A 47479-nucleotide genomic window follows, 5' to 3' on the forward strand; every position below is an offset into this window, starting at 1 on the left:
GGCAAGGTTTCCTGTTTCAAACTGGCGAAGAAAACCCGGGCGCTCGATAAAGCGTTGAAGCATAAAGTGGACGACCACATTTACGATCGTTTGGCGCAAGATTTCGTCCGGGTGGAAGACGATTTTCTCTCCGCGGCGGAGGCAGGCGGGCAGGAGGCGGAAAATGGATCGTAACGCGCGGTCCTATCTTGGATTGGCTTTGCGCGCCGGCATGCTGAAAAGCGGGGATGATACCGTCTACGACGCGATCAAAAACGGATCGGCAAAACTTGTGATCATCGCCAGCGATGCGTCGGCGAATGCGCTGAAAAAAGCAATGGACAAATGCCGGCATTACCGGATTCCGCTCGCTGAAGGCGGCACCCGGCAAGAACTGGGCGCGTGCCTGGGCAAAGCGGAGCGCGTAATCGTGGCCATTACCGATAGCGGATTCGCAAACTTGATCGGCAAGCGTCTGAATTTCCTTACGGAGGTGGATCATATTGAGTAAACAAGACAACAAGGATAAATTGCGGGTTTATGAATATGCCAAATCATTGAATATGAGCAGCAAGGAAATCATTACGATACTCAAGCGCCAAAATATATCCGTCAATAATCATATGAGCGTAATGGAACCGGAAATGATCAGCGCGGTGGAAAAGTTTTTTGTTGATGTGAAAACGAACGCTGCCGCTAAACGCGCCGCGCAGGAGTCCGCGTCCAAAGCGGCGCAGAGCGCGGCAAAACGGGAAGGGCAGCAACAGCAGGCGAGCCACGGGCAGCATACGCCCGCGCGGCATCGCGACGATAACCGGGAACAGCGCCGGAATGCCGGAAACCGCCGGAACAGACCAACCAAAACGGCGGCAACAATAACGCCGGCAAGCGCCGCTCCGGCGCAGCCCGCGCCGGAGACGCAAACAACCCAGCCCGCCTCAAAGAACGCGCATGTTCAGGAAAAACCCGGTGCGGCGGCAAGCGAAGCGTCAAAAGAGCAGCGGAACAATCAAATTGCAAACCGCAAAGACAGAACTTCCGGGTTTCGCCCGCGCCCGGACGGGCAAAGGCAGCATCAATCCGACGACGCGTACCGGCATAAAGATCACGGCCAAACGGACCAACGCAGCCAGAGGGGCAATTTTGGCCGCCGCCACGGCGGAAAGTCGCAGGATCGCCCGGGACAACATTTGGCTATTCCGCCTGCGCCCGTAACAGGGAAAGCCGACGGCAGGCAAAAGCAAGCGGCGGGCGGCAAGCCGCAGGCCGGGCAAAAGGCATTTGCCGGAGCGGATTTTGCCGGCAAGGCGAAAAACAACCGCAAGGCGAAAGCCGCGGATAAATGGTACGAAGACGGCAAAGGCGGGGCGTCCAAAGCCAACAGACAGTTCGGCAAAGGCAAAAACAAGGGGAACGATAAGCAACAACGGGATAAAGTCGATACGGCGCCGAAAAAAATCATTGTCCGCGGCACGATGACCGTTGGAGAATTGGCGAGCGCTTTGCACAGGGAAGCTTCGGAGATTATCAAAAAGCTGTTGTTCCTGGGCGTGATGGCGACGATCAATCAGGAAATTGATCTGGATACAATCCAATTGATTGCCGATGAATTCAACGTGGAAGTCGAGATCAAACTGCCTGTCGAAGAAGACAACTTCGAGACGGTGGAAGAGACGGATGATCCGGCGGATCTGGAAGAACGTCCGCCAGTTGTTACGATTATGGGCCATGTCGACCACGGCAAAACAACCCTATTGGATGCGATTCGCCATACGCGGGTAACCGAAGGGGAAGCGGGCGGCATTACCCAGCACATCGGCGCTTATCAAGTGGAGATAAACGGCAAACGCATCACGTTTCTCGACACTCCCGGCCACGAAGCGTTTACGACCATGCGCGCAAGAGGAGCGCAGGTTACCGATATTACGGTGCTTGTCGTCGCCGCCGACGACGGCGTGATGCCGCAAACGGTGGAAGCGATCAACCACGCCAAGGCGGCCAATGTTCCGATTATCGTGGCCGTCAACAAAATTGACAAGCCGGGCGCAAATCCCGACCGCATCAAACAAGAACTGACCGAACACGGGCTTGTTCCGGAAGAATGGGGCGGCGATACGATTTTTGTCAACATTTCCGCAAAACAAAAAATCGGGCTGGATTCTCTTCTGGAAATGATCTTGCTCGTTGCGGAAGTACAGGAATTTAAGGCCAATCCCAACAAGCGCGCCCGCGGCACCGTGATCGAAGCGGAGCTTGACAAAGGGCGCGGCCCGGTGGCGCGCGTATTGGTGCAGCACGGCACGCTCAAAATCGGCGACGCCTTTGTTGCCGGCGTCTGTTTCGGGCGCGTCCGCGCCATGGTCAACGATAAAGGACGCAGGGTGAAAGAAGCGGGGCCGTCCATGCCGGTTGAACTCACCGGCCTGACGGAAGTGCCGCAAGCCGGCGATCCGTTCATGGTCTTCGAGGACGAGCGCAAGGCGCGCGCGATCGCCGAAAGAAGGGCCAGCAAGCATCGGTTGAGCGAGCTTCGTTCCAACAAGCGCGTCACCCTGGATGATCTTTATACGCATATTAAAGAAGGCGAAATGAAGGAACTGAACATTATTATCAAGGCGGATGTGCAGGGTTCGGCGGAAGCGCTGAAAGGCTCGCTGGAAAAAATCAATGTCGAAGGCGTGCGCGTGAACATCATCCATTCCGGCGTAGGCGCGATCACCGAATCAGATATTATTCTGGCGTCCGCGTCGAATGCGATTATTATCGGTTTCAACGTAAGGCCCGAACCCGCGGCCAAAGTAACCGCCGAGCACGAACATGTCGATATTCGCCTGCACCGGATCATTTACAATGTAATCGACGAAATCGAATCGGCAATGAAAGGCATGCTCGATCCGGAATACAAGGAAAACATTATTGGGCATGCGGAAGTGCGCAATGTATTCAAAATCAGCCGGATCGGCACCATTGCCGGATGCATGGTCACATCGGGCAAAATCACCCGGAATGCCGAAGCGCGCTTGATCCGCGACGGCGTAGTCATTTACGAAGGGAATGTCGAATCGCTTAAACGGTTCAAGGATGACGCCAGAGAAGTGGCGCAGGGATACGAATGCGGTATTTCTCTCACCGATTACAACGATATTAAAGAAGGAGACATCATCGAGGCATTCGTGATGGAAACTGTTGAGAGGTGAGCGGGATATGGTCAAGTTTCGAACGGGCAGAGTAGGCGAACAAATCAAAAAAGAAATCAGCCGGATTTTGCAAACGGAATTCAAGGACCCGCGGATTGGATTTGTTACGGTTACCGGCGTGGAAGTAACGAACGATCTGTCGCAAGCAACCGTCTATTTGAGCGTTTTGGGATCGCCGGAACAAAAAGAAGAATCGCTTCGCGCCTTGTCCAAAGGCATGGGGTTTCTCCGCTCGGAAGTCGGCAAGCGCGTCCGGTTGCGGCATACCCCGGAGCTTATGTTCAAGTTTGACACATCCATTGAATACGGCAGCAAAATCGACCATCTCCTGAAGCAGATTCAAAATGAGGAGCACGGCAAATGAGTGTTAGCGCGGCGAATCGCAAACCGAATCATGAACAGCCGTTTTTGGCGGCAAAACAATTCATTCTGGATCATGACGATTTTCTCGTAGTTTCGCATGTGCAGCCGGACGGTGACGCCGCCAGTTCCACATGCGCGATGGGCTGGATGCTGCACAAGTTGGGCAAACGCTTTGTGATGATGAACGAAGAAAAGCTGCCGGAAAAGTTCCTTTATCTGTGGGGAAGCAGTGAAGTCGCAAGCTTTCAGCCGAATTTGGCAAACCGCAAATTCGCTTGTGTCATTACGGTTGACTGTGCCGATAAAGCGCGGGTTGGGCGGGTTTCGGAACTGTTTGCCAAGGACGCGAAAATTTTGAATATCGATCACCATGCCACCAACGATCGCTTTGGCGATATCGCTGCCGTTTTGCCGGAAGCGGCGGCGACCGCGGAAATTTTGCATGACTTTGCCAAGCTTTTTTCGTTCACCTGGGACAAAAGCTTCGCCGAATGCATCTACACCGGCATTTTGACCGATACCGGCGGTTTTCGATATTCCAACACATCGCCCAAAGTGATGGAAATGGCGGCAGCGCTGTTGTCGTATGGCGTAAAAGGCCACGAATTGGCCGAGCGCTTGCTGGAAAAACTGACGATGCCGCATATCCGCCTTTTGCGCTGTGCCTTGAACAGCTTGCAATTTTATGCCGGAGGACGAATCGGGGCGATTCAGATTTCGCTTGCCGACTTGACCGAGTCGCAAGCGAAGCAGGAAGATTTTGAAGGAATCGTCAACTATCCCGTGCGCATCGACGGCGTCGATATCGGCCTTCTGTTCCGCGAAACGGCGGACGGAAAAGTGAAAGTGTCGTTTCGTTCGACCGCCAACGCCGATGTGGCGGAAATCGCCCAACAGTTTGGCGGCGGCGGCCATGCGCGGGCGGCCGGCGCGACGGTCATGCTGCCGCTTGCGGAAGCCGTGCGGCAAGTCGTCGCCGTTGCCGAAAGGGTGCTTGCATGAAACAGGGCATTGAAGGAGTCATTCCGGTGTGGAAGCCTTCCGGATGGACGTCGCATGACGTCGTGGCGAAGGCGAGGCGCATTTTACGGCAAAAAAAAATCGGGCACACGGGCACACTGGATCCGCAAGCGACCGGTGTGCTTCCGTTATGCGTCGGGCGGGCAACCCGATTCGTCGAATATTTGCAGGAACTCCCGAAGGAATACCGCGCAAAGCTGATTATCGGCTATGCCACCGATACGGAAGACATAACGGGCAACGTAATCGAACAGGCGGAGTCCGTGCAATTGTCGGCCGCGCAAATCGAACAGGCGTTACGGTCGTTTCACGGAACGATTCGGCAAGTGCCGCCGATGTATTCGGCGCTTAAAATAAACGGGAAGAAGCTGTATGAACTTGCCCGCGAAGGAAAAACAGTTGAACGAAAACCGCGCCTGGTTGAAATATACCGGATTGACATGGTTGAGATGGATTTGCAAAGGCGTTATCCGGAAATCACGTTTGCCGTAACCTGTTCGAAAGGCACCTACATCCGCACGCTTTGCAAAGATATCGGACAAGCGCTTGGATATCCGGCCGTTATGGCCGATCTGGTGCGCACCATGACAGCGAATTTTCGCTCCGAACAATGTGTAACGCTCGGTCGTTTGGCTGAACTTGCCGAGGCGGGAGCGGCGCAAACGATTACGGTTCCGCCGGATCAGGCGATTGGCCATATGCCGGCCGTTATGGTTAGGCAAACGCACGCCGCAAAAGCGTTGTCCGGGCAAAAGATATCGTTTTCCGCATGTTCCAAAGTGCCGAACGGCAGCGTACTCGTTCGTCTTTATGACGAAGCGAACACGTTTCTCGGCGTATTCCAAACGAGTCCGGGCGATTCTTGCATGCAACCGGTAAAAGTTTTTCAGTAAAAGCAGGTGTCGACATGAACGTAATCCGTTTTCAATACCCGTTTTCCCCCGAACAATTGGATATTCCCGCAACAGGCCAAGTGCTGGCGGTCGGTTTTTTCGACGGCGTGCATCGCGGCCATCAAAAATTGTTGCGCGATAGCGTTCACCTGGCGAAAGCCAAAGGAATTCCCGCATCCGTGCTCACGTTTGATCCGCATCCGCGGGAAGTATTGCGAACTGTCGCCAATGCCAAATACATAACCCCGCTTGCCGAAAAATTGCGCTGTTTTCGTGAACTTAAGCTGGATCGGACGTATATCCTCGCGTTTGACCGGGGATTGTCCCAGCTTGCGCCGCGCGCATTCATCGATAAGGTGATCATTCCCTTGCGCGCGAGCCACCTTGTTGTCGGGTTCAATTTTACGTTCGGCCATCTGGGGCGCGGCACGGCCGAAACGTTGCGGGAAGAGGCGGAAGGCCGCTATCAGGTTAACGTCGTCAGGCCGTTTCACGTGGACGGGGATCGCGTCAGCAGCACGCTGATTCGCGAACTGATGCACGAAGGCAGCATTGCCCGCGTCAATGAATTGCTGGGACGCCCTTACCGGATTGTTGGGCGAGTGGTTGCCGGCGAGGGGCGCGGCCGCACGTTGGGAATCCCGACAGCCAATTTGCGGCCGACCGATCCGTATTTCATTCCCGCCCGCGGCGTCTATGCCGTGCGCGCCATGCACGGGGACAAGCGTTACGAAGGCGTGATGAATATTGGCGTCAAGCCGACTTTTCATGATACGGAAGCGCAGGCTTTGGAAGTGCATTTGCTTGATTTTTCCGGCGATTTATACGGCGAGGAACTTAAGGTCGAAATCATCGACCGTTTGCGTTCCGAACGAAAGTTTGCTTCCGCCGAAGCGTTGGTCAAGCAAATCCATGAGGATATCATAAACGCCAGAAGCGCTTTGGAGCGCCCGAATTCGTATTAACTGCGGCGGAAACCGCAAAAAATGTTGTTTCAATATGGACACTATGATATACTATTTCTCGTTGCCGATCGACATTTCGGCGTTTAGCCGCGGCTTGGAATGCCGATAACTCCAACGGATTCTCGGCTGCAGGCGGTCCATTCGAATTTAAGGAGGTGAACGGGATGGCAATTTCGCAGGAACGCAAACAAGAGTTGATACAAACTTACAAGACGCACGAAACGGACACGGGGTCCCCGGAGGTGCAAATCGCTATCCTGACCGAGAGCATTGAAAAACTGACGGAACATCTGCGCTTGCACAAAAAAGACCATCACTCCCGTCGCGGGTTGTTGAAAATGGTCGGTCAGCGCCGCAAACTGTTGACGTATTTGAAAAACAAAGATGTGAACCGGTACAGTTCTTTGATCGAAAAGCTTGGCTTGAGGAGATAACGGTTTTCCGCCAGCAACCAGGTTGTCGGGCCCTTGACGAAAACGGGCCTGAAACATGGTTGCTTTTTATCATTGAAGCGATGGAGCAGGAAATACTATACGCAATGCCGAAAAAGTTTTGCGTAGGAAGTTTCGCAAATCGATTGCAGACGATGCAGCTTCCTGACGGAAGCATTTAGGAGGGAGTACATATTGGATAAAGTGGAAATGAACCTGGCCGGCAGGCCGTTGATTTTGGAAACGGGCCGGTTGGCCAAACAGGCGAACGCGGCAGTGACGGTGCGCTATGGCGACACTGTCGTGCTTTGTACGGTCACGGCTTCGCCGGAGCCGAAAGATCTGGACTTTTTTCCGTTGACGGTCAACTATGAAGAACGGCTGTACGCGGTCGGGAAAATTCCGGGAGGCTTCATCAAACGTGAAGGAAGGCCAAGTCAGAAAGCCATTCTGGCCAGCCGCCTGACAGACAGACCGATTCGTCCGCTCTTTCCGGATGGATTCCGCAACGACGTGCAAATTGTCGATCTCGTGCTGAGCGTGGATCAGGATTGCTCGCCGGAAATTGCCGCGATGATTGGCACATCGGCGGCGCTCAGCATTTCCGATATACCGTTTAAAGGGCCGATCGGCGGCGTCATTGTCGGCCGGGTTGACGGGCAATTCGTCATCAATCCGACGGTGGAACAGGCAAAGGTGAGCGATATTTTCGCTGTTGTCGCCGGAACGAAAGATGCCGTGATGATGGTTGAAGCCGAAGCCAACGAAGTGCCGGAAGATGTCATGCTGGAAGCGATCATGTTCGGGCATGAGGAAGTCAAGAAAATTGTCGCAATGCAGGAAGAACTGGTGGCAATCGCGGGCAAACCGAAAATGGAAGTAAAACTGCATGAGATAAACCCCGAGATAAACCGGACAGTGCGCGAATTTGCCAAGGACCGGCTTATCGCGGCCATCCGCATACCGGAAAAGCAAGCAAGGCAAGATGCGATTGACGCCATCAACGCGGAGGCGATCGAGCATTTTACGGAAACATATCCGGAAGAGCTCGCTGATGTAAAAGAAGTGCTGCATGATATCGTGAAAGAAGAAGTGCGCCGCTTGATCACCCACGAAAAAATCCGCCCGGACGGCAGAGCGTTGACGGAAATTCGCCCGATCGAATGCGATGTCAGCCTGCTGCCGCGCACACATGGTTCCGGCCTGTTTACGCGCGGACAAACCCAGGCTTTAAGCGTTTGCACGTTGGGGGCGCTCGGTGATGTGCAAATTTTGGACGGACTGGATTTGGAAGAATCAAAACGGTTTATGCACCACTACAATTTCCCGCCGTTTTCCGTCGGCGAAGCAAGGCCGCTGCGCGCTCCGGGCCGCCGCGAGATCGGTCACGGCGCATTGGGCGAACGGGCGCTGGAGAAAGTGATTCCGCCGGAATCGGAATTTCCTTACACCATTCGGCTTGTTTCCGAAGTGTTGGAATCGAACGGCTCCACCTCGCAAGCGAGCATTTGCGCCAGCACGATGGCCTTGATGGATGCGGGCGTGCCGATTAAAGCGCCGGTAGCAGGCATCGCGATGGGACTGATCAAAGACGGCGAACATTTTTCCATCCTGACCGACATTCAGGGCATGGAAGACCATCTGGGCGATATGGACTTTAAAGTCGCCGGAACCGCCGCGGGCGTCACCGCGATTCAGATGGACATCAAAATCGACGGCATCAACCGTGAAATACTCAAGCAAGCGTTGCAGCAGGCGCACGAAGGCAGAATGTTCATTTTGCAAAAAATGCTGCAGTGCATCGACAAGCCGCGGGCGAATTTGTCGCCGTATGCGCCCAAAATCATCACAATCCAGATTAACCCTGATAAAATCCGTGAAGTGATCGGTCCGGGAGGAAAGGTCATCAACAAGATCATTGACGATACCGGCGTAAAAATCGATATCGAACAGGACGGTCGCGTATTCATCGCATCTCCGGACAGCGAGAAAAACGAAAAAGCGCGCAAGCTGATCGAGAATATCGTGCGCGAGGTCGTTGTCGGCGAAACGTATCTCGGAACGGTCAAACGGATTGAAAAATTCGGCGCCTTTGTCGAGATCCTGCCCGGCAAAGAAGGTCTGGTCCATATTTCGCAAATCTCGCCGGAGCGCATTGCCAAAGTCGAGGACGTTTTATCGCTTGGCGATACGATCACGGTTAAGGTGACGGAAATCGATGCGCAGGGCCGTGTGAACTTGTCGCGCAAGGCCGTGTTAGCGGCGCAAAATCGCAGCAATTGAAAAATTGCCAGGAAAATCGCATCTTTGCACGCAAAAGAGCCAGAGTTCGTTCTGTCTCTTTTTTCATTGTTCTAACGGGTGCGGCAATTTCATACATATGAGGACAAACCGCCTGCGGAGGGACGAGGCGAATGCCGCTCAAAAAACTTGCCGTGTACACTTTGGGCACGATCTTTCTTGTTTGGTTGTTTGCCCAGATCGGGTCGGTGAACGCGTTTATCAAGACAGTCAAAATGCTGGCGTACCGCGAGCAGGGGGAGCTTTTGCGATACGGCGGCGCATCCGGGACAGCGCCGATTACGAAAAAACAAAAAGAGGAGTTGTACAACCGGATTGAACAGGCGGCGAAAGCGCACAGGCAAGCCCCGATCAACGCCAAAATCGACCGCGTATGGAAGGCGATACCCGGCCTTAACGGGCGCGAGGTGGATGTTGAAAAAACGTATAAGCTTGCGCTTGACCGCGGGGAAACGGAGCCGATTTCGTTTGTGTACCGGGAAATTCCGCCGCGGATTAGCCTTGACGATCTGCCGCCCAACCCGATTTACCGGGGAAATCCGCATAAGCCGATGGTCGCCCTTATGGTCAATGTCGCTTGGGGCAACGAATATATTGCGCCGCTGCTTAGAACGCTTGCGGATGCGAACGTGCGCGCCACTTTTTTTCTCGACGGAACCTGGTTATCGAAAAACGAAAGAACCGCCCGGGAAATGTTGCGGCAAGGGCATGAATTGTCCAATCACGGCTATTCGCATAAAAATATGAGCAAGCTTGCGGCTGCGCAAGCGGAATATGAAATTGTGCGGACGGAACAATTGCTGAGCGGTCTGGGCGTAAAAAATGCGCTGTTCGCCCCGCCATCCGGCGATTTCTCGGCGGAAACGGTGCAACTCGCCGCCAAACACGGGTTGAAGACAATCTTGTGGACGCTTGATACGGTCGACTGGAAAAACCCCGCGCCGGAAACGATCATTCGCAAAATTACGCGCGGGCTGGAGCCCGGTTCGCTAATCTTGCTGCACCCGACCGCCGCGTCGGCCAAAGCGCTGCCTGAACTGATCCAAAACATCAAAAACAAAGGCTTGGTAATCGGCACGGTCAGCGATCTGATTTCGCCGCGGCGCGTGCCCGAAGTTGAGGCGCCAATCGATTTTTGATAGTATGGTAATGATATACGCAGATTAGGGGGACGCCTGTGGAAAAGACAGTATTGTCTAATGGGCTTCGCATCGTGTACGAGAAAATTCCCGGGGCGCGCTCCGTATCATTCGGCATTTGGGTAAAAAACGGTTCGCGAAATGAAACGCTTAAAAACAACGGGATCTCGCATTTTATCGAACATATGTTGTTTAAAGGCACGCCGCGGCGCAGTGCGGCTGAAATCGCCGAAATATTCGACCGTTTGGGCGGCAATGTAAATGCCTTTACCGCCAAAGAATATACGTGTTACTACGCAAAAGTGCTGGATGAGCATCTGCCGATCGCGGTGGATGTTCTTGCCGACATGTTTTTTCATTCCGAGTTTGCCGAAAGCGAAATTGAAAAAGAGAAAAACGTCATCATCGAAGAGATTTCCATGTATGAGGATACGCCGGATGATTTGGTGCACGATCTTGCCGCCAAAGCGGCTTACGGCGCCCATCCGCTCGGATTTTCCATCCTCGGGAGCGCGGAAAATCTGCATGCGTTTCGGCCGGAGGATTTATTTTCCTACATGCGGAACACTTACACGGTAGACAACACGGTTATCAGCATGGCCGGCAATGTCGACAAGGAGACGCTTCAGCTCATGAATCGGCATTTCGGCGACTTTATGCGGCGCGGCACGAGCGAACATACGGTATCTCCCGAATATCGCGGAGATTATATCGCGTATGCGAAAAAGACGGAGCAAAATCATTTGTGCCTGTCATTGCCCGGCTGTTCGGCGGACGATCCGCTGCTGTATGCCATGATCTTGCTTAACAACGCCGTCGGCGGCGGCATGAGTTCGCGGTTGTTTCAGGAAATACGCGAGAAGCGCGGTCTGGCATATTCGATTTATTCGTATCATTCGTCGTTTGTCGACAGCGGCCTGTTTACCATTTATGCGGGAACGGCTCCCAGGCAAACGGAGGAAGTATTAAAGCTTGTGCTTGCCGTCATGGATGAAATCCGCGCCCACGGGCTCACCGAAAAGGAATTGGCGCAGGGCAAGGAGCAAATGAAAGGCAGTTTGATTTTAGGCCTGGAAAGCGCCTCCAGCCGGATGAACCGACTGGGCAAAAACGAACTGCTGCTTGGCGAGCATATGACATTGGATGAACTGATCACGAAAATTCAGGGCGTTACAATGGATGATATCAGGCAACTGATCGACCGTCTGTTTGCCGATCCGTATTCCGCATCGATTGTCGGCGAGACGGGAGCAGCGGCGGAAAAATGGAGGAGATTGATATGTCGTACCTAGTCCAATTAAAGCGGCTTCCCGGCAATGAAGATATACATGCGCCGGCGCGCATGTCGGAAGGCGCAAGCGGTTATGATTTGTACGCGGCTGTGGCGGAGCCGGTTGTCATCGGGCCGGGGGAGCGGGCGCTGATCCCGACCGGTTATGCAATTGCCATGCCGCCGGGCCTTGAGGCGCAAATTCGTCCGCGCAGCGGACTGGCGCTGAAGAACGGCATTTCCATGGTCAATGCGCCGGGAACGATCGACGCCGACTACCGCGGCGAAATTAAAGTGATCGTAATTAACCACGGCAATGAGCCGTTTACGGTAAAACGCAATGAGCGGATCGCGCAAATGGTTTTCCAGGTCGTCCCGCAAGTCGATCTTTGTCCGGTTGACGAATTGGATGAGACAGCACGAGGCGCCGGGGGATTCGGCCATACCGGGAAATAAATGGCGCAAATTACCCATGCACACCGCTAAATGGGTGGATTACCTCCCTGCGCAACGCAGCGTTGCCCTCGCCACCCAGCGCTAACGGACGCTGCAGAGGCTATTTGCCGTAAAAAGGCTGATTCGAAATTTTAACGTACGCCACAGCGGCTATTTGTCGTTTCCGTGCCCGAATATCAGGAAACATGCCAGAATAGGCTCTGTCACGACCGTTAGAATAATAAAGCGGGCCATTTGCGCAATATAAGCTCTCCTACGTCCGTTAAAATATTGGGGCCGGCAAACAAAATGAGATTCCAGGCAAAAAAGGCCGCCAGCCGACAATCCGACCGGGTTTTTGTTGGCAAACTGTGCCATACTTAAATTTCGCCTCCCCATTTGGGGCGGCCTTTTTTTATGTAAACGAAACTTCCCGACATTGCTCACCACCAAATAGGCGACGGCATAAGTTATACTAAAAAGCGGCCTTGGGGAAATGAGGGACGCTCGCTGGTCCAACTGTTGAAACGGTGTTGGGAAGGAGGTTTTCCTGCATGTTGACCGGCACGCAAATTGCCATTGTTGGCGGTGACGCAAGGCAAATCGAAGTGATCAACAAATTTTCCGATATGGATGCCAATGTGCTGTTGATGGGGTTTGACGATTTGCAGATCAACATGGGCGGCGTACGCAAAGTAGAAATGTCGCCGGCTCATTTTGCCTCCCTCGATGCTGTCGTCCTGCCTGCCGTTGGCTCGGATGATACGGGGATCGTAAGCACCATTTTTTCATCCGAAACACTGAAAATCACGGAATCCCACATTGCCAGCCTCCCCGGACATGCCAAAATTTATACCGGATTGGCGAAGCCTTATCTTCGGCAAATTTGCGAAAAAGAAAATGTCGATCTTGTCGAATTGTTCGAGCAAGATGATGTGGCCATATACAATTCCATTCCGACCGCCGAAGGCGCTATAATGATGGCCATTCAAAATACGGATATCACGATCCACGGAGCAGTGAGCATGGTGCTGGGATTGGGCAGAACAGGCATGACGCTATCGCGCCTTTTGCAGGGAATGGGCGCAAAGGTGAAGGTTGGGGTGCGCCGCAAAGAGCATTTTGCACGGGCAATGGAAATGGGCTTCAAGCCGTTTTTCCTGCAAGACTTGGGGAAAGAAGCAGCCGAAATTGACTTGCTTTTTAATACAATTCCTACTATGATAGTCACATCACAGGTTATTGCCAACATCCCTCATCAGGCGCTCATTATCGATCTGGCTTCCAAGCCGGGAGGCACGGATTTTCGTTATGCGGAAAAAAGAGGCATTAAAGCTCTTTTGGCTCCCAGCTTGCCCGGAATCGTCGCACCCAAAACGGCGGGGCGCATCATTGCCAACGTGTTGTTTGACATGATCTTGGAAGATTCCAGGAAGCGGAGGGATGAGCAATGAGCTGGAACGGGACGACGGTAGGTTTTGCTCTATCCGGATCACATTGCACGTTTGCGGAAGTGATGCCCCAAATCAAGCGGTTTGTGGAATCGGGCGCCAATGTGGTACCAATTGCTTCATATACACTTATGACTACGGATACTAGATTCGGGAAATCGGAAGATTGGCAAAAACAGTTGAAAGAAATAACGGGTAATGATATTATTTCTTCAATTGTTGATGCGGAGCCGCTTGGTCCTAAAAAACTGCTCGATGTGCTGGTCATTGCGCCGTGCACGGGCAATACGACGAGCCGGTTGGCCAACGCGATTACCGATACCCCGGTGCTGATGGCGGCTAAAGCGCAAATGCGCAACCAGCGGCCTGTGGTGCTGGCGATTTCTACAAATGACGGATTGGGGCTTAATGCCGCCAACATCGCCAAATTATTGGTGGCAAAATATATTTATTTCGTGCCGTTTGGGCAGGACGCACCCGACAAAAAACCGAATTCGCTCGTAGCCAGAATGGATTTGATCGTCGAAACCTGTGCGGAGGCGTTGTCCGGGAGACAACTTCAGCCGATGATCATCGAACGGTTTCGCTACAATTCGGCGGTGTGACTGTTTTTTAGCGACGCATTCATTATTTTTAAGAGGAGTAGGGGCATATGTCGACGCAAAAATTGGTAAACGTTGCTGTGGTGGGCGCTACTGGTGCTGTTGGGCAACAAATTTTAAAATTGTTGGAAGAGCGGAATTTTCCGCTTAAAAATTTGAAACTGTTGGCCTCAGCCAATTCCGCCGGAAAAAAAGTCGCATTCAAAGGACAGCAACTAACGGTGGAAGAAGCTACTCCGGAAAGTTTCGCAGGTGTCGAGATCGCGCTGTTCAGCGCCGGCGGAGACAGAAGCAAATGGCTGGTGCCGCATGCCGTTGCCGCGGGCGCCGTATGCATCGACAATACAAGCGCGTTTCGGATGGATCCGGAAACTCCGCTCGTGGTCCCGGAAGTAAACCCGGAAAAAATCAAGGAGCATAAAGGAGTTATCGCCAACCCGAACTGTTCCACGATTCAGATGGTCGCCGCGTTGAAGCCGCTGTATGACCGCTACGGCTTTAAACGCGTCATTGTTTCAACTTATCAGGCCGTATCCGGCGCCGGGGCCAAGGCGATCGCCGAAACGCTTGCGCAATCGCGCCGGGTTTTGGACGAAAAACCCGCCGATCCGCAAATTTTGCCGGTTTCATCTTTGCCGGTAAAACACCAAATCGCGTTCAACGCGATTCCGCAAATTGACAAGTTTCAGGACAACGGCTTTACGTTTGAAGAAATGAAAATGGTGAACGAGACGAAAAAAATCATCGGCGACGAAAACATTGAAGTTACCGCAACGTGCGTGCGCATTCCGGTTCTGTACGGCCATTCCGAATCGGTGTATGTCGAGTTGAACGATGAATTTGATCTCGAAGAGGTAAGATCATTATTGGCGAATGCGCCCGGCGTCGTTGTCATCGATGATCCCGCCAGCCAGCAGTATCCGCTGGCTACAGACGCGGCAGGCAAGTTGGAAGTGTTTGTCGGCCGGCTGCGGAAAGATTTGTTCAATCCGAAGGCGCTCAATATGTGGATTGTTTCGGATAACCTGTTGAAAGGCGCGGCTTGGAACGCTGTGCAAATCGCCGAATATATCGTCGCCGGCAAAGCCGCATCGTAACAGGTTCTTTTCGGAGCGAAAGCACGTGCGCAATATAGCTGCGCAATCGCTTGCGAAGCCGGATTGTCTTGCAACACGTTGAAGTCTGGGGGGCATATAAATGAGTTATGGAAAAATTGTAACGGCCATGGTTACGCCTTTTGACGGGCAATTGCGGATTAACTGGGATGAAACCGGCAGATTGGTTGATTATTTGATTGCCGAACAAGGCACCGACAGCATCGTCGTATCCGGTACAACCGGGGAGTCGCCGACTTTAACCGACGAAGAAAAGCTCGAACTGTTTCGGTTTGTGGTGAAACGCGCTGCCGGACGCTGCAAAATTATCGCGGGAACTGGCAGCAATAATACGGCGCATTCCATCCATTTGACACGGGAAGCGGAAAAGTGCGGCGTCGATGCGGCGTTGTTGGTTGCGCCTTATTACAACAAGCCTGATCAGGAAGGCCTATACCGCCATTTCAAAGCGATTGCGGAAAAAACTTCGTTGCCGATAATGCTGTACAACATTCCCGGACGCAGCATCGTGCAAATTCATACGGAAACCATTTTGCGTCTTGCGGAAATTGAAAACATCGTGGCGATCAAAGAATGCGGCCCGTTGGACCATATTGCCGAACTTTACGGCAAAGCGCCGGAACATTTCCTCATTTACAGCGGCGACGATTCCGCCCTGCTTCCCGTTTTGTCCATTGGCGGAGTGGGAATTGTAAGCGTTGCTAGCCATGTGATCGGGCGCCGGATGCGCGTCATGATCGAGGCGTTTTTCGCGGGCGATTACACGAAAGCGGCGAAACTGCATGCGGAATTGCTGCCGATTTTCAAAGGATTGTTTGTGACGCCAAGTCCGGGGCCTGTCAAAGCCGCCTTGAAACTGCACGGGATTGAGGCCGGGGAAGTGCGTCTGCCCTTGGTGATGCCGAACGAAGACAAATTGCGGCAGATCGCGGCTTTGTTTCACCGGCCATAACAAACGAATTTGTTGGATGTCTGCTCAATTCCGATCGATGCCGACCCCCCGGCATCGGTTTTATTGTGTGTGGGCAAAATATGCCTGAACATCCCGCGACTTGTGCGACAATCGGCTGATCATGTATAATGGATTGCAAACGATTGGTTCGGGTTTTGCTTTTTAAGTCGTGGGGAATGTGCGGATATATTTCGTCTAACACTTCGATTCTGCAAACGTACGAAGCCGATATCGAAAAAATATAAGGAGGAAACCACTTGTCCAAAAAGAACGTGGAAAAGCTGTCCATTTTCGCCTTGGGCGGCGTAGGCGAAATTGGCAAAAACATGTATGTTATTCAGTATGCCAATGATATTGTTGTCGTTGATTCCGGCTTGAAATTTCCGGAAGAGGAAATGCTCGGCGTTGATATCGTAATCCCCGATATTACGTACTTGCTGGAAAATCGGGACAAAGTAAGGGGCATTTTACTAACTCACGGACACGAAGACCACATCGGCGGGTTGCCGTATGTGTTGAAAAGTTTGAATGTGCCGGTATATGGCACCAAATTAACGCTTGGCCTAGTTGAAAGTAAACTTAAGGAAGCGGGTTTGCTGGGCGAAACGAAGCGCATTTTGATTACGGCCGATTCGGTCGTTCAATTGGGCTGCATTACCGCAACGTTTTTCCGCACCAATCACAGCATACCGGACTCCGTCGGGATTTGTCTCGAGACGCCGGAGGGCATCGTCGTGCATACCGGCGACTTTAAATTTGATCATACGCCGGTGAATGACCAATTCGCCGATTTGCACAGGATGGGGGAAATCGGCAAAAGAGGCGTGCTGGCGCTGTTGTCCGACAGCACGAACGCGGAACGTCCGGGCTTTACCGGTTCGGAGCGAACGGTCGGCGCGGAACTGGAAGAAGTGTTCCGCAAAGCGAAACAGCGCGTTGTCGTCGCCACCTTCGCCTCAAACGTACACCGGATCCAACAGGTTGTCGAGGCGGCCGCATCCACGGGCAGAAAGCTGACCGTCGTTGGGCGCAGCATGGTGAATGTCGTTACCATCGCTTCCGAACTCGGGTACTTGCACATTCCCGACGGTATGCTGATCGAGCCGGAAGAAGTCAACAAACTCGCGTCTGACCGCGTCGTTATTTTATCAACCGGCAGCCAGGGCGAACCGATGTCCGCACTTACCCGCATGGCGCGCGCCACGCACAAAAAAGTGGACATTATGCCCGGCGATACCGTCGTAATCGCCGCCACCCCGATTCCCGGCAATGAAAAATATGTGGGCCGTACGGTCGACGAGCTTTTCCGGTTGGGCGCCAACGTGATTTATGGCCCCGGCACGGTTTCCGGCGTGCATGTTTCGGGCCATGGAAGCCAGGAAGAATTGAAGCTGATGCTGAACTTTATGCGCCCGCAATATTTTATTCCGATTCACGGCGAGTACCGGATGTTGCGCCAACATGCGCGGCTGGCCGAATCGGTCGGAGTGCCGCGGGAGAACATCTTTATTATCGACAACGGGGATATTGTCGAGATTCAGGACGGGGTTGCCCGCAAAGGCGCCAAAGTGCAAGCCGGCAACGTGCTGATTGACGGCCTTGGCGTAGGCGATGTCGGAAACATCGTGCTGAGAGACCGCAAACTGCTCTCGCAGGACGGCATCCTGGTTGTCGTCGTCACGCTGAGCAAGCAGGACGGCAATATTTTATCCGGCCCCGACATTATTTCCAGAGGATTTGTTTATGTCCGCGAATCGGAAGGCTTGCTGGAAGAAGCAAACCGCATCGTAACCATGACGATGAACAAGCTGATGAGCGAAAATGTAAACGAATGGGCTTTGCTTAAAACGCATGTAAAAGAAGCGTTGGGCAGATTTCTTTATGAACAAACGAGGAGACGCCCGATGATCTTGCCGATCATTATGGAAGTTTGAAAAAGGCTTCCCGAATTTCGCAAGCCGGTATTTTGCAGGTATACTGCGGCACCTCAACAACCTGGCCGTTCCGATCCGGAACGGCTTTCGCATACATATACTAAATAGTTGGATTTTATCCAACTATTTGATTCTGTTAGCCTATTCCATCAAGCATTAGAAGGATTTCATCCAATTAATTATAGGTAAACTGCCCCATTTTCGGGTTTACTTGCAGAAATAAGTGGACGAAATCCACTTATTTCCGTTTATACGGTAAATCCGAACGCCGCATAAATCGCTCCCGCCAACCCATACTATACTGGACTAAACATGACGGGAGGATAACGGATTTGGGCGAAAACACGTTTCACAACGAGGCGCCGCCGGCGCCGGTACAGGACGAAAATGCGAAAGCGCAATCTGTCGACGCGATCCAGCAATTGGGCCAAACGAGCACGCCGGCGACCGACTCCAACATCTACTGCCTGACGATTATCGGGCAGGTTGAAGGGCATGTGGTGCTGCCGCCGCAAAACAAGACGACGAAATACGAGCATTTGATTCCGCAGTTGGTGGCTGCCGAGCAAAACCAGAAAATCGAAGGCGTGTTGGTGATACTGAATACCGTAGGCGGAGATGTCGAGGCGGGCTTGGCAATAGCGGAGTTGATCGCTTCGCTGTCCAAGCCGACGGTTACGCTGGTGCTGGGCGGCGGGCACAGCATCGGTGTGCCGATCGCGGTTGCCGCGCAGCATTCCTTTATCGCCGAGACGGCGACGATGACGATTCATCCGATCCGTTTAAACGGCATGGTCATTGGTGTTCCGCAAACGTTTGAATACCTGGAAAAAATGCAGGAGCGTGTCAACCGTTTCGTGGTCAATCATTCGCGTATCAGCGAAGAGAAACTGAAAGAATTGATGTTCAAAACGGGCGAATTGGCCAGAGATATCGGAACGACGGTGGTCGGCGCGGATGCGGTGAAGTACGGTCTCATTGACGCAATCGGCGGTATCGGCGAGGCGATCGCCGAATTGAACCGCCGCATTGAAGCGGCACGAGGCGATAACCCAATCGGCAAAACCGCGGGAGGGATCGTCCAGTGATTTTGTATACGCCTGTCCCGGCGGAATATGTTTTTCCGCAAAAAAACGATGAGCAGAAACCGTTGCAGGAAATCCAGGTGAACGGCGTCATCATGCAGGTGGAGCCGCTCTCGGCAAAACAAGCGAAAATCGTCAGGCTGATCAGCCCGAACCCGTCCGATTTTTTGAACCCCCGGTATGCCCCGGGGCAAATCATCGACTTTGCGCCGGTTTTTCACAACCGATAAAACGGACTCCCGTATTACTGCCATATGCCTCTTTCCCCATGTAATGGAATCCAATCCTGTGATATAATGTTGGACGGGGGTGTGGGCATTGGCGCGAAAACGCAAAAAATCCGCGAAACGGCATGCCGTGTTGAAATATGAAGTATACGGCATCCTCATGATCGTACTCTCCGTTATCTCCGTCGCCGGAAAGGGCCTGCTGCCCGGACTGGGCACGGTTGGCCGCAGCCTTAGCTATATCAACTTCTTTTTGCTGGGCAGATGGTATTTTGTCATCCCGATGTTTTTTATTTTCCTCGGATTTTTAACGATGACCCGCAAAAAGATGTCTCCATTGTGGCGGTACCGGCTTTCCGGTACATTCGTGTTTATTTGGGCGCTTGCGATTTTTACCCATTTGCAGCTTATCGAGCTTATGTTTCCGAAAGGGAATATCGCTTACGCGCAATTGTTTGCCGAGCCTTTTGACAATTTGCGGCAGCTGCTCGCTTCATCCCGTACGGAACTGGATGTGCGCATGTTCAAACAAAACCTGGGCGGCGGCATGATCGGAGCGATTTCAACCGTACTATTCGTTTATTTGTTCGGATCCACGGGCACGAGCCTGATCGATTATGCCTTGTTCGCCATCGGATTCATCTACATAACCGGGCTTTCTTATGTTGAGCTTGGCGGAAAAATCAAGCGTGCGGCCGCTTTTTTGGCCGGTTTATTGCTAAACAAGTTGGCGGCGTTTATCAAGCTGTTCCGCATCAAGCAATCAGCTTTGCAAAAACAACGGGATATCCGCCGGCGCACGACGATTACGCTGGCAACAGACGAAGATTTGAACGAAGAGACGCTTAGACCCCGGCATGCGGGGAAGTCCGTTTTCGGGCTGTTGCGGGAATTGCTGGCAAAAGATCAAAGCGACCCGCCTGAGCAAACGGAAAACAGCGACGCGGCCGATGACGGCGAGAATGTGACACACATTGCGCCGGTTCTTGCTGAAGCGGATTCGCGCGCCGACGCGGAGGAGTCCGATCTGCCGCGATTTCACGACAGCGCGGCGTATGCGGAAACAGAGCGTTACGGCGCGATTCCGCGGCATCAAGCGCACGATCACGGCGCCGCAGATGCTTCGCTTGACGAGGAAGCGGACAAGGTGGAGTTTTCCGGATCAAAACCGGGAAGAGACACGACCTACACGCTGCCGCCGTTTCATTTGCTGAACAAACCCGCTCCGGGGAAAAGCGGCGAACAGTTTGACTTCAAAAGCAACGCCCGCAAGCTGGAAGCCACGTTGGAAAGCTTTGGCGTACGCACGAAAGTGCTGGATATTGTAAAAGGACCCGCGGTGACCCGTTACGAAATTCAACCCGATGTCGGCGTGAAAGTAAGCCGCATCGTCAATCTGGCGGACGATATCGCGCTGGCGCTGGCGGCAAAAGATTTGCGCATGGAAGCGCCGATTCCGGGGAAATCGGCGATCGGCATCGAGGTGCCGAACTCGGAAATCTCCATGGTAACGATACGCGAAGTAATGGAAAGCGCGGCGTTCAACGAAGCCGAGTCGAAGCTGTCGATCGTGTTGGGCCGGGATATTTCCGGTGTCACAATCGTCGCCAATCTGGCGAAAATGCCGCATTTGCTTGTGGCCGGCGCAACCGGATCCGGCAAATCGGTGTGCATCAACGGCATGATCACGAGCATCTTATACAAGGCGAAACCGGATGAAGTAAAGTTTCTCATGATCGATCCGAAGATGGTGGAATTGAACGTTTACAACGGTATTCCCCACCTGCTCGCCCCCGTTGTCACTGATCCGCGCCGCGCTTCGCTGGCATTGAAAAAAGTTGTGCAGGAGATGGAAAAGCGCTACGAGCTGTTTTCCAAAACGGGTACGCGCAACATGGAAGGTTACAATGCGATCGCGGCGGAAATAGGGGAAGAAACGCTCCCGTATATTGTCGTCATCGTCGATGAATTGGCGGATTTGATGATGGTTGCGGCAAACGACGTGGAAGACGCCATCTGCCGCCTGGCGCAAATGGCGCGCGCCGCCGGCATTCATCTGATTATCGCCACCCAGCGTCCGTCCGTCGACGTCATCACCGGATTGATCAAAGCCAACATCCCTTCGCGTATCGCCTTCGGTGTTTCTTCGCAAGTGGATTCCCGCACAATACTGGATACGGCGGGCGCGGAAAAACTGCTGGGCAGAGGGGACATGTTGTTTTTGCCCGTTGGCGCGTCCAAGCCAATTCGCGTGCAAGGGGCGTTCGTATCGGATCACGAAGTGGAAGCGGTCGTGCAATTTGTCCGTTCGCAGGAACAAGCCTCTTATCGGGAAGAAATGGTGCCCGAGGTCGAGGAAACGGCGGAAGAGGCGCACGAACCGTTGGATGAATTGTTTAACCAGGCGGTGCAAATTGTGCTGGAAGCCAGACAAGCCTCCGTTTCGCTGTTGCAGCGCAGGCTGCGCATCGGCTATACACGGGCTGCCCGTTTGATCGACGCGATGGAAGCCTCCGGCATTGTGGGCCCCTATGAAGGGAGCAAACCACGAGAAGTGTTGATGACGCTGGAGCAATTTCAACGGGGAAGAATGAGTTCATAACGAATGCATATTGCCGTCCGGCTTTTCTCATAATATTGTCGAATTCCCTTATTAAAGCGAGTTCAGACAGAGAAAGGTTGGACAAAACATGCATAAACGGCTTGTTTGGATTACCGCAGCCATCATCTTGGTACTGCTTGGCGTTATGCAAATGAAAGCTTCGCTGCACGATGCAGGAGCATTCAGTCATACAACTCTCAAATACGGCTCAACGGGCGCGGATGTCCGGGAACTGCAAGGCCGGTTGCAGCATTTGGGGTATTACCGCGGGGATATCGACGGCGATTTTGGCTATGCCACTTTGCAGGCGGTCAAAACCTTTCAATGGAAATTCGGCATGAAGGTGGACGGCATTGTCGGCGCCAAAACCAAACTGAAATTGTGGAAGGCGACCAAAAACTGGCGGCCAGGCGCGGATATGGCGCGAGCGCAAGCGGCCGGCGGCCGGATGCTGGGAAACAGCAATTCGTTCGGTTTATCCGCCAATGATATGCGGATTATGGCCAACGCGGTGTACGGCGAGTCGCGCGGGGAACCGTTTTTGGGGCAGGTAGCGGTGGCGGCGGTCATTTTAAACCGGGTCAAATCACCCAAATTCCCCAACACGGTGCATGGCGTTATCTTTCAGCCCGGCGCTTTTACAGCCGTCTCGGACGGGCAAATATGGCTTACCCCCAACGAAACGTCGAGGCGGGCGGTGGAACTGGCGCTGCGCGGATTTGACCCGACCGGCGGCAGCATCTATTATTTCAATCCGGCAACGGCGACTTCCGGATGGATTTGGAGCAGACCGCAAGTGAAAAAAATCGGGAAGCATATTTTTTGCAAATAACGATAGATTGGAAAGCGGGTTCCCGGATGTGCCGGCGACCCGCTTTTTCGCTCAGGATTGGGAAAAAACGGCGAATCGTTTATAATGGTATAAGACTGTTTACGGAAAAGAAAGAGCACAATACGGGAGGAGAATCATCTTGCGGCCATTTCGTTTCGAGCGCGGCGCCGTCAGGCAAATCCGCATCCATGTGCTGCCGACCAGCCGCTTTAAAACTTTCGCGATCGCTTTGTTTATCGGCACGCCGCTTACGGAACTTAACGTTACGGCGACAGCGCTCATTCCGCATGTGCTGCGCCGGGGCAATGCGCTGTACCCCGAGACCAAGGCGTTCCGCGAACGGCTGGACGATCTGTACGGAGCCGGGTTCGGCTTTGATGTTTTTAAACGCGGCGACATGCAAGTCGTGCAATTTCGCATGGATGTAATCCATGACGCGTTTGTCGGCGGGGAAAAACGCCTGTTGGCGGAAGCGCTGGAATTTTTGGGCGCGACTGTTTGCCGACCCGCCGAGGAAAACGGACGCTTTATCACCAAATATGTTAAGGCGGAAAAAACGACGCTGCAAAACCGGCTCAGGGCGATCGTCAATGACAAAGCCCGGTACGCCGCGGAACGCTGCATCGCGGAAATGTTCGCAGGCCAGCCCTTTGGCTTAAGCGCGTACGGCAGAAGTACCGATTTGCCGGAAATGGACGCCGCTTCATTGTTTGCCCATTATTCGGATTTGCTTGAACATGCGGCCATGGATTTGTATGTCGTGGGTAATGTCGATCCGGAACAAGTAAGCAGCCTTGTCGAAAAATACTTTTGCCTGAAAAAATCATCGCCTGTAGGCTATGCGACGAATCCGGCGCATGCTGCGCGGCCGCAAATCAAAAAGGTGGTCGAAGAGATGGCGGTTACCCAGGGCAAATTGAATCTGGGACTTATCACGGGGATAACTTACGGAGATAAGCTGTACGTTCCGGCGCTTATGTACAACGGAATTTTGGGCGCGTATCCGCATTCCAAGCTGTTTCAAAACGTGCGGGAAAAAGCAAGCCTCGCCTATTACGCGGCTTCGCGCCTCGACGCCCATAAAGGGATCATGAACATTTTTTCCGGCATCGAGGTCCGCAATTACAAACAGGCTTTGCAAATTATCCGCGAGCAGCTGGCGGCAATGGAAGCGGGCGAGATCAGCGAAACGGAAATCAGCCAAACGCGGGCTATGCTGACAAATGCGCTGCGGGAAATTTGCGATTCCGCCTATGAAATGATCTCGTTCGACTTTAACAACCGCGTGGCGCATGTTGAGCGGAGCGTTCCGGAACTGCTCGACAGGCTGGCCGGCGTAACCGCCGCCGCTATCCAACAAGCGGCGCAGCAAGTGCGATTGGATACGGTTTATTTTTTGCGGGACGATCAAAAGGCGCAAGGAGGGAAGAACGTTGCAGAAACTTCCGTATGAACGCCTGCAAGAAACGTTATATTCCGAAACGTTGGCCAACGGGCTGACCGTGTATGTACTCCCGAAGCCGGGGTTCCAAAAAACGTACGCGACGTTTTCCGCCAAATTCGGCTCCATCGACAACCATTTTCAATCCGGCAATAAAGCAGCGTCCCGCGTGCCGGACGGAATCGCCCACTTCTTGGAACATAAACTGTTTGCCGAACCGACCGGGGACGTCTTCGCCACTTTTTCTGCGCAAGGCGCCGCCGCCAATGCGTTTACCAGCTTCGACCGGACGACTTATCTGTTTTCCGCAACCGGCAATATTGCAAAGAATCTGCAAACACTGCTTGATTTTGTGCAAAATCCGTATTTCACCGATGAAAATGTGGAAAAAGAAAAAGGGATTATCGGCCAGGAAATCAACATGTACCGGGATAATCCGGATTGGCGCAATTATTACGGCCTGGTTAAAGCGTTGTATCAGCAGCATCCGATCCGCATCGACATAGCCGGTTCGCTCGATTCGATCGCCAGCATCGACAAACAACTGCTATACGATTGCTACCACACGTTTTACCATCCCGCCAACATGCAACTGTTCATCGTCGGCGGCGTGGATGCCGCAGAGATCATCGAGCTCGTCAAAAAAAATCAGGAACGAAAGACTTTCGCCGCCGCGGAGAAGATCAACCGATATTTCCCGCAAGAGCCGGCAAACGTAAAGACGCGGGAAATTGTCGTACAATTGCCCGTCTCGCTGCCGAAATGTTTGCTCGGCATCAAGGAAGAGCCGCTTGCCGGCAATGGAAGCGATTTGTTAAAGCGGGAATGCGAAATGAAAGTGCTGCTGGATATGCTGTTTGGCGGAAGCTCCAGACTTTACCAGGAACTGTATGAAGACAATCTGATTTCCGATCAATTCGGTTACGAATACCAGTGCGCGCCGGGTTACGCATTCTCGGCTGTCGGCGGCGAAACGCGCGATCCGCATCTGTTGGTGGAACGAATCAAGGAACGGGTCGATCAATTAAAAGAAAGCGGCCTCAAAGAAAGCGATTTTGAACGCAACCGCAAAAAACGAATCGGCCATTTTTTGCGGTTGCTGAATTCGCCGGAAGCGATTGCCCATGAATTCACCAAGTACCGTTTTCGCGGCGCCGATCTGTTTGCCATGCTGTCGATTTATGAAAACATGCGGTTTGCCGACGTAACAAAACGGCTTAAACGGCATTTCGATTGGGATCGCCTCGCGGTTTCGATTGTGCGGGGCGATGCTACATGAACAAACCGTTTTCCCAAATGAATGTGCTGGTCACTGGAGCGAGCAAAGGAATCGGCGCGGCGATTGCGCGCCGGTTCGCCGTTGCCGGAATGAATGTCGTGATCCATTATTTGCATTCGCATGAAGCGGCCAATGAAGTGGCGCGCGATTGCCTTGCGTTCAACTGCAACGTATTGACGGTTGCCGCGGATATACGCTCCCGCGAGCAGATCATGCGCATGCGCGACAAATTGGCGGAACACGGCATGATGCCCGACATTTTGATCAACAATGCCGGCATTTCCCATTACGGTTTGCTGACCGACGTGACCGAAGCCGAATGGGACGATGTGATGAACGTCAATTTGAAAGGCCTGTTTCTTTGCACGCAAACGTTTTTGCCCGGCATGATCGCCCAAAAGTACGGCCGAATTGTCAACGTGTCCTCCATTTGGGGGATTACGGGAGGAGCGTGCGAAGTGGTGTATTCGACGACCAAGGGCGGAATCAATGCGTTCACCAAAGCGTTAGCCAAGGAACTGGCGCCTTCGGACATTACCGTAAACGCCGTCGCGCCGGGAGTTGTCGATACGGATATGTTAAAAACGTTTGACAGCGCGGAAAAACAGCTGTTGGCGGAAAAAATTCCGGCGGGCAGATTCGCGCAGCCGGAAGAAATCGCTTCACTGGTCTATTTTTTGTCATTGCCTGAATCCGGTTACATTACCGGACAAATTATCAGTCCGAACGGGGGCTGGCTCACCTGAATAACATCACCGTTACAAGCGGATATTAATATTGCGATTCATCAAAATTCAAGGAGGGATACTGATGGCCACGGTGTTGGAGACCTTCGACAAATGGAAGTCGTTCCTTAAAGAGCGGGTGAATGCCGCGCAAAACAAAGGGATGAGTGAAGATACAATCACAAATCTTGCCACGGAAATCGGCGATTTCTTAAGCAACCATGTCGACCCGGAAAATAAAGAACAGCGGCTGCTGAAAGAATTGTGGGACGTTGCCGATGCCACCGAGCAGAAAACAATAGCCCGTCTGATGATCAAACTGGTTGAGAAAAAATAACAAAATAGCCTCCGCCATGGAGGCTTTTTCATTTGCATTTTGGTTATGTTATACTAGATGGCAGGAAGGACTCGGCAAACGGATGTAGAAGTCTAATGAAGGAAGAGCAGTAGATACGCGCCCTTTTGACCATTTTATGGTTTTTTTACAGGTGAATTGCATGAAGCAAAAGCGGTGGTACATGGAATATCGGATCGCCCGCAATCGCCCCGGTTTATTAGGCGATATCGCATCGCTGATGGGGATGTTGAAAATCAACATTTTAACGATCAACGGAGTGGAAGACCGCACCCGCGGCATGCTGCTGCAATCGGATAATCCGGAAAAAATCCGCTTGTTGGGCGAAATGCTGCAGATGGTTCAAGATATTACGGTTACCAAATTGCGCGAGCCAAAGCTTGTCGATATCGTAGCGATGCGGCATGGGCGGTTTGTCGAACGTGATTTGGACGACCGCAGAACATTCCGGTTTGTGCGCGCGGAATTGGGAATGCTGGTGGACTTTTTGGGGGAAATATGCAAGCGTGACGGCCACCAGGTGATTGGGCTAAGAGGGATGCCGCGCGTCGGCAAAACCGAATCGATTATCGCCGGCAGCGTCAGCGCAAGCAAGCGTTGGATATTCGTCTCTTCAACGTTGTTGCGGCAAACGGTGCGCAGCCAACTAACGGAAGAGGAAATGAATCCGGATCATATTTTTATCATCGACGGCATCGTCAGCACGACCCGTTCAAACGAAAAGCATGATCATCTGCTGAAGCAAATCATGGAAATGCCCGCCACGAAAATTATTGAACACCCCGACATGTTTGTGCGCGAGTCCGGGTATGATTATCGTATATTTGACTGTATGATTGAATTGCGAAACGCTCCGGAAGAAATCATCGATTATGACGCCATAACGAACAATTTGGAGGCTTTTTGACTGGTCGGGCCGTCCCGGAACATTCACACATCAAACAATTCCTAGGAGGAAAATGAATGTCGGACCTGGGTAATTTGTTGCGGAAGGCAAGGTTGGAAAAAGGAATTACGCTTGACGAGCTGCAGGAAATGACGAAGATCCGCAAACGGTATCTGGAAGCGATCGAAGAAGGCCAATTTTCGGTGCTGCCCGGCAATTTTTACGCGCGCGCGTTTGTCAAAAGCTATGCCGAAGCTGTCGAGTTGAATGTTGACGAAGTGCTGCGCCTGTTAAGCGGAGAAATTCCCGCGCCGCAGCAGGAAACCCATACCGAGCATCTGCATCGCGCCAAACGCCGTTCCGTAAGTTCGGAAACATGGAGCAAATGGACATCGTTTGCCATCGCCATCGCTTTTCCCATCCTGATCTTTGCGGTCATCTATTATTTCTTTTTTTATAACGCCGAACCGAAGCACAATGCGGACAACGGCAATCCTTTAACCACGGAGACGGAAATCATCGACGCTACGCCGACGCCGACGCTTACGCCGACAGCCGCAGGCACGCCGACGCCAACGCCGACGCCGGAACAAACCGAATTTCAATTATTGAAAACCGACGAAGCGACCAATACGGAATTTTACGAGATTGTAGCAAGCAAGCTGGACATTGTCTTAACGCTTACCGGCGAGGAATGCTGGGTGGGGTTGAACAAGGACAACAGTCACGGCGAAGTGTTGCAGCAGATAAAATTGCAAAAAGGCGGAAAAGAGTTTGCGGAATGGACGGTTGACAATACGACAGCCAACGCGTTTTATTTGAATATCGGCAATCCCAGATCGATCGAAGTGACGATCAACGGCAAGAAAATGGATATGGGAACGAATCCGAGCTTCCCGAAACGATTCCAAATGACCTTGCGCCCGTAACCGTTTTCAAAGATTGGGATGAAAAACTAAGAAACTGGTTAAGGAGGAAGCCGACCATGGCGGCGGAAAATTCGTTTGATATTGTGTCCAGGCTGGACATGCAGGAATTGCAAAATGCCATTGCGCAAGCGGAAAAGGAAATCGCCAACCGCTTTGATTTTAAAGGCAGCAAAAGCAGCATTACGCTGGATAAAGAGGCGTTGGTGATCGTTTCCGATGATGAATATAAGCTGGGTAGCGTGATCGATATTTTGCAATCCAAAATGATCAAGCGGGGCCTCTCGCTGAAAGCGTTGGAATATGGAAAAATCGAGCCGGCGGCGGGCAAAACGGTGCGCCAACGGGTGAATTTGAAACAAGGTTTGGACCAAACGACCGCCAAAAAGATCAACGAGTTGATCAGAGACAGCAAACTGAAAGTGAAAAGCCAAACGCAGAAAGACCAAATACGGGTTTCCGGCAAAAGCAAAGACGATTTGCAAAAAGTGATGCAACTGCTAAAGTCGCAAGATTTGCCGGCGGACTTGCAATTTGTAAATTTTCGCTGAATGGCCGCGTTATTCGTTGCAAAACCTCTTTTCCAAGCGGAAAATTCGCTTGGCCAAAAGGGGTTTTGTTTTTTTGACACTCCCTTTTCCGATGGTTTATACTTGATGCAGCATCCCGGTTTTCTAGCAGCCGTCTGGCGGCCGGATAAGAAAATATCATATTGGAGAAGTGATTCAGGTGCTGGCGAATCGTTTTTGTGCGCGTCTTTTCGGGGGTGAAGCGGCATGAATCTGGCCAACCGCATTACGTTGGCAAGAATTTTTCTCGTTCCGATCATCATGCTGTTTTTATTGGTGAAAATCGACTTGCCCCCCATCCATATTCCGGAAATAAACGGCACCGATTTTTCGATAACCTATAATCAAATTATCGCTTGCCTTATTTTTATTATTGCCGCCAGTACGGACAGTCTGGACGGCTATATCGCCCGCAAGCATAAACTGGTGACGAATTTGGGCAAACTGCTGGATCCGCTTGCCGACAAATTGCTGATAGCGACCGTGTTGGTCTCGCTTGTCGAAATGGACAAGCTGGACGCCTGGATCGCCATCGTCATTATCAGCCGAGAGTTTGCGGTGACGGCGTTGCGCCAGGTGGCGCTATTGGAAGGCGTGGTGATACCGGCAAGCAAATGGGGAAAATGGAAAACGGCCACGCAGATCGTCGCGATCATCGCGTTGTTGATCAATAATTTTCCGTTTCTGTATATCGGGATTCCGTTCGATTTGATTGCGGCTTGGGTAGCCGCGGCAATTACGATTTATTCCGGCATCGATTACTTTATCAAAGCGAAAGATGTAATTAATTTGACGGGAGCATAAGCGCATGAAAGCTGAAGTAATCGCGGTCGGAACCGAGCTGTTAATGGGGCAGATTGCCAATACCAACGCGAAATATTTGGCGGAACGGTTGGCGGCGCTCGGCATTGACCATCATTTTCAAACTGTAGTGGGAGACAATCGAAAGCGCGTCAAGGAAGCGTTGGCAATTGCCGTTAAACGGGCGGATTTGCTCATCCTGACCGGCGGTTTGGGACCGACCGAGGATGACTTGACGCGGGAAGCGGTGGCTGATTTTTTGGGAAGGGATGTGGAGATCGACACGGCCGCCGAAGAGCGGATTGTCCAGTATTTTCGCAGGCAGAACAGGCAAATGACGGCCAACAATTTGCGGCAAGCGGAAATTATTGCCGGCGCACGGCCGCTGCCGAACGACAACGGGCTGGCCGTGGGATCGGCACTGTCGGACGGGGATCGGCATTATTTGCTGCTGCCCGGCCCGCCGCGCGAGCTTATCCCGATGTTCGCCCATTATGCGGAGCCATGGCTGCGCTCGCTTATTCCCGATACGGCGCCGCTTTTTTCCGTGATCATCAAGTTTGCCGGAATCGGTGAATCAGCATTGGTGGAACAAATTGCCGATCTCATTTCCGAACAGACCGATCCTTCGATCGCGCCGTACGCGAAGGACGGGGAAGTCGCATTGCGATTGACGACCCGCGCGGAAAGCAAGCGGCAAGCCGATGCCGCGTTTGCGCCGATCATTGCCGAACTGGAAAAACGGCTGGGCAACTTTTTATATGCAAAAGCGGATATTCCGCTCGAGCAGGCGGTCGTTGACGAATACGCAAGCATGGGGCTGACATTGGCCGTCGCGGAAAGCTGCACCGGCGGCATGATAGGCGAACTGATTACATCCGTGCCCGGAAGTTCGGCTGTTTTTGCCGGAGGTTTCATTACCTACTCCAATGAATGGAAGCATAAGTGGCTGCATGTTCCGTTATCGCTGCTGGAAGGCGAGGGCGCTCCCGGAGCGGTGAGCGGCGAAACGGCGGCGAGCATGGTCGAAGGCTTGCTGGCTTCGACGGACGCTAAAATCGGTGTCGCCGTCACCGGCGTGGCGGGACCTGCGCATTCCGAGCGCAAGCCCGTCGGTCTGGTGTATATCGCGATCGCCAAACGGGGGGCGCCGGCGCGTGTCGAGGAATGCAGGTTCGGCGGGAACCGCGAAGGCATTCGTATACGCGCGGCCAAGCGGGCGTTATATTTGTTGTGGCAGGCTGCCAGGGAATAAGAACCGGAAAAAACGATTGCCTGAATCTGGAATCGCGTGTATAATAATATGTACGGAAGCACCGTATCGGCAAATTTTTTGTTGCATGCGGTGTTTTTTGGTGGCCAAAAAAACGAATGTATGTTCGAAAAAGTGCTTGGCAACACCGGCAAAAAACGTTATCATATACCTGAGACAATCACGCGATTATCCGGGTATTGGAACGGGATCAATGAAAAGGGATGTGAAGAAATTGACAGATCGACGCGCTGCACTGGAAATGGCGCTACGCCAAATCGAGAAACAATTCGGCAAAGGTTCTATCATGAAACTGGGGGAAAACGCCCATATGCAGGTTGAGACCGTTCCGAGCGGTTCGCTTGCCCTTGATATCGCGCTGGGTACCGGCGGGTTGCCGCGCGGAAGAATCATTGAAATTTACGGACCGGAATCATCCGGCAAGACGACCGTTGCGCTGCACGCGATCGCCGAAGTGCAAAAAAGAGGCGGCCAAGCCGCTTTTATTGATGCGGAACATGCGCTTGATCCGCTGTATTCCAAAAATCTGGGCGTCAACATCGACGAATTGCTGCTGTCGCAGCCGGACACCGGCGAGCAAGCGTTGGAAATTGCCGAAGCGCTTGTCAGAAGCGGAGCGGTCGATATCATCGTCATCGACTCCGTCGCGGCGCTCGTGCCCAAAGCGGAAATCGAAGGCGAAATGGGCGATTCGCATGTCGGTTTGCAGGCGCGGCTCATGTCGCAAGCATTGCGCAAACTTTCCGGGGCCATCAGCAAATCGAAAACAATCGCCATCTTTATTAACCAGCTTCGCGAAAAAGTCGGCGTCATGTTCGGCAATCCGGAAACGACACCAGGCGGCCGTGCGCTCAAGTTTTATTCCTCTGTCCGGCTGGATGTGCGGCGAGTGGAGTCGATCAAACAAGGCAATGATGTGGTAGGCAACCGCACGCGCATTAAAGTCGTGAAAAATAAAGTCGCGCCGCCGTTTAAACAGGCGGATATCGATATCATGTACGGCGAAGGGATATCCAGGGAAGGCAGCATCATCGACATTGGCACGGAGCTCGATATTGTGGAAAAGAGCGGCGCCTGGTATTCATTTGACGGCGAACGGCTCGGACAAGGTCGGGAAAACGCCAAGCAATATTTGAAAGATAACCCGCAAATTGCCGATACAATCGAACAAAAGATTCGCGAGGCGAGCCAGTTGTCCGCAATGTCGAAAAGTTTGGCGGATGCGGACGACGATGCGGCCATGCCGGAATGATGGCTCATCACGAGCAAATTCAGATTTTGCGGATTGAACGGCTTAAGGCGCGGCAATACTTGATTATGGCCGATGATGGGCAATCGTTCACGATACATGAAGATTTGCTTGTCCGCTTTGGGTTAAGCAAAGGAAAACTGCTTTCGCGCGAGCAAATCGAACAGTTACTATCTGAAAATTCGGCACATGCCGCGTATCGGCTGGCGCTGCGGTTTATCGGCATAAGACAGCGGAGCGCCCGGGAAGTCCGCAAAAAACTGACGGAAAAACAATACACAACCGCCATCATCGATCAGGTGATCGCCAAACTGACGGGGCAAGGTTTTCTCAATGACCGCGCCTATGCGGAAAATGTAAGCGAACAGCGCATGCTCGTGCAAAAAAAAGGGCGCAGATGGGTCGCGAACGAACTGCGGCAAAAAGGCGTCGGCAACGCGCTGATTCAGGAAGCGTTAAATAAAATCGACGCGGAATCCGAATATCGCGCGGCTTTGCTGCTGGCAGAGAAAAAGTGGCGCATGAGCAGCGGGGACAACCGCAAAAAGGCGGAAAAAACCGCGGGGTTTTTGCTGCGGCGCGGTTATAGCGGCAGTATTGTCGCGCGCGCATTGCGGGAAATCCGCGGCAGCATGTCGGAAAATGATGATGACGGGCTAACCGAAGAAGCCTTTACGGACATGTTCCCCGAAGACTAAATGACGCTGCGGCGTGCCGAAAAGCAGATTTTCTTGACAACAACATTTTTGTACGGATAAAATAGTACTATGTTCCTTTCATAATGGAATCATTTCATCCTTTTTGGGGTCCATTTGAAATGTTTCCATAGCGCTTTATGGTCGATTGCCATTTTGTTTACAGGGAAAAAGTGGATAACGCTATTTGCCGGCGTGAATTCCACACTTGACCGCGAGCATTGTCAAGCTCGGTCATGATTTTTTAAAGAATGGAAATAAATACGGATTAAAAACCAAAAAGACCCAAGCTAACCCCTTGGAGATAGCACGAGGAGGTGAATCAGGGATGCCCGCATTCATCTGGATCCTGATCGTTCTCGTTGCTGGAGTAATAAGCTTTGGGATTGGTTATTTTATCCGCAAATCTCTTGCTGAGGCTAAAATTTCTAGTGCCGAGCAGGCTGCTGAACAAATTGTCCAGCAGGCATATAAAGACGCTGAGGCATTGAAGAAAGAAACGGTGCTGGAAGCGAAAGATGAAGCCTATCGCTTGCGGACCGAAGCTGAAAAAGACATTCGTGAGCGTCGCAATGAAATCCAACGCCAAGAAAGACGACTGTTGCAAAAAGAGGAGTCGCTGGATAAAAAATTAGAATCTCTAGAGCGAAAAGAAGAAAAGCTTACCAGCAAAGAGAAGCGAATTGAAGAAATACAGACGCAAATTGAAGAAGCGTTAAGAAAGCAGACAGCGGAATTGGAAAGAATTTCGGGTCTGACATCGGAAGAAGCGAAGCAGATTTTGCTCGCTACTGTCGAACAGGAAATCAAGCATGAAACAGCGCAAATGATCAAGGATATTGAAGTTGCGGCCAGGGAAGAAGGGGATAAAAAAGCGCGAGAAATTATATCCCTGGCGATTCAGCGTTGTGCTGCAGACCATGTGGCGGAAACGACCGTTTCGGTCGTTACGCTGCCTAACGATGAAATGAAAGGCAGGATTATCGGGCGTGAAGGAAGAAATATTCGCGCGTTGGAAACGTTGACCGGTATCGATCTCATTATTGACGATACCCCGGAAGCCGTAATCTTGTCCGGGTTTGACCCGATTCGTCGGGAAATTGCCCGCAACGCGTTGGAAAAACTGGTTGCAGACGGCCGAATTCATCCTGCGCGCATCGAGGAGATGGTTGAGAAATCCCGCAAGGAAGTGGATGAGCGCATTCGCGAATACGGCGAACAAACCACTTTCGAAGTGGGCATTCACGGCCTTCATCCCGATATGATCAAGATTTTGGGCCGATTGAAGTTCAGGACAAGCTACGGTCAAAATGTGCTGAAGCATTCCATGGAAGTAGCGTACTTGACCGGATTGATGGCTGCAGAATTGGGAGAAGATGTTACCCTGGCAAAACGTGCAGGATTGCTGCACGATATTGGCAAAGCATTAGACCATGAAGTGGAAGGTTCACATGTTGAGATTGGCGTCGAATTGGCAAAGAAATACAAAGAGCATCCGGTTGTGATCAACAGTATCGCATCCCACCATGGGGATTGTGAGCCGACTTCCGTAATCGCCATACTGGTCGGAGCGGCTGACGCGTTGTCCGCAGCCCGCCCGGGAGCGCGGCGGGAAACTTTGGAAACTTACATCAAACGGCTGGAAAAGCTGGAAGAGATTTCGGAATCGTTCGAAGGCGTGGAAAAATCTTACGCCATTCAAGCAGGACGCGAAGTGCGCGTAATGGTGCAGCCTGAGAAGATTGACGATCTTGAAGCGTTCCGCCTGGCCCGCGAAATTACGAAAAAAATCGAAAGCGAACTCGATTATCCCGGTCACATCAAAGTCACGGTTATCCGGGAAACGCGCGCTGTCGAATATGCTAAATAACGGCGGAATTTGTGAAAAGTGGCTTGCAAAAGCCACTTTTTGCTATACTATGAGACGAGCCAGAAGTAAGGTACTTGGGAGGTAGTAAACATTAACATCCTGTTTATCGGCGATATCGTGGGGGCGGCTGGCCGCAGAGCGGTTCTGCAGGTTTTGCCGGTGCTGAAACGCAAATTCGCTCCCGCCTTTATTATTGCGAATGCGGAAAATGCCGCGCATGGGCGCGGCATTACGGGGAAAATCGCCAACGAATTGTTCGAAGCCGGCATCCACTGCCTGACGATGGGCAATCATACGTGGGACAACAAAGAAATTTTCGCCTTTATCGATCGGGAAAAGCGCATGGTGCGTCCGGCCAATTATCCGCCGGGGGTGCCGGGAACGGGCGTGACGGTCGTGCGCTCGGAAAACGAGGAGTTGGCGGTCGTCAATTTGCAGGGAAGAACGTTCCTTCCCGCCATTGATTGCCCGTTCCGCACCGCGGATCAATTGCTCGCCGATTTGCGCAAAAAGCATAAACTGATTTTGGTCGATTTTCACGCCGAAGCAACATCCGAGAAAATTGCCATGGGCTGGTATTTGGACGGCCGCGTTACCGCGGTGGTAGGTACGCACACGCATGTGCAGACGCATGACGAATGCGTGCTGCCGAATGGGTCGGCCTATGTGACGGACGTCGGGATGGTTGGATCATTTGAAGGCGTGCTGGGCATGGAAAAAGATGCTGTCATTCAGAAGTTTTTGACCCAGCTGCCCATGCGGTTTCAGGTCGACGACGGCAAATGGCAATTCCACGCTTTATTGATTTCCGCGGACCGGACAACGGGCAAAGCAAACTCCGTTTCGCTCATTCGCTTTAGGGAAAATGAATTGATTATGGAATAAAATGTTTTTGATCTTTCTAAATATTTTGAAACTTCGCTCCGGGAAAGCAGGAATTTTTTACGGGTTCCGCGAATAGTTATCTGTAGTGGAAATCATCCATCTTTCCCGAGGAGGTACTGTTCATGGAGGTATTAAAAGTTTCCGCAAAATCCAATCCAAACTCCGTAGCCGGGGCACTTGCAGGCGTTCTGCGCGAGCGTGGAGCGGCAGAATTACAGGCAATCGGCGCCGGTGCTCTCAATCAAGCAATTAAAGCAGTTGCGATCGCCAGAGGATTTGTTGCGCCTAGTGGTGTCGACCTCATCTGTATCCCGGCATTTACAGATATAAAGATTGACGGGGAAGATCGGACTGCTATCAAATTAATCGTTGAGCCGCGGTAATGTTGTATAAGCCCGCCAATATACGTTTTGTATGAGCCTGTTTACGATGTAGACAGGTTTTTTGTGTATACGTTAATGAACTAAACGACAACCGGCTAAAGCCGCAGGCTTCTGTCAGACGCCGAAAGCCGACTGTTCAGGCTAGAGCCTGGCAGGGTGGCTTTCCGTTCTCGCGTGGAAATTAAATTGGAAAGAGGTTTTTTAGATATGAGGGTATTTGACGCGCACTGCGATGTGTTGAGCAAAATGTTCGAGCAGGATGTGGCGTTTGACGACGCCGCCGCATTGGATGCGGCATTGCCCCGTTTGATCAGCGGCAATGTTCAAGTGCAGACGTTTGCCCTGTTTTTGCCCGAAGAGCAAAGCGTTCCCACCTTTCGAAAGCTGATTCGTTTGACCGATCTCTTTTACGAACGGGTGGCAAGCTTTCCGGAAATACGGGTTTTGCGCTGCCGGGAGGATCTTGCCGCGTTAAAAAAAGGCGAGATCGGGGCATTGTTAAGCCTTGAAGGCGTGGGCGGATTGGAAGGCGATTTTGCGTATTTGCGCACGCTGTATCGGCTTGGTTTGCGCGTTGTCGGGCTAACCTGGAATTTTGCCAATTGGGCGGCGGACGGCGTTCGGGAAACGCGGCAGGGAGGTTTGACGCAAAAAGGACGGGCGCTCATTGCGGAATGTGAACGGTTGCAGCTTATTGTGGATGTGTCGCATTTGACCGAGCGCGGATTTTGGGAAGTGGCGGAACTCAACGCGCGCCCATTTATCGCGTCACACTCCAATGTTTACGAATTGTGCGCGCATCCGCGCAACCTGAATGAACGGCAAATCAAAGAAATCATCAGGCGCGACGGGCGCATTGGCCTGACATTTGTGCCTTACTTTTTGCATGAATCGCACCAAGCGACAATCGGCACGCTGCTTTTGCATCTCGACCATATTTGCGCCATGGGCGGGGAACATCATGTCGGGTTCGGCTCGGATTTTGACGGCATCACGGAATGGACGGAAGGCTTGCGGCATGCCGGAGATTATCAGCGCCTGGCTAACGCTTTGACAAAATATTTTAATCAGGAGCAGGTAGAAGCTTTTCTGTATGGGAACTGGCGCCGTTTTTACGAAAACAATCTGCCTTCGTGCGGCGATTCCGCGAATCTATCGAAAAATTAGCTTATTTCAATCGAAAATAGTTATTCAACGCTTTTTGCGAAAACCCTTGATTTTTATCACGTTAAGTCATAAGATTTACAGAGAGCTATGAAAAGTATTTTTTATTGCCTTTTTTTATGCGCATTTATCGCAATTTTAAGGAGCTGACTTTACGTGATCAGTCAATTGTCGTGGAAGATCGGAGGACAACAGGGCGAGGGTGTCGAAAGCACAGACCGCATTTTCTCCACCTCGCTGAATCGGCTCGGCTATTATTTGTACGGGTACCGGCATTTTTCCTCGCGGATTAAAGGAGGACATACGAACAACAAGATTCGGATCAGCACCAAGCCGATTCGTTCGATTTCCGATGATCTGGACATTTTGGTTGCGTTTGACCAGGAAACGATTGATTTCAATGCCCATGAGTTAAGGCCGGGCGGCATTATTATTGCCGATGCGAAATTCAATCCGACCGTACCGGAAAACGTGCAGGCACGCCTGTTCCCGGTGCCGATTACGCAAATCGCCGAAGATTTGGGCACGTCGCTGTACAAAAACATGGCGGCATCCGGTGCGTCCTGGGCGATTTTAGGACTGCCGTTGGAAGTGTTTACAAAAGCGGTTGAGGAAGTATATGGAAGAAAAGGCGCGGTCATTGTCGAAAAAAATGTGGAAGCCGTCAAGCGGGGTGCGCAGTTCATCCTGGATCAGGCCGGCGGTCCGTTGGAAGAATTCCGGCTGGAGCAGCCCGACGGCAAACAAAAATTGTTCATGATCGGCAACGAAGCGGTAGGGCTTGGCGCCATTGCCGCAGGATGCCGATTTATGTCGGCGTATCCGATTACGCCCGCATCGGAAATTATGGAATATATGATTAAAAAGTTGCCGAAATTCGGCGGCGCGGTCATTCAAACCGAAGATGAAATCGCCGCGATAACGATGGCGATCGGCGCGAACTATGGCGGCGTGCGGGCGTTTACGGCTTCATCCGGCCCCGGCCTGTCCCTCATGATGGAAGCGATCGGGCTTGCCGGCATGACGGAAACGCCCGTCGTCATTGTGGATGCGCAGCGCGGCGGACCGAGCACGGGATTGCCGACCAAACAGGAGCAAAGCGATCTGAACGCCCTGATTTACGGGACGCACGGGGAAATTCCGAAAATCGTGATTGCGCCAAGCACGATTGAGGAATGTTTCTACGACACGGTTGAGGCGTTCAACCTGGCGGAAAAATTCCAATGCCCGGTCATTGTGATGACGGATTTGCAACTGGCAATGGGCAAACAGACAGCCGAGCAGCTTGACTTCAGCAAAGTTGTAATCGACCGCGGCAATCTCGTATCCAATTTGCCGCCGCTTACCGATGACAAATTGTTCAAACGCTATCAGTTTACGGAAACGGGAATTTCCCCGCGCGTTCTGCCCGGCGAAAAAGGCGGCTTGCACCATGTGACCGGGGTCGAGCACGACGAGGAAGGCCGTCCGTCGGAGAAAGCGGCCAACCGCAAATTGATGATGGAAAAACGGATGCGCAAACTCAAGCATGTCAAAATCACAAACCCGATTCTGGTGGACGCGCCGCATGAAGAACCCGACCTTCTCTTAATCGGCATGAATTCGACGGGCGGCACGATCGACGAGGCGCGCGACCGACTGGCCAAAGAAGGAATTCGCACCAATCATATCACGGTGCGGCTCATCCATCCGTTCCCGACCGAGGAAATCACGCCATACCTGGAAAAGGCGAAAAAAATAATCGTGGTTGAAAACAACATTACCGCGCAATTGGCTGCCCAGATCAAACTGCATGCGGGCTTTGCGGATAAAATACAAAGTTTCCTGAAATATGACGGAACGCCCTTCCTGCCTTCGGAAATCGAAAAAGAATGCAAAAGAGGTGTAAAATAATGGCGACCTATAAAGATTTCCGCAATAATGTGAAACCGAACTGGTGCCCGGGTTGCGGCGACTATTCCGTGCAGGCCGCTATCCAAAGAGCTTGCGCAAACGTAGGGCTGGAGCCGGAACAACTGGCGATCATTTCCGGGATCGGATGTTCGGGGCGCATTTCCGGTTATGTGAATTGCTACGGCTTTCACGCCATTCACGGCCGGGCGTTGCCGATTGCGCAAGGCTTGAAAATGGCCAACCGCGATTTGACGGTAATCGCCTCCGGCGGCGACGGCGACGGTTTTGCCATCGGAATGGCCCATACGATTCACGCAATCCGCCGCAATATCGATATTACTTATATTATTATGGATAACCAGATTTACGGGTTGACCAAAGGGCAAACTTCGCCGCGCAGCGCGGCCGGGTTCGTTACCAAGAGCACCCCGACGGGATCGGTCGAACAAGCGCTCATGCCGCTTGAATTGGCGCTTTCAGCCGGAGCGACGTTTGTGGCGCAATCGTTCTCCAGCAACTTAAAACAACTGACCGAACTGATCGAAGCGGCTATCCACCATAAAGGTTTTTCCATCGTCAATGTGTTCAGCCCTTGCGTCACGTTCAACAAAGTGAACACATACGATTGGTTCAAGGAGCATATTGTTGACGTCAACGGATTCCCGGATTACGATCCGTCCGACCGCAAGATGGCGTTGAACAAATTGATTGAAACAAACGGTCTCGTGACCGGCCTGCTTTATCAGGACAAAGAAAGAAAAAGCTATCAGGATCTGCTGAACGGTTACCGCGAAGAGCCATTGGTGAAACAAAACATCCAATTAACCGAAGAGGAATTCAACAAGCTCGTTAAAGAGTTTGTTTAAAACCTCTCGCGCATTCAGAAAATAAAAATGAATTTTTGGTGAGCATGTGACCAACGTCACGTGCTTATCTCGTTTTACCGATATAATGTTGCTCGGAGAAAACCATTCAGAGAGGTTGGTGCGAACTATGCGCAACGTACCGATAGGCGTTTCGGCGCGCCATATTCATTTATCCGCTGAGCATATCCGCCAATTGTTCGGAGACCATTACGAACTGCATGAATTGAAGCCGTTATCCCAACCGGGCCAATATGCCGCCGAGGAAACGGTGGCGGTGATCGGGCCGAAAGGCCAATTTGCGAAGGTAAGAATCCTGGGTCCGGCCAGGTCGTTAACGCAGTTGGAGATTTCGCGCACGGACGCCTTTTTCCTGGGCGTGGACGCCCCGGTGCGGCTATCCGGGAATATCGCGGGAACGCCGGGCATTCGCATCGTGGGACCGAAAGGCGAACTAACAATCGAAGAAGGCGTCATTGTCGCGGCGCGGCATATTCATTTTCACACTGACGATGCGGCGCGGCTTCATATTCGGGATGGGCAGCTGCTGCGCGTGAAAGTGTCCGGCGAACGTTCGCTTATTTTTGAAAATGTGGTGGCCCGCGTCTCACCGCAATTTGCGCTGGATATGCACATCGATACGGATGAGGCGAACGCAGCCGGCGTCAAAACCGGCGATACGGCGACTATTTTGGATTGATGCGCAAAATTCCCTTTTGAAATGATCGCTTGAAAAATGATATAATAAACGAATGAATGTTTCATTTTCGCGATTTTCAAAGGGAAAGGAAGGTTGAGATGGACAACAACCAAACGTTTTCCGGCAAACCGTCTGCCAACTTTCAACCGCCTTCTCTTTTCGCCGCCAAACGGCGGGGCAAAGAGAAGATTCGTTTTTCATATGATTTTGCCATTCCTGAAGATATGAAAATGTTCGGCGCCGGCCGAAAGTATTTGATACGCACATACGGATGCCAAATGAACGAGCATGATACGGAAACGATGAAGGGCATCCTGGAGATGATGGGCTATACGGAAACGGAAGACAAGCAGGAAGCCGACATCATTCTGTTGAATACGTGCGCCGTGCGCGAAAATGCCGAAGATAAAGTATTCGGCGAACTCGGGCATCTAAAACCCTTGAAGATGGAAAAACCTTCGCTTGTGCTGGGCGTATGCGGCTGCATGCCGCAGGAAGAAGCTGTTGTGCACCGCATCCTGCAAAAACATTCATTTGTCGATCTTGTTTTCGGCACGCACAACATTCACCGGCTGCCGCAGTTGTTGCGCAACGCGGTGTACAGCAAGGAAGTCGTCGTCGAAGTTTGGTCCAAGGAAGGCGACATTGTCGAAAACCTGCCAAAGAAGCGCACCGGCTTGAAAGCATGGGTCAACATCATGTTTGGCTGCGACAAATTTTGCACATATTGTATCGTACCGTATACGCGCGGCAAGGAACGCAGCCGTCGTCCGGAGGACGTGATCAACGAAGTGCGCGACTTGGCGCGCCAGGGTTTCAAGGAAATTACGCTGCTCGGGCAAAACGTCAATGCTTACGGCAAAGATTTCACAGACATCAACTACAGGTTCCCGGATTTGATGGATGATATCCGCAAAATCGGCATCCCGCGCGTCCGTTTTACCACATCGCATCCACGCGATTTTGACGATCGCCTGATTGAAGTGTTGGCAAAGCGGGGCAATCTGGTCGAGCACATTCATTTGCCGGTGCAGTCGGGCAGCAATGAAGTGTTAAAAATGATGAGCCGCAAATATACGCGGGAGTCTTATCTGGAACTCGTCCGCAAAATCAGGCAGGCAATCCCCGATGTGGCGCTGACGACGGATATTATTGTCGGCTTCCCGGGCGAAACCGCCGAGCAGTTTGAGGATACGATGTCGCTTGTGGCCGAAGTCGGCTACGATTCGGCGTTTACGTTCATTTACTCGCCACGCGAAGGAACGCCGGCGTCGGAAATGCCGGATAACGTGCCGGAAAGCGAGAAGAAGGAGCGACTTCAGCGATTGAACGCGCTGCTCGCGGATTTAAGCCGCAAGAGCAACGAAAAGTTGATCGGCACGGAAGTGGAAGTGCTGGTCGAGGGCGCAAGCAAAAATAATCCCGACATGCTGTCCGGCAGAACGCGCACGAACAAGCTGATTCACTTTGCCGGTCCGGAGCAGCTTGCCGGCGAATTTGTCCGCGTTAAGGTCACCGAAGCGCAATCATATGTGATTAAAGGCGAATTGGTGGCAACCGATGCCGCTGCGGCCGTGTGATTGAGGTGGAAAATATGTCTGAAATCCAGCATATGAACAACGGCGTGCCGTTTGAAATCGAACGGTATAATTTGCGGGACCTGGTCGTGAAAGAAGACATCATGGCCAAGGCGAAAGAATTGGCGCAAATGATTTACGAATCGGAAGACGTGCAGATGTACCGCAAAGCGGAACAATTGATCAAGGAAAACGAACGAGTGCAGAGCCTCATTGCGCTCATTAAAAAAAGGCAAAAGGAAGCCGTCGCCTTTCAGCATTTTCAGAATCCGAAAATGGTGGAGAAAATCGACGGCGAAATCAAGGAATTGGAAGCGCAATTGGACGCGATTCCGATTGTCAACCAGTTCCGCCAGACGCAAGACGATCTGGACTATTTGCTGCAAATGGTGTTCTCCGTCATCCGCGACTCGGTGTCGGAGAAGATCGCCGTGGAAGGCGCATCCAGTCCGCCGCCGCCCGCTTCGTGCAGCGACTGATTGTCATTTCTTGCGAACATCCAAGCCTCCCGATATCGGACAGTTTCGGCACACGCCAACTCTCCGGTTTGGGGGGTTTTTTTGTGCATGATTTTATTTGCGCGGGAAATAATGTGAAATGACATATTGCGGAAACGAGGCGAGCGGGATATGTATTGGGACGGTTGGAATACGGAGCGAATCGTCATCTTATTTGTCAGTTTGGCCTATTTGCTGATCGGCATCCAGGTTACCATGTTTCATTACCGGCAAAATTTTCACCGCAAAATCATGTGGGCGCCTGTGCTGGCATCGCCGCTGTTTTTTGTTTGCGGGATGGCGTACGTGTTTTACCGGGTTGATTGGCTGCATTCGTTATTTGTCGTGCTGATGTGGGTCGGCGTCATTGCCGGAGTCGTCGGTTTTTACATGCATACGCAAGGCGTTCGCGTTCGCGTGGGCGGCTGGTCGGTGCGCAATTTCCTGATCGGACCGCCGGTCATATTGCCGCTTTTGTTTGGTGCGTTGGGCGCGCTGGGGCTGATAGCCGCATATATGCTGCCGTAAAATATGGAACCAAGGGAGGCGCATCCGGTGACGCAAGAAAGCCGATATCCCGGATACGACGTATTAAAAGAACAAACGGAATGGGACGACCATACGCGCTCCATTGTCGTCGGGCGGACGGAACCGGCGCCATTAAAAGCGTTGACGCAAGAGGAAGTGGACACGCTCAGACACCTTTGCCCGCTGTTTGTGGATGATTATCGGGCCGAGGTGATCGATTATGTGATTCGCCATGTCGATGAAACGATTACCTCGAAAACCGGCGAAAGTGAGCGCAAGCTTAATGTGCCAAAAGCCGCCGAGCTGATTCGCGGCGGTTTGCAGCGGATTGAAGAAGACGCGTTAACTTTATGGCATAAACGATTAGCGGGGTTAACCGTTTCGGAGCGCGCGGAAATGATCCAAAAGTTGCTGCACAATCAAGGAAACGCGTCCGTTTGGGAGCAATTTCCCCAGGCGGAATGGGCGCAAAAAATATTGCGGCTGACGGTAGAGGCATATTGTTCGCATCCCATCGTATGGTCGGAAATGGGCTATGGCGGCCCCGCTTATCCGCGCGGCTATGTGCGTATGGAAATTGGGATCACGGATCCATGGGAGGCAAAGAAAAGTCAATGAAGCGAAAATACGGCGGAGAAACAGTCGATGCTGTGATCGTGGGCGCTGGCGCCGCCGGGGGCGTGCTGGCGAAAAATTTGAGCGTGGCGGGGCTGAAAGTGGTCGTGCTGGACGCCGGGCCGTTTCGCGATCCGCAGCATGATTTTGCGAGCGACGAATTGGCCATGAAAAATCTTGGCTGGCAGGATACGCGCATCGTAGCCGGGCAAAACCCGCTCACCATGGGGCACAACAACTCCGGCCGCGGAATCGGCGGCGGAACGGTGCATTTTACCGGCGTATTTTTACGGTTTCACGACGCCGATTTCAAAGCGCGCACATTGGACGGGGTGGCGGACGATTGGCCGATTGCCTACAAAGACCTCGAACCTTATTATGACAAGGTGGAAAAAGATATTGCCGTTTCCGGTCCCAAACATTTTCCCTGGGGAGAATTCCATGGCCCGTATCCATATCCGGAACGGGATCCGTTAAGTCCGAATGCATACATATTCCGGCGCGGTTGCGAAAAATTGGGCATTCGTTCATCTGTAGCGCCGCTGGCAATTTTGTCCGCGCCGTTCGACGGCCGGCCGCCTTGCATCAACCGCGGATTCTGCAATCAGGGCTGCATGCCGAACGCCAAATTCAGCACGTTAATCGTGCATATCCCGCAAGCGATCAAAGCGGGCGCGGAAGTGCTCGCCGATTGCATGGTGACCAGGGTGAACGTGGATAAGCGGGGAAGGGCGACCGGCGTCACCTTCGTGCATCAAGGCAAAGAATATGAGCAAAAAGCCAAACTCGTCATTTTATCCGCGTTTGTGGTCGAAACGCCGCGTTTGCTGCTAAATTCGGCGACGCCGCAATTTCCCGACGGATTGGCGAATTCAAGCGGCTGGGTCGGCAGGGCCATCATGACACACAGCAGCCATGACGTGTACGCCAAATTTGCCGAAGAGATAAGGCTGTATAAAGGGACACCGGTGCTGGCGACAACCCAGGATTTTTACCGGACGCAAGCAGGCAACGATTTTGTCCGCGGCTATACGCTGCATGCGCATGGCGCAAGGCCGGTGGAATTTGCCTCCGGCATCGCCAAAGCCGAAGGCGGCCCTGTCTGGGGCGGCAAGTTGCGGTCGACGCTGTTGGATTACAATCTGTATGGGCGCGTTACGCTGGTCGGGGAAGTGCTGCCCAACCCGGAAAACCGGGTTACATTGGCAGCGGAGAAGGATGAGTATGGTTTGCCGCGGGCGCAAGTTACGTTCAGTTATGGCGACAACGACAAGCGGCTAATCGCGCACGCCGTAAAAAAGATGAGCGAAATTCTGGAAGCGGCGGGCGGCAAAACCGAATATGTCGTGCCGGATACGGCGCATTTGATGGGCGGCTGCCGAATGGGGAACGACCCCGGCAATTCGGTGGTCAACAGCTACGGCCAAACGCACGATATCAAAAATTTGTTTATTTGCGATGCGAGCATTTTCGTGACATCCGGCGCGGGCAATCCGACCAATACGGTCATGGCGCTCGCCGAACGCGCATCGGAATATATTGTCGAACAGGCCAAAAAGCGCGAACTGTAACGTCAACAAGCAAATGGCGGGGAATCCCCGTATCATTTCGGCTGCTTCCCCGCCACGCTTTTTCTCGCTTTTTTTTCGGTCAGGCTTTTTTTCGGCTTAAGCGCAGTTCTTCTTTTAATTCGTCAATAAAGGCATAGGCTTTTTGCTCCGGTGCTTTCGTCAGCAAGCTAACAACCACGAACAGTACGGTGGAAACGATCAGCCCCCAGATGCCCGCGCCCAATTTCCACGGAACCAAACCGGTAAATTGCAAGTACAGCACGAATGCTGAGCCGATCACGACGCTCGCAATGGTGCCCGCTGCCGTCCCGCGCCGCCAGAAGAAGGCGCCGACAATGGAAGGCACGACGACGATCAATCCGGCCGAGGATGCGACCGACAAAACGGCAATCATATTCAAATTCAACGTCGCAAAAATAAAGGCAAGGATCGCGATGACCGGAATGACGATTTTACCGACCAATAGTTGCTTGCGGTCATCGGCTTTCCGTGAAACATTGCCGTAAACGTCGCGTGAGAACAAAGACGACAATGTTAAAATAATTGACTCGATTGTGGACACAGCCGCCGCCAAAATTCCGATCATGACGATCACGCCCAGCACCGGCGGCACAAGATCCGACGACAAAAGCTGCGGCGTCGCCAAATCGGCGTTGTCGAGGCCGGGGAATTTAATCAATGCGGAAAAGCCCCACAGGATGGAAACAAACGTGTAGATAAAGCCGAAAACAAGAAAGCCGAGCAGCATCCGCCGCATCGCTTTCAGCGACGTCGGCATGAACAGGCGTTGGCTGACTTGCGGATTCGAAAGGCTGAAGAAAAACCACGGGATCGTCAGCCCAAGGAACGTGAAGATGTTGAAATATCCGTTGCCGGGCACGGCCAGCATTTCGGGATGCTGTGTTTGCAACGTATGGAAAAACGTCCCGAAACCGCCCAATTTGCTGATGACCAGGAGCACCACAATCGTGGAAGTGACAATCATGATGAGCGCTTGCAGCGAGTCCGTCCACATGACGGAACGAATGCCTGCTATATTGGAGAAAATGATGGCCAGCAAGGTGGCGATTATAACGCCGGTTAAAAATGGAATCGCGTGGTTGGTGATCCCCTCCAGCAAATAACCGACGCCCATTAACTGCACGGCGCTGTAGGGAATGAGAAAAAGACAACTGAATAAGGAAATGACGGCGGCGCTCGTTTTGCTTTGATAGCGGTCACCTATCATTTCCGACGGGGTGATATAGCCGAACTTTTTGCCCACCAGCCAAAAACGCGGGCCAAACAACGCGACCAGCGAAACGCCGGTAAAATAAATGATTTCAAAGCCGAGTGCGCCGACGCCGCCTTTATAAGTCAACCCGGCCAAACCGACCATCATAAAAGCGCTGTAAGTAGTCGAACTGTAACTTAACGCCGAAACCAGACCGTTCATCCGGCGATTGCCGACGAAAAACGCGTCCATGTTGTTTTGTTTGCCTTGCCGGGACAAAAATGCGGTAATCAATGATATAACGATAAAGATTGCCAGACCCGTCCAAACCAGCGTTGTGCTCATATTATCTGCTCCAATCTCTCGTGACGATAAAATTGATGATTATGGTGAAAAGCGCAGTCAACCCCCACCACAAAAAGCTGCCGTACCAAGCGTGCGTATCGGTTAACGCCGTGTACGGAACAATGTATGCCAACGCAACGATCAGGGCTATCAGGATGCCCCAGAACATTTTGGAACGCTGCAAGATATGTCCTCCCCTTCGATGTGAAATTTTGAACTTGAACCGATGATTCTGTCAATACACTTGACATGACATCAAGTTTGCCACACATTTTCCGAAAATGCAATATTGTTAAAGAAAAAAGTGGTGTGTAATGCAGCATTTTTTTCAATCCGTTATAATAAAAAGAGCATCGATGAATGTTGGAAGGAGCGTTGCCGAT

At 52.2% G+C, this 47479-nt stretch carries 46 protein-coding genes; 44 read left to right on the top strand and 2 right to left on the bottom strand.

All coding sequences use genetic code 11. The features are described 5' to 3' along the window. The 44 genes from VF260_11755 to VF260_11970 all read left to right on the top strand — a co-directional run. The coding region (locus VF260_11755) for a YlxR family protein (protein ID HEX7057851.1) at window positions 1-174 on the top strand (174 nt) is incomplete at its 5' end. Then, the gene (locus tag VF260_11760) at window positions 164-490 is read left to right on the top strand and encodes a ribosomal L7Ae/L30e/S12e/Gadd45 family protein (protein HEX7057852.1); all 327 of its coding nucleotides are present in this window, start codon (window positions 164-166) and stop codon (window positions 488-490) included. The genes VF260_11755 and VF260_11760, both read left to right, overlap by 11 nt. Next, window positions 483-3176 (top strand): translation initiation factor IF-2, encoded by a 2694-nt coding sequence (gene infB, locus VF260_11765; GenBank protein ID HEX7057853.1) that lies wholly within the window; start codon window positions 483-485, stop codon window positions 3174-3176. The genes VF260_11760 and infB overlap by 8 nt, the downstream gene beginning before the upstream one ends. Window positions 3177-3183: 7 nt before the next feature. Further along, window positions 3184-3540, top strand: coding sequence for a 30S ribosome-binding factor RbfA (rbfA, locus tag VF260_11770; protein HEX7057854.1), 357 nt, complete (start codon window positions 3184-3186; stop codon window positions 3538-3540). Beyond that, entirely contained in the window at window positions 3537-4541 is a 1005-nt protein-coding gene (locus VF260_11775) for a bifunctional oligoribonuclease/PAP phosphatase NrnA (protein ID HEX7057855.1), read from the top strand. The genes rbfA and VF260_11775 overlap by 4 nt, the downstream gene beginning before the upstream one ends. After that, window positions 4538-5452 (top strand): tRNA pseudouridine(55) synthase TruB, encoded by a 915-nt coding sequence (gene truB / locus VF260_11780; GenBank protein HEX7057856.1) that lies wholly within the window; start codon window positions 4538-4540, stop codon window positions 5450-5452. The genes VF260_11775 and truB overlap by 4 nt, the downstream gene beginning before the upstream one ends. A 14-nt stretch (window positions 5453-5466) precedes the next feature. Beyond that, entirely contained in the window at window positions 5467-6417 is a 951-nt protein-coding gene (locus tag VF260_11785; GenBank protein HEX7057857.1) for a bifunctional riboflavin kinase/FAD synthetase, read from the top strand. A 164-nt stretch (window positions 6418-6581) separates the two neighbouring features. Beyond that, window positions 6582-6851 carry a 30S ribosomal protein S15 gene (gene rpsO, locus VF260_11790; protein ID HEX7057858.1) on the top strand — a complete coding sequence of 90 codons (270 nt, stop codon included), beginning with the start codon at window positions 6582-6584 and terminating at the stop codon, window positions 6849-6851. A gap of 189 nt (window positions 6852-7040) precedes the next feature. Beyond that, the gene (gene pnp / locus VF260_11795; GenBank protein ID HEX7057859.1) at window positions 7041-9131 is read left to right on the top strand and encodes a polyribonucleotide nucleotidyltransferase; all 2091 of its coding nucleotides are present in this window, start codon (window positions 7041-7043) and stop codon (window positions 9129-9131) included. 131 nt (window positions 9132-9262) lie between these two features. After that, window positions 9263-10288 (top strand): polysaccharide deacetylase family protein, encoded by a 1026-nt coding sequence (locus VF260_11800; protein ID HEX7057860.1) that lies wholly within the window; start codon window positions 9263-9265, stop codon window positions 10286-10288. A gap of 38 nt (window positions 10289-10326) precedes the next feature. After that, the gene (locus tag VF260_11805; protein HEX7057861.1) at window positions 10327-11580 is read left to right on the top strand and encodes a pitrilysin family protein; all 1254 of its coding nucleotides are present in this window, start codon (window positions 10327-10329) and stop codon (window positions 11578-11580) included. Beyond that, entirely contained in the window at window positions 11568-12014 is a 447-nt protein-coding gene (gene dut / locus VF260_11810) for a dUTP diphosphatase (GenBank protein ID HEX7057862.1), read from the top strand. The genes VF260_11805 and dut overlap by 13 nt, the downstream gene beginning before the upstream one ends. A 533-nt stretch (window positions 12015-12547) precedes the next feature. Further along, window positions 12548-13447, top strand: a complete 900-nt coding sequence (gene dpsA / locus VF260_11815) for a dipicolinate synthase subunit DpsA (protein HEX7057863.1) — start codon at window positions 12548-12550, stop codon at window positions 13445-13447. Then, complete coding sequence (locus VF260_11820) at window positions 13444-14049, top strand: dipicolinate synthase subunit B (GenBank protein ID HEX7057864.1); 606 nt, start codon at window positions 13444-13446, stop codon at window positions 14047-14049. Before dpsA ends, VF260_11820 begins: the two co-directional genes overlap by 4 nt. 47 nt (window positions 14050-14096) lie before the next feature. Continuing rightward, window positions 14097-15143 carry an aspartate-semialdehyde dehydrogenase gene (locus VF260_11825; GenBank protein HEX7057865.1) on the top strand — a complete coding sequence of 349 codons (1047 nt, stop codon included), beginning with the start codon at window positions 14097-14099 and terminating at the stop codon, window positions 15141-15143. Between the two features lie 100 nt (window positions 15144-15243). Then, window positions 15244-16113: a 4-hydroxy-tetrahydrodipicolinate synthase gene (gene dapA / locus VF260_11830; protein HEX7057866.1), complete on the top strand. Its 870-nt coding sequence runs from the start codon at window positions 15244-15246 to the stop codon at window positions 16111-16113. A 257-nt stretch (window positions 16114-16370) separates the two neighbouring features. Next, entirely contained in the window at window positions 16371-18047 is a 1677-nt protein-coding gene (locus VF260_11835; GenBank protein HEX7057867.1) for a ribonuclease J, read from the top strand. Between the two features lie 332 nt (window positions 18048-18379). Next, window positions 18380-19135: an ATP-dependent Clp protease proteolytic subunit gene (locus VF260_11840; GenBank protein HEX7057868.1), complete on the top strand. Its 756-nt coding sequence runs from the start codon at window positions 18380-18382 to the stop codon at window positions 19133-19135. Further along, window positions 19132-19362 carry a YlzJ-like family protein gene (locus VF260_11845; GenBank protein HEX7057869.1) on the top strand — a complete coding sequence of 77 codons (231 nt, stop codon included), beginning with the start codon at window positions 19132-19134 and terminating at the stop codon, window positions 19360-19362. The genes VF260_11840 and VF260_11845 overlap by 4 nt, the downstream gene beginning before the upstream one ends. Window positions 19363-19450: 88 nt before the next feature. Continuing rightward, complete coding sequence (locus tag VF260_11850; protein HEX7057870.1) at window positions 19451-21961, top strand: DNA translocase FtsK; 2511 nt, start codon at window positions 19451-19453, stop codon at window positions 21959-21961. Between the two features lie 88 nt (window positions 21962-22049). Beyond that, window positions 22050-22793 (top strand): spore cortex-lytic enzyme, encoded by a 744-nt coding sequence (gene sleB / locus VF260_11855; protein ID HEX7057871.1) that lies wholly within the window; start codon window positions 22050-22052, stop codon window positions 22791-22793. Window positions 22794-22932: 139 nt separating this feature from the next. Continuing rightward, window positions 22933-24246, top strand: a complete 1314-nt coding sequence (locus VF260_11860; protein ID HEX7057872.1) for an insulinase family protein — start codon at window positions 22933-22935, stop codon at window positions 24244-24246. Further along, entirely contained in the window at window positions 24227-25513 is a 1287-nt protein-coding gene (locus VF260_11865) for a pitrilysin family protein (GenBank protein ID HEX7057873.1), read from the top strand. Before VF260_11860 ends, VF260_11865 begins: the two co-directional genes overlap by 20 nt. Beyond that, complete coding sequence (gene fabG, locus VF260_11870) at window positions 25510-26259, top strand: 3-oxoacyl-ACP reductase FabG (GenBank protein HEX7057874.1); 750 nt, start codon at window positions 25510-25512, stop codon at window positions 26257-26259. The genes VF260_11865 and fabG overlap by 4 nt, the downstream gene beginning before the upstream one ends. A gap of 64 nt (window positions 26260-26323) precedes the next feature. Beyond that, the gene (locus VF260_11875) at window positions 26324-26575 is read left to right on the top strand and encodes a DUF3243 domain-containing protein (GenBank protein HEX7057875.1); all 252 of its coding nucleotides are present in this window, start codon (window positions 26324-26326) and stop codon (window positions 26573-26575) included. Between the two features lie 160 nt (window positions 26576-26735). After that, window positions 26736-27500, top strand: a complete 765-nt coding sequence (locus tag VF260_11880; GenBank protein ID HEX7057876.1) for a DUF3388 domain-containing protein — start codon at window positions 26736-26738, stop codon at window positions 27498-27500. Window positions 27501-27556: 56 nt separating this feature from the next. Then, entirely contained in the window at window positions 27557-28408 is an 852-nt protein-coding gene (locus VF260_11885) for a RodZ domain-containing protein (GenBank protein ID HEX7057877.1), read from the top strand. 56 nt (window positions 28409-28464) lie between these two features. After that, window positions 28465-28956, top strand: coding sequence for a YajQ family cyclic di-GMP-binding protein (locus VF260_11890; GenBank protein ID HEX7057878.1), 492 nt, complete (start codon window positions 28465-28467; stop codon window positions 28954-28956). Window positions 28957-29181: 225 nt separating this feature from the next. Then, window positions 29182-29778, top strand: coding sequence for a CDP-diacylglycerol--glycerol-3-phosphate 3-phosphatidyltransferase (gene pgsA, locus VF260_11895; protein ID HEX7057879.1), 597 nt, complete (start codon window positions 29182-29184; stop codon window positions 29776-29778). Window positions 29779-29782: 4 nt separating this feature from the next. Beyond that, window positions 29783-31030 (top strand): competence/damage-inducible protein A, encoded by a 1248-nt coding sequence (locus VF260_11900; GenBank protein HEX7057880.1) that lies wholly within the window; start codon window positions 29783-29785, stop codon window positions 31028-31030. A gap of 232 nt (window positions 31031-31262) precedes the next feature. Then, window positions 31263-32300, top strand: a complete 1038-nt coding sequence (gene recA, locus VF260_11905) for a recombinase RecA (protein HEX7057881.1) — start codon at window positions 31263-31265, stop codon at window positions 32298-32300. After that, on the top strand, window positions 32297-32995 hold the full coding sequence (locus VF260_11910) for a RecX family transcriptional regulator (protein HEX7057882.1): 699 nt from the start codon (window positions 32297-32299) through the stop codon (window positions 32993-32995). Before recA ends, VF260_11910 begins: the two co-directional genes overlap by 4 nt. A 325-nt stretch (window positions 32996-33320) precedes the next feature. Then, complete coding sequence (gene rny / locus VF260_11915; protein ID HEX7057883.1) at window positions 33321-34862, top strand: ribonuclease Y; 1542 nt, start codon at window positions 33321-33323, stop codon at window positions 34860-34862. A gap of 90 nt (window positions 34863-34952) precedes the next feature. Beyond that, entirely contained in the window at window positions 34953-35747 is a 795-nt protein-coding gene (locus tag VF260_11920) for a TIGR00282 family metallophosphoesterase (GenBank protein HEX7057884.1), read from the top strand. A 122-nt stretch (window positions 35748-35869) separates the two neighbouring features. Further along, a complete protein-coding gene (locus tag VF260_11925) occupies window positions 35870-36130 on the top strand; it encodes a stage V sporulation protein S (GenBank protein ID HEX7057885.1) in 261 nt (86 codons plus the stop codon). Between the two features lie 207 nt (window positions 36131-36337). Continuing rightward, window positions 36338-37297: a dipeptidase gene (locus VF260_11930; GenBank protein HEX7057886.1), complete on the top strand. Its 960-nt coding sequence runs from the start codon at window positions 36338-36340 to the stop codon at window positions 37295-37297. A 153-nt stretch (window positions 37298-37450) separates the two neighbouring features. Beyond that, on the top strand, window positions 37451-39187 hold the full coding sequence (locus VF260_11935) for a 2-oxoacid:acceptor oxidoreductase subunit alpha (protein ID HEX7057887.1): 1737 nt from the start codon (window positions 37451-37453) through the stop codon (window positions 39185-39187). Further along, window positions 39187-40053, top strand: a complete 867-nt coding sequence (locus tag VF260_11940; GenBank protein ID HEX7057888.1) for a 2-oxoacid:ferredoxin oxidoreductase subunit beta — start codon at window positions 39187-39189, stop codon at window positions 40051-40053. Before VF260_11935 ends, VF260_11940 begins: the two co-directional genes overlap by 1 nt. A gap of 127 nt (window positions 40054-40180) precedes the next feature. Further along, window positions 40181-40750, top strand: coding sequence for a phosphate propanoyltransferase (locus VF260_11945; protein ID HEX7057889.1), 570 nt, complete (start codon window positions 40181-40183; stop codon window positions 40748-40750). 98 nt (window positions 40751-40848) lie between these two features. Next, entirely contained in the window at window positions 40849-42330 is a 1482-nt protein-coding gene (miaB, locus tag VF260_11950; protein HEX7057890.1) for a tRNA (N6-isopentenyl adenosine(37)-C2)-methylthiotransferase MiaB, read from the top strand. A 14-nt stretch (window positions 42331-42344) separates the two neighbouring features. Continuing rightward, complete coding sequence (locus tag VF260_11955) at window positions 42345-42806, top strand: YlbF family regulator (GenBank protein HEX7057891.1); 462 nt, start codon at window positions 42345-42347, stop codon at window positions 42804-42806. A gap of 150 nt (window positions 42807-42956) precedes the next feature. Further along, window positions 42957-43352 (top strand): hypothetical protein, encoded by a 396-nt coding sequence (locus VF260_11960; protein HEX7057892.1) that lies wholly within the window; start codon window positions 42957-42959, stop codon window positions 43350-43352. Between the two features lie 27 nt (window positions 43353-43379). Further along, on the top strand, window positions 43380-43970 hold the full coding sequence (locus VF260_11965) for a gluconate 2-dehydrogenase subunit 3 family protein (protein HEX7057893.1): 591 nt from the start codon (window positions 43380-43382) through the stop codon (window positions 43968-43970). Beyond that, a complete protein-coding gene (locus VF260_11970; protein ID HEX7057894.1) occupies window positions 43946-45538 on the top strand; it encodes a GMC family oxidoreductase in 1593 nt (530 codons plus the stop codon). The genes VF260_11965 and VF260_11970 overlap by 25 nt, the downstream gene beginning before the upstream one ends. A gap of 79 nt (window positions 45539-45617) precedes the next feature. Here VF260_11970 and VF260_11975 read toward each other — a convergent pair whose 3' ends face one another. Next, window positions 45618-47096, bottom strand: coding sequence for a sodium:solute symporter family protein (locus tag VF260_11975; GenBank protein ID HEX7057895.1), 1479 nt, complete (start codon window positions 47094-47096; stop codon window positions 45618-45620). 1 nt (window position 47097) lies between these two features. Continuing rightward, window positions 47098-47280, bottom strand: a complete 183-nt coding sequence (locus tag VF260_11980; GenBank protein ID HEX7057896.1) for a hypothetical protein — start codon at window positions 47278-47280, stop codon at window positions 47098-47100. Window positions 47281-47479 lie beyond the last annotated feature (199 nt).

The sequence above is a fragment of the Bacilli bacterium genome, assembly GCA_036381315.1.
Lineage (GTDB): Bacteria > Bacillota > Bacilli > Paenibacillales > KCTC-25726 > DASVDB01.

Coding starts and splice junctions, on each gene's coding strand:
- dpsA (HEX7057863.1), top strand. CDS start 12,548: ATGTTGACCGGCACGCAAATTGCCATTGTTGGCGGTGACGCAAGGCAA.
- VF260_11960 (HEX7057892.1), top strand. CDS start 42,957: ATGTATTGGGACGGTTGGAATACGGAGCGAATCGTCATCTTATTTGTC.
- VF260_11940 (HEX7057888.1), top strand. CDS start 39,187: ATGGCGACCTATAAAGATTTCCGCAATAATGTGAAACCGAACTGGTGC.
- dut (HEX7057862.1), top strand. CDS start 11,568: ATGTCGTACCTAGTCCAATTAAAGCGGCTTCCCGGCAATGAAGATATA.
- fabG (HEX7057874.1), top strand. CDS start 25,510: ATGAACAAACCGTTTTCCCAAATGAATGTGCTGGTCACTGGAGCGAGC.
- VF260_11775 (HEX7057855.1), top strand. CDS start 3,537: ATGAGTGTTAGCGCGGCGAATCGCAAACCGAATCATGAACAGCCGTTT.
- VF260_11900 (HEX7057880.1), top strand. CDS start 29,783: ATGAAAGCTGAAGTAATCGCGGTCGGAACCGAGCTGTTAATGGGGCAG.
- VF260_11970 (HEX7057894.1), top strand. CDS start 43,946: ATGGGAGGCAAAGAAAAGTCAATGAAGCGAAAATACGGCGGAGAAACA.
- rpsO (HEX7057858.1), top strand. CDS start 6,582: ATGGCAATTTCGCAGGAACGCAAACAAGAGTTGATACAAACTTACAAG.
- VF260_11785 (HEX7057857.1), top strand. CDS start 5,467: ATGAACGTAATCCGTTTTCAATACCCGTTTTCCCCCGAACAATTGGAT.
- VF260_11975 (HEX7057895.1), bottom strand. CDS start 47,096: ATGAGCACAACGCTGGTTTGGACGGGTCTGGCAATCTTTATCGTTATA.
- VF260_11955 (HEX7057891.1), top strand. CDS start 42,345: ATGTCTGAAATCCAGCATATGAACAACGGCGTGCCGTTTGAAATCGAA.
- VF260_11930 (HEX7057886.1), top strand. CDS start 36,338: ATGAGGGTATTTGACGCGCACTGCGATGTGTTGAGCAAAATGTTCGAG.
- VF260_11885 (HEX7057877.1), top strand. CDS start 27,557: ATGTCGGACCTGGGTAATTTGTTGCGGAAGGCAAGGTTGGAAAAAGGA.
- VF260_11760 (HEX7057852.1), top strand. CDS start 164: ATGGATCGTAACGCGCGGTCCTATCTTGGATTGGCTTTGCGCGCCGGC.
- VF260_11945 (HEX7057889.1), top strand. CDS start 40,181: ATGCGCAACGTACCGATAGGCGTTTCGGCGCGCCATATTCATTTATCC.
- dapA (HEX7057866.1), top strand. CDS start 15,244: ATGAGTTATGGAAAAATTGTAACGGCCATGGTTACGCCTTTTGACGGG.
- miaB (HEX7057890.1), top strand. CDS start 40,849: ATGGACAACAACCAAACGTTTTCCGGCAAACCGTCTGCCAACTTTCAA.
- VF260_11800 (HEX7057860.1), top strand. CDS start 9,263: ATGCCGCTCAAAAAACTTGCCGTGTACACTTTGGGCACGATCTTTCTT.
- VF260_11880 (HEX7057876.1), top strand. CDS start 26,736: ATGAAGCAAAAGCGGTGGTACATGGAATATCGGATCGCCCGCAATCGC.
- VF260_11910 (HEX7057882.1), top strand. CDS start 32,297: ATGATGGCTCATCACGAGCAAATTCAGATTTTGCGGATTGAACGGCTT.
- truB (HEX7057856.1), top strand. CDS start 4,538: ATGAAACAGGGCATTGAAGGAGTCATTCCGGTGTGGAAGCCTTCCGGA.
- rny (HEX7057883.1), top strand. CDS start 33,321: ATGCCCGCATTCATCTGGATCCTGATCGTTCTCGTTGCTGGAGTAATA.
- VF260_11875 (HEX7057875.1), top strand. CDS start 26,324: ATGGCCACGGTGTTGGAGACCTTCGACAAATGGAAGTCGTTCCTTAAA.
- VF260_11820 (HEX7057864.1), top strand. CDS start 13,444: ATGAGCTGGAACGGGACGACGGTAGGTTTTGCTCTATCCGGATCACAT.
- VF260_11890 (HEX7057878.1), top strand. CDS start 28,465: ATGGCGGCGGAAAATTCGTTTGATATTGTGTCCAGGCTGGACATGCAG.
- VF260_11825 (HEX7057865.1), top strand. CDS start 14,097: ATGTCGACGCAAAAATTGGTAAACGTTGCTGTGGTGGGCGCTACTGGT.
- rbfA (HEX7057854.1), top strand. CDS start 3,184: ATGGTCAAGTTTCGAACGGGCAGAGTAGGCGAACAAATCAAAAAAGAA.
- pgsA (HEX7057879.1), top strand. CDS start 29,182: ATGAATCTGGCCAACCGCATTACGTTGGCAAGAATTTTTCTCGTTCCG.
- VF260_11925 (HEX7057885.1), top strand. CDS start 35,870: ATGGAGGTATTAAAAGTTTCCGCAAAATCCAATCCAAACTCCGTAGCC.
- sleB (HEX7057871.1), top strand. CDS start 22,050: ATGCATAAACGGCTTGTTTGGATTACCGCAGCCATCATCTTGGTACTG.